The following is a 56,541-nucleotide window of genomic DNA, read 5'->3' on the forward strand; positions in this document are numbered from 1 at the left end:
GGTGGATTGAGCCAGGCTCAGAATGGGTGGATTGAGCCAGGCTCAGAATGGGTGGATTGAGCCAGGCTCAGAATGGGTGGATTGAGCCAGGCTCAGAATGGGTGGATTGAGCCAGGCTTAGAATGGGTGGATTGAGCCAGGCTCAGAATGGGTGGTTTGAGCCTGGCTCAGAATGGGTGGATTGAGCCAGGCTTAGAATGGGTGGATTGAGCCAGGCTCAGAATGGGTGGTTTGAGCCAGGCTCAGAAAGTGTGGATTGAGCCAGGCTCAAAATGGGTGGTTTGAGCCTGGCTCATAAAGTGTGGTTTGAGCCAGGCTCAAATCAGGCAGCCTAAAATCAAAATACAGGCAAGGGGGATTTTTTGAAAAAAATCTTAAACCTATGATTACTTTGACACTTTTCATCTTTATCACAAGCGGATGTTTGCAGCTATCTAATTCCATCAATACATCCCGGGAGGCAAGAATTGAATACTTAAGTGATGTAGAGTTTGAAAAGGTAGGGACACTGGGACTGGGCAGCCCTATTAAAGACGATTTCCGTAAATACACCTTTGATTTGAAAGTTACTCATTCAGATAAAATCGTTGAAAGGGATGTTTCATTTCCTGATAATGACAGCTGGAAGGAGGCTTTCAACTCAATTGATAGTAAAGTCCGGTATTGGTTTGATGAGGGATATGAACAAAATAATAAAGAAGAAAACACGGTCCGTTTTCATAAAGAAATAGTTTTTTATGCGAAGGGCATTACTGAAAAAGAGGTAAAGGAAGCATTGGCTAATCTTGAATTCAAAATAAATTTAGAGTCTGAAAATGGAGACATAACTGAATATGAATATTCTCCAGGAGATATTTCTCCAACAGACTAACAGAAATATAGTTAGATAAGAAAGACTTCAATAGAGAAAAGGATCAGAGAATAGTTCTCTGATCCTTTAACATTTAATGCTTCATGGTAAATAAATCTTCACTGACAACGGCCGGCTGCGAAGGCTTCTCAACTGCTTCTTTTTCTTTAACAGCAGCAGGAACATCGTCCTCAATCAACAATTTCCTCAAGCTGGAACTAATGGAATTAAAGCATAAAATCGTGATTGCGAACAGGATTAACGGTACGACTACAAGCGTTGGTGTAATGAAGATTTGGTTAATATTAATACTGATGGTAGCAGCCCATTCATTCGTGTGTGAAAAATAAACGGGATTAGCTGGATCCAACCAACTAAAGGCAAAGTCTGCTATTTTCAGACCGCCGAGTGCCATAACCAATATGCCGAGTTGAATGAACAAAGCCAGGGCCTGTGAAACCTGCTCGGAAAACAAGACGATTGAATGCCGGCGGAATTGGGGGAGCAGGTGCCGTCTGAAAATATGGAAACGGCTTGCGCCCATGGTCCGTGAGACATCGATGAATTCCTGTTTCATAAATAGCTTCATTTCTTCACCTAGATAAACCGCCAGAGAGGGAATCGTAACCAAGGCCATGCCAAACAATTGAATGATGAAGTATTTATACGAAGATAAGTAATCTCCCTGAAAAACGTTTTCTAATGGTACCAACAGAGCAAACACAATGATCGCAAGGGGAATATATTGAAAGGATTCCCCGAGGTACTTAATAAATCTGCCCAGACGATCCGGCAGGAAAGAGTAAATGACCGCAAATAAAAAACCGACAACGATCCGCACTAAAGCTACTGTTAAAGCCGCAAAAATCGTATATTTCGCACCTGTCAGCAACAATAACAGCAGATTCCTGCCAAGCCTGTCACTGCCTGCAGGAGGCATTTCGCTGATTGTAAATGGAGGGGATGCGATAATCTTTCCATTTTCATCTTTTAAGAAATCCACAATTTCATCATATCCAGGATTCAAGACCGGAACCAGAAAACTGGTGATAAGAAGGCCAGTTAATAATAGAATGGGCAAGGCTAATTTGATATAGATCGATTTAGACATGCTGTTCGCCTCCATTCAGCCATTTTCCAAGAAGGTATGAACCGGTGGAAAACACAATGAAAAAAGGTACAAATACAAGGAGCATACCAATAAAGAATGCAGCGGAAGATGTTGTGGCAGTCCTCAGCAATGCAGTCATAAAGCCGTTGATATTAAAAAGAACCTCGATGACCAATAGGTTGGACAGCATGAAAAGGAATATCGGCTTCAGGTGGAAGAAGAAGTGAACCCATACATTCCTGAACAAGTGAACCCATAAGGTATAAGGCCTTTTAAAACCTTTGGCAAAAGAGAATTCAACATAGGGCTTGGACTCTTCTTCCTTTAATTGAAAGAGAAACTGTTTCAGCAAGAATACGATAGGCAAAATAGATAGACACAGGATCGGAAGGAAATATGTCCTTTCATCACCAAACGCATAAATATTGAACATCAGGACCCCGGTTTTTTTGAACAGCCAGATGATGAATAACTGAAACGCGACAACAATGAAAACATCCGGAAAAGCATCTAAAGTATTGATGACTTTCAAGGTGAAGCGATATAGCCGCCTTGGCATCAGCATGATGGAGTAGCTTAGCAGGACAGAAGCTGAAACCGCAGCGATAAAAGCCGCAAAGATGATTGTAAAGGAATATCCATATGTACTGGAAAACACAGTCGTGATAGGATACTGCTTGTCTCCTTCTCCCCAGTAAATATAGATAGAAGACACATTCGCAAGGTCCATAATTGTCTGTTTCATCTGTTCTGCATAAATTCCGATAGTCAGTACAAGCTCTGTATCATAATTCAATAATGAATTGATTCCGCTTAAGAGGAATAATCCAAGTACGACAGTTAAGAAATGAAACGAGGTGTTGGCAATTCGTCTCATGGAACTCCTCCCTATTTTGCAAATCCTAACATTTTTTTCAAATAGAATGTTACAATAATGAAACAGTATTGTAAACAATATTCTGAATTATAAGGTGATTCTGTGAAAAAAATTAGTTTATTCTTTATGATAATTCTATTAATTCAGCCTGTTCTTACCGCCTGCAGGATTGATTTGGCCGGTCAAGAAGAATTTGCCCGCTCTGCTGCTGAAAAGATGAGAAGCCAGTCTGCAAAAGATGAAAGCAGTCTTGAGGACTCAAATGAAAAAGAAACCTCAGTGGTAGCAGATGCCGAACCTGAAAAGCAAGCTCCAATCGGGGAACCAACTTATAAATTAGAAGGACAAGCTACTATAAATGGAAATGAAATCAGCATCAAAGGGAATTCAAATCTGCCGGAAGAAGCCGTTGTATTCGCGAGGCTTAGAAGGTATAAAAATGATGCAGAGTTGGAAGACATTAAAAACTTTCGCGCTGAACCGTTCAGCAGGGCTGATGGAGATGTTTATATGAGTGTGGAATCAGATGGCACGTTTTCATCAAGAGGGAGATTCGAGCGAGGAAATCTTTCTTTAAGATACCGGCTTGAATTGATATTCCTTCCAGAGATCGCTCAAGAAGGAACAAGGGAGAGAATAATAGAAGAGTGGGGAAGCCTGGACAATCTATCAGGTATGGTTCCTATCGAAACATTAACCAGAAATTCCTTTAAGGAACCAGTGGTCCCAGGATATATAAAATATGCAAATGTACTGAAACAGGACGAAGCTGGTGGAGATGGAGTCACGGTTGAGTTTGTTTCGCCGGAGAATCTTCCAAACTGACTAGATTGAAGTGATGATTATGAAAATTGCATGGGTTATTGTGTCCATTATTATTTTTATTGTCCTATTCGTGTTTATCTACTTAACCAGAAATCAATATAAAAGAACCCCAACAGTCCATGAAGTACAATGGCAGCCGGGGTTCTTTTTAATAAGGTTAAACTTTGAACATATAGATTGTTTTATTTTTGAGAAACGTGCTGATTAAATCTCTATAATTATCGGAATGATCATCGGTTTCCGTTTTGTCTGTTTGAACAAATACTGGCCGACGGATTTCATGATGCTCTGTTTGATGACTTTCCATTGAAGGTTTCCTTGCGGCAGGTCGTCAAGGGTATCCCTGACAATGTTATTGACCTTCCTGAGCAGTGCCTCGGAATCTTTAACATAAACAAAGCCGCGGGAGATCGTATCGGGTCCCGAAAGCAGACGTTGTTCTGCCTTGCTTAAGGTCAATACGATTACAAGAATACCGTCTTCAGACAGCTGGCGGCGGTCACGCAGAACAATATTCCCGACATCCCCTACACTGACTCCATCGACATAGGTATCACCTGCTGGTACAGAGCGGGTCTGTCTTGCTTCTCCGGCTTCTATATCAACGACCTCGCCATTTTTTATAATGAACGTATTGCCAGGCTCCACTCCAACGGATTCTGCCAGCATCCTGTGATGATGCAGCATCCTGGTTTCTCCATGAATAGGGATGAAATATTTCGGTTTCATCAGAGTCAGCATCAACTTCAGATCTTCCTGATACCCGTGGCCGGAAACATGCATGCCGGTAGAGCTTCCTGTACCATAGATGACATGAGCTCCCAGGTTGAACAAGTTATCAATGATTTTAGAGACATCTTTTTCATTTCCAGGGATTGGTGAAGCGGCAAGAATCACTGTGTCTCCAGGGTCGACCGTCACGTCGCGGAACTGTCCGGATGAAAGGCGGCCAAGCGCAGCCATTTGTTCACCTTGGCTGCCCGTACAAAGGATGGCGACTTTTTCGGAATGAAAGGAATCGATATCTCTGTGGTCAATAATCATTCCTTCAGGGACATTCAAGTAGCCTCTTTCCAATGCAACTGACACCACATTGACCATGCTGCGGCCGAGAAGAGCGAGCTTTCGGTTTGTTTTGATTGCTGCATGAACAACCTGCTGCACCCGGTTTACATTGGAGGCGAAGGTGGAAACGAAAATTTTGCCTTCAGCCTTCATAAAAGCCTCATCCATATGACTGCTGACGATGCTTTCAGAAGGAGAAAGCCCTCCGCGTTCGGCATTGGTGCTTTCGGATAATAATGCCAGCACGCCATTTTTGCCGATTTCAGCCATTTTATGTATGTCCGACTTCTGGTTATTGAGAGGTGTCCAATCAAATTTGAAATCACCTGTATGGACTACTGTCCCTTGAGGTGTATCAAAAACGATGCCAAGGCAGTCAGGAATACTGTGGCTGACGTTGAAAAAGGAGGCTTTGATTTGTCCAAATTCAATCACTGAATTGGTATCAATCGGCACAAGGGTCGTTTCTCTTTTTAATTTATGTTCCTCCAGCTTCAGTTCAATGAGACCTAAAGTGAAATTGGTCGCATAGACGGGCACATTCAATTTCTTCAAGAGGTATGGTACACCGCCAATGTGGTCCTCATGTCCATGAGTTACCAGGAGTGCTTTAACTTTGTCTGCATTATCTTCAAGATAACTGATATCAGGAATGATCAAATCAATCCCCATGAGAGTTTCATCAGGAAACTTCCCGCCGCTGTCTATGATGACAAGATCATCTCCATACTGAAGGACATACATGTTCTTGCCGATTTCATTGCACCCGCCGAGGGCGAAAATCGATAATAAGCTTGTATTTTCACTCATAGCTTTTTTCCTCCTGTTGATGTTTTGCGCTTATCATTCCCTAGAAGGTTTGGTTCTATTTGCCTTTTTACAGAAGGAATCCAGGCTTGTACATATTTGGGATAATTTTTTAAAAACTGTCCCATAATACTCCATGTAATCATTATTTGGGAGGGTGAATATGAGATATAGAGAGGAACAGCCTTGTATAAGTTGCGGGATCCGTTATTCCACGAAAGCTTTTTACTATAAGGGAAATGTGTTGATGCACTGCGGCGTCTGCCGGGAGGAACTGCGGGAGATCAAGCAGCAGGAGATGAAGCGGCTGCTTGCATTGGAACAAACTTTATCGTAAATGGATACAAATACATATTAAAGAGGGCACTTAGTTGGCTGGGTGCCCTCAATCTATAAATCTTCTGATTGAAATTATGGCTGGATTCTGAGAAGAAACTTGAATTCAATAATTAAACGGTGCAGAAGTTTTAAAATTCTGCGGTGTTTTTGCCTAATATTTTGTATTAAGGAAACATTTATAGAACGGGTGAATATAATTTAGTAAAAGCAATTAAAGGGGTGGTGAAAGTGTATCGTTCAGGCAGAATACAAAAGAAAATCAACGGGTATGCTGTTGTATTTAAGGCAATGGGAATTCTAAGCGAAGAAGAACTGAAAAAAATAACAGAAAAAAATCAAAAGAGATACTTTTGAAGGACAAATTGATGGTATTAGGAAAATAAATTGTACAAATAAATATATATTGGTTGAAGGAAACATTTACTGTGTTGTAGAATATAGTTGAATGTGGCTGGTAAAAGGATGGTGAATTAGAGGTAATAATAAAGTTGAAAGGTGCTATATTTTTTTGTGTAAAAGTTGCACACGGGAAACTCTTATGTGGTTAGGTAACTAATTTGTCCAAAGATAAAACAAATGGAGAGAGGTATGTTGAGATGAGAATTATGAAAAATGCTTTATTGACGGGTGCTGCACTTCTATTGATCTTAAGCGGATGTTCGAACAATAATCAAACAGAGGCAGAAGGAGATGAAGGAAAAATCAAGATCACATCTACAATCGGCCAGATTAATGACATCGTCAAAAATGTAGGCGGCGACCATGTTGATTCTGTCGGTTTGATGAAATCAGGGGTGGATCCTCATCTTTACAAGGCATCTCAAGGAGATATGAAAAAACTGGATGAAGCTGACCTGATTTTCTATAACGGATTACATCTTGAAGGAAAAATGGTTGATATCTTCGAGAAAATGGAAGATGAGAAGCCGACGATCGCGGTGACAAAGGATATACCTGAGGAGGAACTGCTGCAATCCGAAGATGGATACGCGGATCATGATCCTCATGTATGGTTTGATATAGAGCTGTGGATCAAAGCCACTGAAACAGTGACTGAAGAGCTTTCCAATTATGACAAAGAGAATGCCGATGAATATAAAGAGAATGGCGAAGCATTCATTAAAGAACTACAAGAACTTGATCAGTATGCGGAAGAACAGATTAGGACCATCCCTGAACAATCAAGAGTACTGGTGACAGCTCATGATGCATTTGGATATTTCGGTGAAGCATACGGCATCAAGGTAATGGGATTGCAGGGAATCAGCACGGCTTCTGAATCTGGTTCCAAAGATGTAAGCGAGCTGCGTGATTACCTGGTTGATAATAAAGTGAAAGCAGTATTTGTGGAATCCAGCGTGCCGAAAAAAGCCATCGAAGCTGTCATTGAGGGAGCAAAGGAAAAAGGGCATGAAGTGAAAATCGGTGGTGAACTCTTCTCAGATGCAATGGGCGAAGAGGGGACCGAAGAAGGAACCTATCTCGGAATGGTGCGACACAACGTGGACACAATCGTCAATGCTTTAAAATAAAGGAGGGATAAAGATGAATTCACCATTAAAAGTTCAGAATCTTGCAGTAGCTTATCAAAAGAAACCGGTATTAAAGAATATTTCTTTCAGCGTTCCCGAAGGCAGCCTGATTGGAATTATCGGACCAAATGGGGCAGGAAAATCAACGCTGATAAAGTCGATACTTGAATTGATCCCTTCGTTAGCAGGAGATGTTGAGGTTTTCGGGAGTTCTTATAAAAACTCCCGAAAGCTTGTAGGCTATGTTCCCCAACGGGAATCAGTCGACTGGGATTTTCCGACAGATGCTCTGGATGTAGTAACCATGGGGCGGTACGGCCACCTGGGCTGGATCAGCCGGCCAAGGAAGAAAGATAAGATGTTTGCTATGGAATGCTTGGAAAAGGTCGGTATGGCCGAATATTCAAATCGCCAGATCAGCCAGCTTTCTGGAGGACAGCAGCAGCGTGTATTCCTCGCCCGGGCATTGGCACAGGATGCCGACCTGTATTTTATGGATGAACCATTTGTGGGGGTAGATGCGGCTACTGAGAAAGCGATAATTTCATTATTGAATGAATTGAAACAGCAAGGAAAAACGGTCCTTGTAGTCCATCACGATCTTAATACTGTGAAAGAATATTTTGATTGGATCATGCTGCTGAATGTGGAGTTGATTGGAATCGGGCCGACTGAAGAGCTGTTTACCAAGGAATACTTGTATAAAACATATGGTGGTAAATTAACTATGCTGGACTCCGGCTCTACAGCTCTTATAGAGAATTGAGGTGTTGGAATTGAACTTTCTTTCTTTCTTTCAAGACCCTAATACGCAGTGGATTTTGCTTGGCTCCATGCTCTTGGGAATCAGCAGCGGGGTCATCGGTTGTTTCGCCTATCTCCGTAAGCAGTCCCTGATGGGGGATGCCCTTTCTCATGCAGCTTTACCTGGAATATGCATAGCCTTTATTCTCACAGAGACAAAGTCTATTGGCTTTTTCCTGATTGGGGCAGTCATTGCAGGTCTATTGGCCACTCTTATGATAAGCCTGATAACCAAATACTCAAGGATCAAGCAGGACGCTGCACTGGGGATTATCCTGACTGTTTTCTTTGGAGTGGGGATTGTTTTGCTGACACAGATACAGCACAGCAGCAGCGGCAATCAAAGCGGGCTGGATAAGTTCTTATTCGGGCAGGCTGCCTCTATGGTTCAATCGGATGTTTACACAATGGCTGCCATCAGCCTGTTTCTCGTGGGCGTTTGCGCTTTATTTTTTAAAGAATTTAAGCTGCTGTCTTTTGATCCCGGTTTTGCAAAAGGGATTGGTCTTCCAATCTTCCTGCTTGATCAGTTCATCATGCTCCTCCTGGTCATTGGGGTCGTCATTGGTATTCAGACTGTGGGCGTCGTCCTTATGGCTGCCCTCCTGATAACACCTGCTGTATCAGCCCGCTATTGGACGGAAAAGCTGCATGTGATGGTCGTCCTCGCAGGAATATTCGGTGCACTGAGCGGCTTTGTGGGTACAATCGTCAGCACAATGGTTTCCAACTTGCCGACAGGCCCGCTGGTCGTACTGTCAGCAACTGCATTTTTTGTTATCAGTGTCATCTTCTCTCCTTCTAGAGGAGTTCTTGCAAAGGTAAGGGTAAGACTGTCCGCAAAGCGGGATTACGAAGAGGTATACATGAAAGCAGAAGTGAAGGAGAGGTCATCATGAATGATTTTTGGATTATATTGATTGGTGCGCTCGTCGCTTGCTCCTGCAGTATTGTAGGCTGCTTCCTGGTATTAAGGAAAATCTCAATGGTAGGGGATGCCATCAGTCATGCGGTCCTTCCTGGGATTGTGCTTGCATTCCTGCTTAGCGGATCGAAAGACTCACTTATCATGATAATCGGGGCTGCTGTATTTGGATTGGTCACAGTATTTCTGATACAAATGTTACAGAATAACGGGGTGCAGGCTGATGCTTCCATCGGCGTTGTATTCACCGCACTGTTTGCGATTGGTGTGGTTCTAGTAAGCTTATATACAAGGCAGATTCACTTGGATCTTGATCACGTCCTCTATGGCGAGATAGCCTATGCTCCCTGGAATACCTTTCAACTAGGAGGAGTGAGCCTGGGACCCGTTGCCGTATGGGGAATCGGATCCGTGTTTTTAATAAGCATTTTGATAATAGGATTGTTCTATAAACAATTCAAGATTTGCTCATTTGACCCAGCCATGGCAGCTGCGCTTGGTATTCCCGTTGTTTTTTTCATTACCTTTTGATGGGATTGGTTTCATTGACAACAGTTGCATCGTTTGAAAGTGTCGGTGCAATACTGGTTGTGGGAATGATCATTGTACCGGCAGCTACGGCATATTTGCTGACTGAAAAACTGAGCAGCATGATTTTTATCAGTATGGGTGTCGGCATACTCTGTTCAATTTTTGGATATTACCTTGCTTACATTCTGGATGCTTCAATTGCAGGTGCGATGATTTCTGTAGCCGGAGGGCTGTTCCTGCTTGTGTTTCTGTTTTCTCCATCCCACGGAATTGTTGTGAAGAAACTAATCAGAAGAAAGCTTGTATCAAAAGAAACAGTTTAGAAAGAGGTGACCAAAGAATGGCCTCACCTTCTGAAGAGAAATACTTGGAAGAGATCTATTATTCTGTATTGGAAAATGGTTATGCGAGGATTTCTTTAGTGGCAAAATCACTGGGGGTAGGGGTATCCTCAGTTTCAAAGATGGCCGGCAGATTGGCTCAGGATGGGTTTATCGATTACAAGCCCTATGGAATAATAGCTCTTACGCCTAAAGGAATGGAAAAAGGGCGTGAATTAGAGAACAACCATAAGGTTCTCGAAGAATTCTTTCAGTTGATTGAACTGGAAGAATCACTCATTCAACAGGAAGTTATGAATATACAATATCACTTAAGTAATGAAGCTTTAAAGAAGATAGAAAAGCATGTTAAAGATAAGGGTGCCGATTCTTTAGGTATCTAGAAATCAGAGAGATTACCGTTTTAGGTAATCTCTTTGTTATTTGCTGGTCTTGAAAACCCCCGGTTATGCCGGGGGCCACAGAAAAAGTCCAACAACTTAAAAAGGCGGAACCGTTCACTTCAAAGAAGGATTCTGCCTTTTTCGCTTCAGGTTTTATGAGAGGGCATTGGTTTCCGTTCAAGATACCCGGCTCCACTTGGAGGGTGCCTGCTAGAGTAGACCTGATAGCGTATACGGCCTGTCATTTCCTTAATGAAGTATCCAGCGGTAAAAATAAGGGGAGATTTTCCCGTTAATTGCAGTTTTTAGCTCATTTAGGAGTAAATAGAGGGAAATTTTCCCCTTATACCAAGAAATCGCAGCTGTTTTTTTGTGATGTAAGTCAAATAAGGGGATTTTCTCCCTCTATTTTAGCTGTTTCAAATGATTTTTAGCAAATAGAGGGAAATTTTCCCTCTATATTACTAACCAAAATACTGAAACTAGCTGATAGGTACCCTTGGTTACATTCTAAATCCTTGAATCAGCATCTTTCCATCAATTAGTCGAGAAAGGACTTTTCGATGGAATGCATTCAAAGAAAACAGACAACCTTTCTTCCTGTTTAAGGATAGGTAGTTGACTTTTTCTTTGGGATACTAAAATTTATTATATTTTCAGTGCCCTCGTATACAAGGGGACCAAAGGGTGTTTCCCGATCACATCATTCCAAAATAATAGGAGGTATGCTCTGCAGAGGATTTGAACAATTCATTAGTAACCAGTTTTTCTAAAATAAGCGGAAATTTTCCGGTTAAACTGGAAAATCTATTTCGATTGGGGCTATATAAGCGGAATTTTTCCGCCTATTTTAGCTGTTTTTGTTGTTATACATTAAATAAGCGTAATTTCTCCCCTTATTTTTTGAAACAAGTAAGAGTCCTTGATTTGATCGACCTGCTAATTTAAAAATAACAATATGGGAGACACAGTGAGCAGAAATTCTAAAGGCATTCATGAACTATTCGATTCATAAGCCAGCCGATCGGGCGAGACACCATGCGCTTTGATTAGAATAGGGTGGATACCGTTTAAACCTCATAAGAAGAACTGAATGCAAGTAATAGAGGAAAATATTCCTGAAAATTCAAAAACATCTATTTTTTGTGCTACTATATTAACTAGTAATCATAAAAAGGGGCTGGCTTCAATGCCAAATCGATGGCTGAGTAATCTCCTTGAACCTCTTCTGATCATAATGGGCATCATATTGGTCAGTGCAGGGTCAGGTGTTTTCCAAAATCAAACTCCATCTTTATTAACCTATTGGGATAGCTTGAGGAAAGTAGCAGCTGAATTATCACAGCCTTTCCAGCTTGTTTACATAAACCCGTTGTCAGATGTAGAGAGAGAGTTGTTCCCTATAATTTTCACAGCATTCCTCAGCAGCGCCAAGATTGTATTTTTAGCCTTGATTATTGCTATATCGGCATCGCTTCTAATGCTGGTAATCTACTATTCTGCTGGAAAGTGGTTAAAGGGTACTATAAAGTCGTTTTCATTTCTAGTAAGTTCGCTTCCTGATATATTCATCATTTCTGCCCTGCAGATCTTTGTCATCTGGTTTTTCAAGCAATCAGGAATTCTTCTGATCGATGTAGCATCGGCAGGGGAAAATCAGGTGATTCTTTTTCCGGCTGTAACACTGAGTATCCTGCCGGCATTTTTCTTCCTGGGATTGATGGTGTCATTCATCAAGGAAGAAGAGGGCCTGCCGTATGTCGAACTGGCCAGAGGAAAAGGGCTGACAAAGTACAAACTGCTATTTATACATATAATCCGCAATATTTTAATCAGTTTAACTTATCATAGTAAACAAATCGTCTGGATGATGCTTTCCTATCTATTGATCTTGGAGTATCTCTTTAATGTATTCGGGGTAACGGCTTTCCTGTTCACCTACAATACACCATCGATCTTTGCGATTACTGCGATTTTGCTCTTTCTGCCGATCTATATTCTGTTAAAAGGGATGCAGTTTCTGGTCAAACGGAGAATCGGAAAGGAGATGAGCTTGTGAGGAGTCGAACCCTTTATAAGTGGCTCGCGGCAATTTGCGCAGTCTTTGTGATTTTGATGGTTAGCGGTAGTCTTATCTTTAACCATTTATATAATGGAGAAATTCCGCAGACCACTTTGAAATATGATGAATCCGGGAAACTGCTGGGAGGAGCCCCCTTCAAGCCTTCTATGGAATCTCCTCTGGGAACTGACCGGAATGGATATGATATGTTTTTTAAAGTATTGGAGGGAGCTCAATATACACTGAGCGCAGCCATTCTAATTTCCATATTGAGCTTCATGGTATCATTCGTCATCGGAGTTGCCGGTGCATTTAGGAATTCCAGAACTAAGTATTTTTCTCAGACAATCTTGACTTCGTTCTATTTTATTCCGCAGTCCATCATTGCTTACAATGTCCTGTATCCTCTGTTGTGGGAACCGCCGGGAGGTTTTGAAACGACGTTTACCGAGCGCGTTCTCTGGCAGATTGTCACCTTGGCGGTAGTCACTGTTCCGACTACAGCGATTTTGATTTCCAACGAGACCCGCGAAATTCTTCAAAAGGAATTCATTATGAGCGCCAGGGTTCTTGGCGGCAGCAGGTATTTCCTGTTTAAAAAGCATATCCTGCCTCATCTGAAATTAAGATTATTTATCATCTTTCCGAAAATAATCATCCAGGCTTTATTGATCATTGCGCATTTGGGCTTCTTTACCCTGTATTTTGGGGGAACAGAAGTATGTTATGACCCATTTTGCGATCCGCCTAAGCCTTTTGTGGAGGAGTGGGCCGGTTTGATGGCCTCGAATTATAAAGAAATATTCAATGCATGGTGGATATTTATGGGGCCGATGGTTTTCTTTTCACTGACGATTCTCTCTTTGAATGGTCTTGCAAAGGGTCTTGAAGGGTTATCAAATTTGGACATTAAAGGAAATGGAAGTTCTGATAAGAAGGATGAAAAAGACCAGGAGCATTTCAAGTCTGAAAATAGCGAGGAGGACTTTCAACTTGTTTACATTCAATCAGGTTTAAAATAATTCAGGCGTTCATTGATTTTAAAGGAGCATCAAGCCTTACTATTAAAAAATGTTGCTTATTTGCCACTTCAGCTGATAGGCAGAATGACATATCATGATTAGTAGAAGGCTGGCTAGCTAACTTGCTTTTCTTTTCTTGTAAGATAAGCCTGCTTACAGTGTTTTTATTCCTGTCGCATGTTGGGTGTTCTTACAAACATTCATTAAGGGATTAACAGTCAGTGAAATCCCTTTGCAAAAGAACATAGAGCGAAGGTACCGTTCGTACTAATACACGTTTCTGAAGGAGAGATTTGAGATGAAATCGACTGGCATTGTCCGCAAAGTGGACGAACTCGGGCGCGTCGTAATTCCTGTTGAATTACGTAGAACATTAGGAATTGCTGAAAAAGATTCGTTAGAAATTTACGTTGATGAAGAAAAGATCATTCTGACAAAATATAAACCTAATATGACTTGCCATATCACTGGTGAAGTGTCGGATAAAAACATCGAAATTGCTGGTGGAAAGTTGATCTTAAGCCGTGAAGGAGCCGATCAGATCCTAAAAGAAATCCAGGAATCTTTTCAGGAAGAAAAATAATGGCGTGTAAGCACCCTGCAGATATAGTCTCAGGGTGCTTTTTTAATCAGGCTCTTTTTTATAGACAGTTTGCTGCATTCGGAAAAATACCAAAAGCCGAATTTTATTTGGTTTTCTCCAGAAGGGGATTACTTGCTTAGTAGTTTATTTCTGAAGGAAGGATTTTAAATACAATAGAACCAGAAAAAAGTCAGGTCCTTAATTGAGTAAAGTGCCTATAAAAATAAGGTAGAATTTTTCCGTTAATATCAAATTTGAGCTAATTGTGGTTGAGATAAGGGAAAAACTTTCTCTTATTCGATGCAAAACTATTTTATTTACAGGTTTGTGCTGTTAATGCTATTTATTAATTAAGGGAATTCTTTTCCTCTAAAAGGAGGCAGCTGTGCAGAATCCAGTTCCAGCCGCCAAAAATTTTAATGTTTACAAGAGAATACACAACTGCCGGGGCTGACCAAGGTACAGGCTGATCCAGCTCCAGGCGGCCAGAGATTTGTGAAGCATGAAACTAAGGTCCAATGTGTGTCGTCTAATCCACAGAGATTAGACGAAGGGAGAAAACTTTAATGGAAAGTGTATGGCTGAAAATATTGCTATTTTTATCGCTGTATGGACTTGTAATTTTTTATTTAATACAGTTATGAGGAAAAAGCTTAAGGTTAAGAAGAAAAAAATGTTTTCCTATAATCATATAAATACTAAGCATAAAAAATAGATTGGATGATTAGATTCAGTTTCATTCTATTATTAATCATAAGCTGCATCTTTAACATGTCTCAAGAGGGAGTTGAGCCACTTTGGTTCACTGAGACACATACCTTGCTGATTGGTTTCATCCTGGTTTCAGAGGCGGCAAGGGCATTGATGGAAAAACGATATGCTGAAAATAAAAATGACTATAAATTCACTCTTATTCAAACAGGTTTTATTGCCGTGACTTTAACATCATTCATTGCGACTGATTTTTTTGGTCTGGTTTTTAATGGCTCTTTTCGCCAAGATCCCCTCCAGGCAGACGACTCTGCGGCTGCGCCTTGGTCATCCACGACAGGGAGATATTTGTCCCGAGGAGCTGGGCGCTGCTAGATGCCCGTTAGTCCCGCAGGAGATTGTAAGCCTGCAGCTAAGATCTTCCTCCGTATAGGGGTGCAGGTAAATTTCAAGCAGTCCTTTGGAGTCAGGGCGAATCTCTAAGATCACTATTAAAAAAGGGCGCTCGCAGTATCGAACCGGGCGCCTTCTTAAAACATTCTTATTTTAAATCATTGTCCTGCATTTTTTTAATATTATCAGAATGAAAAGGAGATCCCTCTGCTTCGTCCACCACGCTGAAGGTATTGCCATCTAAATCATAAAAATCGAAACCTCTCATTCCGCCGAAATCCTCAATATCAGTGGTTATAACTCCTTTGTTTTGTAAGTGCTGATAAACATCATCTATGTTATCGACAACAAAGTTAAAGTAAACATTTTTCTTCTCTCGATTAATCGCGAATTCTGTCGGCTGGGGAGCTGCTACTTCAACCAAACCCAATTGAGTGGAACTGGTCGGAAAATAAAATCCAGCACCGTCTTCCCATTGTTCAATTTTTTTGACACCAAGGTTTTCTTCGTACCAAATGGATGACTTTTTTAGGTCAGTTACAGGGACAAAGACACTTCCAACTTTAAACATACAATCTCTCCTTTAAATGAAATTCTTATGTATAACGAATATAATGATGAAAAGGTTACAATAAATCTTAAAAAAATATTCAGGGTGATCAAGATGATTTTTGATGATTTGGAATCCACAATGAGAAGTCTCTATAAATACTGTCTGAGTTTAACCAAGTCTTCCTGGCAGGCGGAGGATCTGGTACAAGAGACTTTAATGAAGGTATACATGGTCAGAAACTCAGAGCCGGAACGAGTGCTTACGAATTCTTTTCTCTATACGACAGCCAAAAACCTCTTAATTGATGAGAAAAGAAGAAGTAGAGACACCCTTTTGTTTGAGGAAGATTTTTTTTGGGAAGATGGAAGAGTCCATGGAATACGACAGCTTAATAGAAATCTTATTCTCTGTTCTGCCTTTGCAGCAAGCGATGCTAATAACGCTGAAAGATGTGTTTGGTTATACTATGAAAGAGCTGTCAATCATGCTAAGAACAAGTGAGGAATCTATCAAGACTTCTCTGCACAGATCCAGAAAGCGTCTAAATACTACAGCTGTAGAATCTCTGTCCTGCGACATGACGAATAACAAGGTTCTCTATGAAATTTCACAAGCCATAAAAGAACCTCATCCAATGAAACTATTTCTTTACTACAGAGTCTTATCCTCAAGAAATTTTCATGTGAAGAAAAAAGATTCATCCAGTTTCCATGCGGTAGATCCGGATGGGAATGTTTTAGAAATCACATCCTGAATTTGTCTTTCTACAAGGCTCTTTTCGTAAACTTTGCTGCCAAGAAAGAAAAGAGCTTCTCCCTCCGTTAAGAGAGCAAAACCTTAGTATCAAGGGGGAAATCCGGCTCTTGGGATTTTTCAGAAAGCAACAATACGCGAAAAAACCTTCTACAAAGCACGATAATCCAGAACAAAGATCATGAAACCTTTTCCTCTATCATTCGTAAATTAATTGGGAGAGAAGAATACGTAACATAGAAAAGTTTAGACAGGAGAAAACAGATGGAATTGTTTATATTCAGTGTTTTTACAACACTCATTATCTTTATGACTGCATATTTTTTAGTAAAATTATTTAATATTGCTTATAAAAGACAGGTGATTACCATCAGGAAGTTCAGAGTGCTGTCTTTGACGGTTATTGGGTTTGCTGTATTGATTACTTCGATTCTTCCCTTCTTTTATCACAAATTAATTAACGTTCTCTTATAAAGTATTGAACTGAAAGGGTGACCTTCTAATGAGATATTTAAAATGGATGTATATAGTAATGGCTGTCATGGTGTTTGTGAATCTTGGAAGTGAATACGTACTGGACGGCGAGTACTCAGCGATTGCCAGCTGGCTTACAGCTGCACTATTTTTCTTTGGTACATTATTTTATATTAATGCCAAATACTATCTGACAAAAAAGTAACACATCACAAGGGAAACTTGTATCCAAGGATGATGGAGGTGCTGGTTATGATCAGGATGACTAAAAAAGTGAATGGCAAGCTTTTATTCTGGGAAGTCTGGCAGGAATTTAATAAAGATATAACCATTCAACATGGAACAGTAGGCGCAATCGGAGAAGTGGAAAGCAGGAGGGTGAAGTTATTCCAAAAAGCTGAAAAAGTGATGGAAGGATTAGCACAAGAAAAAGAACAGGCAGGCTTTCAATACCTTCCAGAAGATGAATTATTTCAGGTCGTTGTCCAATGTAAGTTCGATGGAAGTAAAAATAGGGAAGAAATACTGGAAATGAAAGATGAAATGGAGTACATATTGAATGAAGCATTAGGATCAACCGGCAATGGAGCTTGTTATGAAGGAAGCATTGAAAACGGAAGAATGTCCATCATGAATTACGTAGTAGATGTTGAGATAGCTGGCAGGACCATTAAAGAAGCATTTATGAAAAATGATCAGTTCACAGGTGAATGGACCACTTTCTACTTCAATACAGAAGAGGGGCAGGAAGTCCTTTTAGATAAAGGCAGGAAGGCTTAGTGAAAAGGGGCATCAGTTTAGAACTGCCCAATGAATATGGAACGTTTCTAAGCGAGATATTAAAGCCGATCGATATCACTGCCTATAACTGGAAGATTGGAGCCGGGGAATCATATAAAGTAATTCATGATAAATTAGGAGAAGATTTTTTTGATGCTAGAAGGGTGATGACAGGTGCCCAACTAGAAAAACACCTTAAGCTGTCCCGGCAATACCTCATCTTTGTTGATCTAAAGGCCTTCAACGGTATACGGATTGAAGACATTCACACATATGAAGGCTTTCTGGAAAGCAGCTGTGAAATCATCCTGCTGGTAGTGGACAGCTGTGATGTGACAATTTACTGCAAAAACCAGGTTAAACTTGAACTTCTTTATGAAAATTCCAGACAGTTAGGTTTTCATCAAGTAAGTTATATCACTGACGAGAGTGATACCAGAACTAGTCTATCAGCTTGGTGAGAGTGAGGAAGAATGCACATAAGCTTTATAAAAGCAGCATCAAATTAAAGTAAATACAGTTCTAAGCCCTTAATTTCCTCTCTGTAACTGAACAAAGATATCCGTAATGATTTTTGAAAGCGTAAATATGACAATATAGCCCAAGAAAAGATAAAGATAAGGAATATCGATATAGAATTTTAAAAAGAAGTGCATGTTCAGAATGGGCTTGAAGATGAATGAAAGGCCTGCACTTAACAAGAGCATGTAAAGGTAGTAGTTCTTCTTGTTATTCAAAATCCATTGGTACATTAGGATAAAGATTACCGGTATCAAAGAGGCATCCAAACTTACATTATTAGCCAGAAAGATCATCCATTGATAGGGGTACTGCCAAAGCGCGTTGTTAATCCCGAATTTATCTATATAACCAAGCCAGACATGAATGTTAAAACCATAAAATCCGAGCTGGAGAGCTTTGCTTTTATCAATTTTATAATATAGGAAAATAAGAGGTGCAAAAAAAAGGATGACCTGCAGCCAAAACTGCCATGTATCAAAGGAAGAGTACTGATGCCAATACTCAATCCAGTTTTCTGTAAGGTCTTTTTGTTTTTCGTTGATTATATTGATCCTGTCATTTTGTTTAGTCAATTTAGGTCACCTTTTTTTATTTTTTCTATTTTTTCCCGAGGTTCTCATTTCATGCATGTTTTCCCGATTCAGGCTTTTTGTTTTTTTGGTAATTATAAAAATTTCTAAATTATGGATGTTTTATTAGTTTTTTTGAGCAGTAACAGGCTGGCCGGAAACTTTCCTGTTTTTAAAATTGTTAAAAGGTATCAGCTGGTTCCCCAAAATATCTGCTCAGAAAAAAACTTTTGCTGTCCAGAAAGTAAAGCCCTTGTAAAAAGGCGGCTTTTTAAAAATTAACTCAAAGGAGTGTCATCATGATTAAGTTCGTTGAAAAGCTGCAGCCGTTTTTAGAAGGAAGTCCCGTGATCAAAATTTTCGAAGATGAAACATTCAATGAAATTGTCAATGTGGAATCAGGAGATGTCTTGGGATATGTTCATTTTGAAGATGGCAGGTTCACGGGTTTCGAAAGGCTTGAGGCCGACGATGGGGAGGAAAAGCAATTTGTAAACCCGCCCAATAAAAATAAAATGCTTGAAACGGCACAATTGTTTGCGGATACATTTATAGAGCGCGACGTCCACTTTAGCATGCTGAATGAATGGAGTGAGAATCATTTTATGGTCACCTATGAAGAACGTGACCCAACGCTGGGGCTGCAGCTTCCTCATACCGGTTTCACCCTCAATTATACAAGCGACGGGATTCTAACATCAGCCCACATAGGTCAAACGGAATTTAGGCTGGAATATCCGGATATCAAGATTTCCAGTGAGGAAGCAAAAAGGACCTTGAGAAAAGCGAATTATGTTGAACTGGGACTTCACATCCCTTTCTTGGATGAAGATGAATCACGTCCCGAGTTGATTTATCGTCCGAGCCACGACATCATGAGCATTGGTGTGGATGGGAGAATTGAAAGAGCAGCTGAATTTTTGGGAACTGAAGAACTCTCCACTGAAAACATTCCCTTGGTACAGCCAACCAGTTCAGTAGAAGAAATGCTTGGAGTAAATGATGACTTGGAAAAAAGAGCAGACGAAGAGGGTTCAGTCATCTGGATAGATCCGGCTGCCGATACAACTGAAAATGAGGAGGCAGAAGCGCTTATTTCTATAACCTCCAACGAAACCGGTCATTTCAGTTTTTCTAATGTGACTTTTGAAAAGCAGAAAGATGCATTTCCCCTATCAATGGAGATGCTGAAAAAGAGAGCATTGGAAATTCTGGAACTGGCAGAAGGAACAATACATGAAAAATTTGTATTGGAGAAACCAATCTTAGTGGAGTTCACTGAAGAGGTAGATGGCTTTTGTGAGGATGCTCCTAAAGGAATAGAAGAAGATGAGATTTATCCTGAACCTGAACCCACCCAATTGTTCTCATTTTACCGAGTACATCATGGATTTAGACTTGAAGGGATGGAAGCTTATGTCCACGTGGGACTTTACACGGGGCTGATTAGGGAGTGCTCGGTTACTCGTTTAAGTCCTGAGCAGGCTGCCAAGTTGGAAAAGTTGGATATGAAACCACTGATAACCTTACAAGAAGCGGAAGACAGGGTTTTTGATGAAATGGAAATGAAGCTCGCCCGCTGTGTAAAGAATTTTGATGACGCAGAGGTATTTACACTTTGCTACTTGGTTGATTTTCCGGGTGAAAAAGGGCACATCGAGAAGGTCAATGCGCACACAGGGGAAGTCAGTTATGTTGAAACAGGAATTATAAAAGAGAGTAATTGATATAGATGAAGCCGCGGGTTATCTCATGAGGGAGAGCTGTTACGGCAAAACTCGTCGTTACATGTCTTTGCAGAAGTAGAGTAACTCATGTATCTAGATTGGCTTAGTGGATACATGTCTTTGCTGAAAAAGAGTGACTTATGTATCCAGAGTCGCTGTCTGGATACATGTCTTGGCTGAAAAAGAGTCGCTCATGTATCCAACGTGGTCTAGTGGATACACGTCTTGGCTGAAAAAGAGTGACTTATGTATCCAGGATCGCTTAGTGGGTAAATGAGTCCTGTGAAAAAGAGCCACTCATGTATCCAGAGTCGCTGTCTGGATACATGTCTTGGCTGAAAAAGAGTGACTTATGTATCCAGGATCGCTTAGTGGGTAAATGAGTCCTGTGAAAAAGAGCCACTCATGTATCCAGAGTGGCTTAGTGTATACATGAGTCCTGTGAAAAAGAGCCACTCATGTATCCAGAGTCGCTGTCTGGATACATGTCTTGGCTGAAAAAGAGTGACTTATGTATCCAAGTTGGCTTAGTGGATACACGTCTTGACAGAAAAAGAGTCACTCATGTAATCAACGTGGTCTAGTGGATACACGTCTTGGCTGAAAAAGAGTCACTCATGTATCCAGGTGGCCATAGTGGGGACATGTCTTGGCTTAAAAAGAGTCGCTCATGTATCCAGAGTCGCCTAGTGGATACATGTCTTGGCAAGAAAAAGAGTCACTCATGTACCCAGGTGGCCATAGTGGGGACATGTCTTGGCTTAAAAAGAGTCGCTCATGTATCCAGAGTGGCTTAGTGGATACATGAGTCCGCTAAAAAAGAGCCACTCATGTACCCAGAGTCGCTGAATGGATACATGTCTTGGCAGAAATAGAGTCGCTCATGTATCCAGATTGGCTTAGTGGATACATGAGTCCGCTAAAAAAGAGCCACTCATGTACCCAGAGTCGCCTAGTGGATACATAACTCCGCTGAAAAGGAGTCACTCATGTACCCAGAGTCGCTGTCTGGATACATGTCTTTGCAGAAAAGAAGTCACTCATGTACCCAGAGTCGCTGTATGGATACATGTCTTGGCAAAAAAAGAGCTACTCATGTAACCAGGTTCGCTCTGTGGCTGCATGTCTGCGCAGAACTGCAGTCTTTATATATAAAAGAGAAATACTGCATCCGGACAATTTCTAAAGTGCAGGCTGCACCGAATAAACTATTCCTGATAACCACATTTAAAAGGGATAGGGGTGGCATGATGTTTTCGGTAACGGAGATGCGCACTTTTGAATTATTTTCAGTCCCTCATATCACTGTGCTTTTGCTTTTTGGGGCGGTATCAATATGGATGGTCGTCTTCAGGGATGTCTTAAGGCCTCATCAGTCATTCATCAAGTGGACACTAGTCAGCATATTAGTCCTTAGTGAGATTTCTGCACAAATCTGGGTGATTACCACCAATCAGTGGGAATTGGGAAACTTGCCTCTTCACTTATGTTCGATTAGTACATTTATTGCTATTTTCTTATTCTTTAACCCGAATAAGAAAGCGTTTTACTTGTTGTTTTTTATCGGATTTCTTCCGCCAATCTTAAGCATGGTAACTCCTGAAGTATTTTACCAATTCCCTCATTACCGTTTTATCAAATACTTTCTTCATCACTCCGCCATCGCCTGGTCAGTGCTATATTTCATCCTTTATGAAGGATATCGTGTTCCGAAGAAAGCTGTGCTGACCGGTTTTCTATTGCTGAATCTGCTCGCAGTGCCCATTTACTTCATCAATCTGCTTCTCGACACGAATTTCTTCTATTTAGCCGATCCTACAGAATCTAAAACCATCTTGTCCTTCTTTGGTTCAGGTATTTGGTATTACATTAACCTTGAAATAGCTGCCCTATTACTGTTTTTCCTAACCTATTTGCCGATGGGCCTTTTGGAAAAGAGGGAGAGGGAAAGAAAACGGGGCTTGCCTGCACCTTACGATAACTAGGAATACATTAAAAATAATCAGGCCTGCTCTCCTTTTAATAGACTATTACGACCCATTGCCGCTGGTGAGCGGGCTTTTCCTTTTGGATGATATTTTTTATTCTCATTTATTATAAATGTGGTAAAATTAGGATATCTATTAATCTTGAAAACTAACTTGGTATAGAGGTGTATTATGCTTTTTCAAAAAGGCTCGTTACTAGTTCGTCCCTTGGAAAGCAAGGATAGTGGCGTTTTACAAAAATGGCTTTCGGATCCGCGGGTCCTGGAATTCTATGAAGGAAGGGACAACCCGTTTGATTTGAAGAAGGTTGAGCAGGTGTTTTTTGATTCAGACGATGAAGAAGTCAAATGCTTAGTTCAGTTCAATGAGACTGCGATTGGGTACATCCAATACTACCCCCTGGACCACGAGGCGGCAGCTGAGCATGGGTACAGCGGTAAAAAGGTATATGGAACTGACCAGTTCATTGGAGAGCCAGAGTTTTGGAATAAAGGGGTGGGTACCCTGCTGGTATCCTCAATGCTTGAATTTCTGAAGAACCAAAAAGGTGTGGAAATCATCGTGATGGATCCACAGGTGCGAAATACCAGGGCAATTAGCTGCTATGAAAAATGCGGCTTCAAAAAAGTTAAGGTGCTTCCTGAAAATGAATTGCATGAAGGAGTGTACCAGGATTGCTGGCTGATGGAATTACGATTTTGATTTCAATTTCATGTTAGTGTAATTTGCATTGAAGGTTTAATAGAAGTATCTTTTCAACCAACTTCCTATTCAGAAAGGATCAAGATGAAGATACTATTGGAATTATTTCGAATCCTATTCCTGTTCTTGATTTTGGGCGCTTTATTAGGTGGAGCGATGAATTTAGTCTACGCTGCTCTGGGGATGAAAGTGGAAGGAACCAATGGCGGGTGGTTAGTTAGTTCCGCTATTTTGATTTTTCTATTTATTTTATACAAAAACAAATTTCAATTTACCGGTTTCTATCGAGGAGAAGGAAACGTTAAATTATCGAGAGGTTTGACGGTGCTTTTAGTTTCAGGTTCAGTTATCCTGGTGGTATTGGCTCCTTTTTTTCAGTGATTATTCCAAAAAACTTTTTCTGATAGGGATAGATATTCATGAACGGCCGAAGTCTCATTGGGACTTTGGCTCTTTTTGTGGGAATTTTCCCGGTTACTGAGGTATTTCTTTCTAAACTGGGATATATGATCATTCTTTAAGTGCTTATAAAGTTTGCTGATTCATGTGGTGTGCCTCTTAAAACGATAATGCTTCATTTCAGAAACCGAATAATGCATTCTGATTTCAGGGCATAAGTACAATCACTATATAACCTTGCTACATACTGTATAAGTATAGAGATATTGCTCTAAGAAAGGAGGAATAATAATGAGTTGTTACGGCGGATATGGATACGGCGGCGGTTATGGCGGCGCAGGGTCAACATTTGTGCTGATTGTTGTTCTGTTCATTTTGTTGATCATTGTAGGAGCAGCCTATACTGGCGGCAATAATTGCTAAAAGCCCAAAAACCAAAAAAGGAGTGCCTTCGGGGGCTTCTTTTTGTTTACAATAATAAAATCCCCAGTGAAAGGGGATTTTTACATCATTGAAAAAGGAGATATGGGATCGGATAGTACATAGTATGGAATGATGCATAAAGAGAGCAGGCTGATAACCTGAAGGACAAGCCTCTTTTCAAAAAACATCTTTTAAAACTCGATAAGAACCCTCTTCTTATGTACTCATAGAAGAGGGTTCCTAAGGTGGTCAGTTACTGCTTCATAAAAAACAGGCCTAAACAGACCTGCCGTTCATTTTCTTAAATGATTAATAACCGTAACCGCCGCCATAGCCGCCACCAGCCCATGAAGCACCAATGATTATCAAAAGAATGAACAACACTACAAGTAAAGCGAAGCCAGCGTTATATCCATAACCTTCTTGACCCATTCAACACACCTCCTTCTTCCATCATGGAATAGTGTATGTTGGGGCAAACTTCGAGGTTCGTAAGGAATGTTTTAGCTTGAATTTAATTGAATAATGACATTTTCATTCATTCAGTAATTTCATAGCCATACTACTAAACTAATATTCAGCCGGAATACTAATAAGCAACTTCGGGTTAAAACAGCAAGAATATTACACTATCCACCTAGAAGGGAGTGATTATTGATGAGTAATTATCAATAAATATTTATTGATTTTCGATAAAAAATAAGGTAAAATCATTTTGAGAATATTAATGTGAGGTGCTTAATGTGAAACGTGAAACCCTTTTTTTAAAGGCAGCCCTGTTTTTTATAGGAATTCCGGTGCTCGCTCTATGTATATTTGCTCTGCCGGTCATGGTAAAGTGGGGATTGGAAAGCAATTCAGAGTGGAGCTGGGTGCTTTATGGAATTGTTATTTTGATGTATGGGTCTGCGGTTCCATTCTACTTTGCCTTATTTCAGGCCTTTAAGCTCTTACAGTATATTGATGGAAATAAAGCTTTTTCTGAACTATCAGTAATGGCCTTGAAAAAATAAAATTATGTGCCGCCTCCATTAGTATTTTATATATAGCCGGCCTGCCGCTTTTCTATATCTTTGCAGAAATAGACGATGCCCCGGGTGTAATCTTGATAGGGTTGATCATTGTCTTTGCATCAACCGTGATTGGTGTGTTTGCTGCAGTGCTTCAAAAACTGTTAAAGAACGCCATTGATATAAAATCGGAAAATGATTTAACGGTCTGAGGTGAATGTTATGGCAATAATAATCAATATTGATGTGATGCTGGCTAAAAGGAAGATGAGTGTAACTGAACTATCAGAAAAAGTAGGAATAACCATGGCCAATCTTTCCATTCTAAAAAACGGGAAGGCAAAAGCGGTCAGGTTTTCAACCTTGGAAGCTATTTGCAAGGCATTGGATTGTCAGCCAGGGGATATCCTGGAATATAAAGATGAAGACCACCAGAATGGATAAGAAAAATCCCCCTGCATAAGGATTTATACCCCGTTCGGTTCAGAGGGAGAAACCAATAAATTGCAAGGTAATTTGCGGTACAATTTGCATAGCATTTTGTATCGCCATTTTTATTGATACAGCAATGTTTTGGGTGATTATGTGTGTGAATTTTCATGCTAATTTGCAGCCCTATTTGTAGTACATCATAAATTTATGCTGTCTCGCAATTTAGGCTGCGTTTTATGTAACAATTTTACCGTCAGAGTCAATACACCACCCGGCTTATGATAAGCTAAGGTTAACAGAATTTTCTAAATGGCGGGCTACCACTGATATTTCATTAAAGGGCAGGCTGGTTGAATAAGAAGGTCGGCAATAAAGTTTTAATTTGTTCCTGCAAGGAGGTGTATTCTATGAACTATCTTTTATTCATTTTAGCGATTTTCGTTTTGTTGTTCGCCTTGAGAAAAGTCTCTATGATTAAATATTCCAAAAAGCATTCTGCTTTAATAGATGTTCAGCAAAATGCAAAATCATTATTATGGGGAGTTTTAGTGATTTCTGCAATTATATTTATTCCTTATCAAGTTTGGGTTTTAACTGGAAAATCTCATTACTTTGATGCAGTATACATTATCGGCGGAACGGCTCTTTTAACCATAGCTCTAAGTTTTATTTATTATTATAAAAGTGCAGTGAAATATAACTAACGGTTTCGTTTGCCGAACAAGCAGTCGCCCCTGCATTTTTCAATTATTGGGCAGTATTATTGAATAACTGAAACTTTGCAATATGTATACGTAAAATTATAAAAAGTCTTTTTAGGAGGTGTTATCTTTGATAAAAATTATTGCTGCTTTGGCAGTTCCCATCCTCACAATAGTATCGTGGTTAGCGATTGGGTATTGGTCAAAATCAGCCGAGGATTTGGAGAATGAAACAAGAAACAATGACAATGAGGATTGAATTAGACACTTGGCGTTTGCAACATACTGCGAACGCTTTTCTGTTCTTCAATTAAAGGGCAGGTTAATTAAACAGACTATAAGGTTGGAGTTTCGGCTTTTAGGATTTTAAGGTACTTAGAAAGGATATTGGTTATGAGTTTGAGGAATAAAATCATTAGTTCACTTCTCGTGATGATAGGTTTTATCTTTACTTATATGGCGTTTCAAAGTAATTACAATAAAATAGGTTACTATTTCGTGGCTTTTTATAATTTTCTTCTTGCTTTTTTAGTTACAAAAAAACAAGAGTAAATGGATAGAGGTACTTTAATTGAAAATGCGACTGTTCTGTTAAACGGCTTTAATTGAATAACACATCAGAAAGAGGCACTGCAATCAATATCCGCATCGCCCCTTTTTTTAAAACAATTTCGCATTCGTTTTACACTTCAAAACCGCTTGCAAAACCCTGTGCATTTTCTCCTGCAAAAGCAATTGCAAATATGCTTTTTCTCTCTCTCAACCGAACGGGTTATAAGGATTTAGCAGGGGGCTTTTTTGCCAGGTACTGTTCTAAATGGCCAATACGGTTCGTTAACCTGAAGGGGTGGCTCATTGGTTGGGCATCGACTATTATGTATTAATCCACATGGCGAATTAGCATAAAAACTCTAGAAATATTCTCCGTAATAGATATATGTAATATATGAAACCACCAGAGTATAGATAAGGGAAACTCAAAATGGAGGCGATTGAAAAACTTTTGTCTCTTTGTCTTCCACTAAAGCTCTATATCCAGGACCATGACAAGCAAATTTGCCTGTAGTTATTAATACTCCAATTACCAGGGTCCATTCCATAAATGGACGTCCTGTTTTTAAAAAAGCCCAGTAAGGCAATCCCATCAGTAAGATCAAAGTAAACAATATTGAAGCCATCCTCAACGAAAGATTAATCACCATCTGCCTAACCCCTTATTTTTTGGAATTTTCTATCATTAGAAACCATTTTGCTATAATAACATTAAGGTTAGAGGTACTATTCAAAAACTCTCAAGCATAATTGTTTTATAATGTTACATAAATCAAGTATCATTAATATTAAGTAACATAACGGAGGTCTTCAATGGAATTTGTAGAGCCGATCAAAAATACTTGTCATATACATAAAATAAAAAAATACCTTCATTGTCATTCTCAGAGGGACTTCCTGTTTTTCGTGTTAGGAGTGAATACCGGAATCCGGATCAGTGATCTTCTTCAGGTAAGAGTGAAGGATGTCTGGGACGGAGAAAAGGCGAGAGAGTTTTATACTCCTGCTGCAGGGATTGAAAATTCATTTTATTTAAATAAGGTCGTAAGGACTGCCCTGGTTGATTACTTGGCAGAATCCTCTTTGAACGCAGAAGATTACCTCTTTAAATCAAGGAAAAATGAATTTCCCATCACCCGCCAGCAGGCATACCGGATCATCAATAAAGCCGCGCAGGAAGCAGGGGTTGAAGGGAAAATCGGCACTCATACTCTTCGAAAGACATTTGGCTATCATGCTTATAAGAAAGGCATCGCAGTATCCATCCTCCAAAAGATCTTCAATCACGCTACAGCATCGGAAACCTTGAAATACATCGGAATTGACATCTATACCGAAGAACCAATCAGGGTAGACGTTAATCTTTAAGGCAGCGAGGTGCGTAAGGAATTCATGGAAAATCCTATTCTCAGTTCTGATTATTTCATCTTAATGGCAGCTCTGTTATTGGTCACAGGTGTACTTACAACTAAATTCTCTACACGGCTCGGTGTTCCGGCGCTTGTCCTATTTATCCTTGTAGGAATGCTTGCGGGAAGTGACGGGCTGGGCTTGATTTACTTTGATAATGCTGAATTGACACAGCTCATAGGTGTTCTTGCTTTAGTGATGATTTTGTTTGAAGGGGGCCTGCAGACGAAAATTTCGACAGTGAAATCTGTAGCCAAGCCCGCCTTATCGCTTGCTACACTCGGTGTCCTTGTCACCACTTCAGTCGTCGCAGTGGCAGCGAAGCTCATATTAGGAGTTTCCTGGCTGGAAGGATTCCTCTTTGGTGCCATTGTCGGTTCGACGGATGCCGCGGCTGTATTCGCCGTGCTTAAAGGACAGAATGTTAAAGGGGAACTGGGTTCAACCTTGGAGGTCGAATCGGGAACAAATGACCCTATGGCAGTCTTTTTAACGATATCATTTATTGAATTATTGACCGTGGAAGACCCGTCTTATCCCTTAATTATCGGTTCTTTTTTCTGGCAAATGGGGCTGGGATTGATATTAGGGATCCTATTTGGAAAATTGGCAGCACGATCGATTAATAATATTAATCTTGATTCCAGTGGACTGTATCCGGTTTTTGCCATGGCGTTTGCTCTTTTAGCTTACAGTATAACCGATTTGTTCAACGCCAGCGGACTCTTAGCAGTATATGTAGCGGCCATGCTGATCGGAAACTCGGAACTGACTTATAAGCACTCCATATTCAAATTTAACGAAGGCTTTGCATGGATGATGCAGATACTTATGTTCATCATCTTGGGATTATTGGTGTTTCCATCTCAGCTCTTTACCTGGGATGTTGTATTAAAAGGGGTCCTGCTGTCAGCGATCCTCATCTTGATAGCAAGGCCGGCAGCTGTATTTCTTTCATTAGTCAAAATGGACTTCGATGTTAAGGAAAAGATTTTTCTATCCTGGGCAGGGTTGAGAGGTGCTGTCCCGATTGTTTTGGCAACATTCCCGTTAATCGCAGGAATCGAAAACTCACCAATGATCTTTAATGTTGTATTCTTCGTTGTCTTAACTTCAGCGCTGATTCAAGGGTCGACAATAGCCACTTTTGCTGAAAAACTCGGGTTAACCGGTCCGAAAAAAGTAGAGCCCGTCCATTCACTGGAATTGGTTTCAATCGGGAAAGCCAATGCTGAAATCATCGAAGTCGAAGCAAACGAAGAAACGCCTATCGTCGGCAAAAGCTTGATACAGATTGATTTTCCAAAAGACGTATTGATCAATGCCATCATAAGGGGCAGTGAGTTGGTTACACCTTTTGGGGAAACAGTCATTGAAAAGGGAGATGTCCTTTATATTCTAGTATCCAGAAGCAGCAAGAGAGAATTAAAGAAAATGCTAAATATTGAAGATTAATAACGGGGGGAGAAATGAATGAACGATGAAGCGATAAAGCAGCAGTTAAAATCAGAACTGCAGCACCAGAAAATGAGTACAAAGAAAATCATCAAACGAGCCTTTTTCGTCTTATTGGGAGCCATCATGATGGCATTGGGAATCGAAGTTTTCCTTGTTCCCAATATGATCATGGACGGCGGGATTGTCGGTATTTCCATCATATTATACAACCTGACAGGCATAAAACTGGGTGTATTTATTTTCCTATTGAACATCCCGTTTTTCTTTCTGGGGTATAAGCAAATCGGAAAGACATTCGCGGTTTCCACGGTCTTTGGGATTACGATTCTTTCTCTGGCAACCAATTACCTTCATACTGTAGCAGCTTTCACATCCGATATGCTGCTTGCCACAGTGTTCGGTGGAATTGTCCTGGGAGCGGGAGTCGGACTGGTCATCCGATACGGAGGCGCACTTGATGGCAGTGAAATACTGGCCATTCTTTTGAATAAAAGGTTTCCTTTTCCGTCGGCGAATTCATCATGCTGTTCAACGTGTTCATTTTCACCTGGGGAGGATTTGTCCTCGGCTGGGACAGGGCGATGTATTCGGTACTCGCTTATGTCATCGCATTTAAAACCATCGACATTGTCATTGATGGATTCGATGAATCGAAATCCGCCTGGATTATCAGTGATAAAGACCAGGAAATCGGAGATGCAATTTTGGCAAGGCTCGGCCGTGGAGTTACCTATCTCAAAGGAGAAGGCGGTTATTCCGGAGACGATAAAAAGTAATCTTTTGTATCGTCACACGTCTCGAAGAAGCCAAACTTAAATCCATTGTCGAAGAGATGGATCCCACAGCGTTCCTGGCAGTCGCCGATATCAATGAAGTCCGCGGCGGCAGGTTTAAAAAGAGGGATATCCACTAATGGGACCTTTAAAACTCGTCTAAATTGGCGAGTTTTTTATTTAGAAATGTCTTTGGAGCTTCTAGAGACCCGTGCGGTTGAAAAGTGTGTATGATGGGTCTCAAGTAGACTTCTAGAGACCCAAGGCTTTTGGAAAATGTTGAGAGAGGGTCTCAAGGAAGGTTCTAGAGACCCAAGGATGTTGGAGAATGAGGAGATTGGGTCTCAAGGGAGCTTCTAGAGACCCGAGAATGTTGAAAAATGTGTATGATGGGTCTCAAGGTAGCTTCTAAAGACCCGAGGATGTTGAAAAAATATGATAGAGGGTCTCAAGGAGGCTTCTAGAGACCCAAGAATTTTGAAAAATGAAAAGAGAAGGTCGCAAGAGAGCTTCTAGAGACCCGAGGATGTTAAAAAGTGAGAAAAGAAGGTCTCAAGGAAGCTTCTAGAGACCCGAGGATGTTAAAAATGAGAAAGAGGGTCTCAAGGAGGCTTCTAGAGACCCAGGAATTTTGAAAAATGAAAAGAGAAGGTCTCAAGGGAGCTTCTAGAGACCCGAGAATGTTGAAAAATGTGTATGATGGGTCTCAAGGAAGCTTCTAGAGACCCGAGGATGTTGAAAAAATATGATAGAGGGTCTCAAGGGAGCTTCTAGAGACCCAAGGATGTTGAAAAATAAGAATGATGGGTCTCAAGGAAACTTTTAGAGACCCGAGGATGTTAAAAAATGAGAATAAGAGGTCTCTAGGGAGCTTCTAGAGACCCGAGGCGTTCGAAAAATGAGAGTAATGGGCCTAAAGAAAGCTCTTAGAGACCCAAGCCGCACGAAGTTTGAAAAGAAAGGCCTCAAGAAGTTTTGTATAGAACAATCTTCTTGCTTATGGCGTTCTCATTCGAAATCTGCTTAAATAGCAGCCTATTAAGTACATCAATTAAAATACTGTAAGAATAGGAGTGGACATTTTGAATATCAGTACAGGTATGTTTCTAATGATGACTGCATCTCATTTAATACAGGTGTCACTGCTGATGGCTATTTTTTCTTCTATCTATCTCAAAAGCAAAAGAAATGGATATTTCAGTTTAGTTTTTATTTTTGTATTGTATTGGTTTCAATTATTCCGAGGTTTTTCAATTTCATATGTTTTAGGTATCAGTTTTTTGATCATCATTATCGCCATGGGAATCGTGTCATTTTTTGTTATTCGCCGAAAAAAAGATTCCCGAAACTAGGAAAATAGATTCAACCAGGCTCGTCAATAGACGAGTCTATTTTTATAGGACCCTCTTTAAGAAATCTTTAGAAAAAGGCTGGGAGCCAAGAGCATGAAGAGCTTTCCCAATGGCTGCGAGTCCATGCTAACACTATAAACGCGGTTCCATATTTCTATATGGAGTTTAAAAACTTAATGAAAACAAAAGTAGTGGAAAAGCCTTGTCCGTTTAAACCTGTTACACACTAAAGCTAGAAGATATTGAAAGAAACATCACTGCCCATCAACCCTGCTAAATATACTAAGCGACCTCTAACTCTGCTGAAAAACCCTTATGCCTCAACCTTCTCTTTCAAAACCCACTGACTAATCATGCCCGCTGCAAATCCTGCAGCAATCGGCACCAGTGATATTTCAGTATAGGAGAATGAAAGTTTGAATGTTAGAACTTCAATCCTTGCAAAGTATCCTATGAGGTAAAGTACAGTCATTGTGGCAAATGAGACGATCAGTGGAATCCAGTCACGTTTCAATGTTCTTCCCTCCATTTCTTTTCCAATAGTTTTGATAACTTCCAAGGAATTCCTTTTCCTTTTAAGGTAATTCTATTTTATATCTTTTATGAGAAATATGGGTAAAAAATCCTAGAAAGAGAACGATATATAGATAGAATACCAGATTTTTTTCTTCTAAGTACTACTATACTAGCTGCTGCAAAAGGGGTTTATGTTAGTGTCCAAAAATAATAATGACATTAAAAAGGGGAAGAGGACTGGAGCTGCCAGGAATCTGCATAATATATATAAGGCTTTCTTTCACAATCACCAGGATGTGGTTTTTGTTTTGGATAGCAAAGGGAACATTGTGGAATCCAATAATGCCTTTTTGAAATATACAGGTCTTTCCGAAGATGAATTGGCCGGACCTTTTTTTCGTTTTCTGGCATCTGATTATCAGGAAACGGCCAGAGAAAAATTCGAATTAGCTCTATCAGGAGAAACAGTCAGTTACGATGTGGAGTTTAGCTGCGATTCGGGTGACAGGGTGGATCTGCGAATGACCCATTCGCCTATCAATGATGGAAGCGGAATAACTGGTGTGTTTGGGATCGCTAGGGATGCCACAGAATTTAAATTGTTTGAAGAAAAACTTTCTCGGACCCAGGAGGATCTCGATTTTGTCCAAGTTGTTGGAAACGTCGGTAACTGGGAGTATGATGTAGAAACACAGGATGCGTATTGGTCCGAGCAGTTGTATCGGATTTACGGTTTGGAGAATAACGGAAATGTTACTCCTTCTTTAGAAAATTATTATTCGATGGTGCACCCTGAGGATAAAGAAGTGTTTAAAGAGGCCTGCATGAATGCTTTTTATACAGGAGCATGTTTCAGTATGGAATATAGAATAGTTAGAAGAGACGGAGTTGAACGAATTGTCCATGAACAGGGGAATACTATTGTAGATGAGGATGGCACAGTGACACGGATGATAGGTACTGTTCATGATATTACTGAATATAAGCGGACAGAGGCAAAGCTTCAACAAAGTGAGGCACAGGCTGAAATGATTTTTAACAGCTTGAATGAAATCATTTGGTCCATAGATATACGGAACAGGAAAGTTTTGTTCTGTTCAGATGAATTTGAAGATGTGTGCGGCTATAAATTGGAAGACCTTATTAGAACACCCTCACTCTGGGATGAAATTATCTATCATGAAGATGCCAAGAAAATCCGCGCCATCATCGCCGATATCCGAATGGGCAAAGAGATTTTTGAACAGTACCGTCTGCGCCATTTCTGTGGTGACTTAAAATGGATTGATGTCAAAGCCATTCCTACCTGTGATAAGGAGGGAAACCTGATCCGTCTGGATGGAATCATGTGGGATATCACAGACAAGAAAAAGTCGGAAGAAAAGCTTCATAACGCGGCATTTCATGATTACTTGACCCAGCTTCCGAACAGAAGACGATTTGAAGAATACATTGAAGAACAAATCGAATATCACCGGAAGAGCGAGCAGCCATTCGCGCTCCTATATATGGATCTCGATCGTTTTAAATTCATCAATGACCGCCTCGGACATTTTGTCGGTGACGAACTCTTGAAGCAGGTGACAGAAAGGCTGAGGAATCGATCAGGAAACCAATTTGTCGCAAGGCTTAGCGGAGATGAGTTTGCCGTCTGCCTGCCGGAATTGAGAACTCCTGATGAACCAGTGAACGTGGCACAGCAGCTTATTGACATTTTAGAAAAACCTTTTCAATATGGTGACTATGATTTGTTTATTTCAACCAGTATCGGCATTAGTATTTTTCCAAAGGATGGGGAGGACGCTGACTCTCTTGTGAAAAACGCTGATACCGCCTTATCGTATGCCAAGGGAAATGGCAAGAATACATACCAGATTTATACCAGGGAGATGAACCAGGAATCCTACCGGAAGTATTGTCTGGAGAGGGACATGAGGATAGCGGTCCAACAAGATCAGTTCAGGGTGCATTTTCAGCCGAAGGTGAATGTGAAAACGGAGGAAATCATAGGAGCTGAAGCGCTGCTCAGGTGGGAGCATGAAGAATGGGGAAAAATTTCTCCTGCTGAATTCATTCCCATTGCGGAAGACAGTGGATTCATTACCGAAATCGGGATTTGGGTTTTGCAGGATGTCTGCCGGCAATTAAAGGAATGGTCGAAAAATGGACTGCCGATCGTTCCGATATCCATTAATATATCTCCGCAGCATTTCTTAAAGAAGGATGTGGTCGAGCTGGTCCAATCCAATGTAGCCCGGTTCGATATTGACCCAGCGTGGATCGAGCTGGAGATAACTGAAACTTCTTTGATTCATTACTCTGAAATTGTCCAGAAAACGATGTCATCTCTTAAAGCCATGGGAGTAAAAATATCTTTGGATGATTTCGGTACAGGATATTCCGCTTTGTCGCAATTGCAAAATTTTAAATTCGATACTCTGAAAATCGACCAATCCTTCATTAAAAATGTTCCAGTAAAAAGGGAAGATTCCGTCATCACGAAATCCCTGATTGAACTGGCACATGGCCTTGGACTCAATGTGGTAGCAGAAGGAGTGGAATCGGAAGAGCAGCTTGATTTCCTGCACCACAATAATTGTGACCATATCCAGGGATACATCTACAGCAAGCCGATAGCGGGCAGCGAATTTGAAAAAATGATGGTGAAAAGGTATATACAAAGGTCTCAGAAATAAAGTATATTAGGAATATGCTGGAAATAATATTTGTGAGGTGCAAGATGAATAAGTCGCTGGAACAGTTGCAGTTTGAGGTGATCAAAGAATCGAAAAAAGGATATCCGATCCTGCTGGCAGGGTCGATCGTATTTTTTGTATTCACGTTTCTGCCTTTCTTCCTGCCCATCGAAGCAGTCCAATTAATCTGGATTTTCGGTTTGGGCGCAATTTTTCCTTTGGGGTTATTACTCTCCAAGCTGTTGGGTGCCAATCTATTCACGTCCAAGAACGAGTTAGCCACATTGGGAGGAATCGTTGCTTTTCCTCAAGCTTTCTTTATTCCGGTCTTTATCCTTGTTCATTCCCATATTCCGCAGTATCTGCCATTTACCATTGGATTACTGGCAGGCTCGCATTTCCTTCCTTATATGTGGATTTACAAAAGTAAGGCTTACTTGGTAGTTACTTTAGGGGTCTGCCTGCTGTCACTCGCTTTAGGCGGATTATTAACAGATCAGGCGTTCACCATCGTTCCCATTGCGATTTCCCTTACTTATCTTTTGGGTGTCTTCCTGATATTGAAGGAATTGAAAGAAGGAAAGGCGGATTTAACTCCTCCAATAGAAGGAACAGTGTAATTCAGCTATAGAATTGAAGGGTTAAAATCATACGTGATTTTAACCCTTTTTCTCCTTCTTTTGAAGCTTCCTTTATGTATTGGAATTATAGAGGCTCATGAAATTCGGTCTAAGAAAAGAAGCAGATAACTTCCTGCACATAGAAAAATGGCAGTTCTGGCAATGATAAGAATTGAACCTTCAAAAGCAGTCAATTCTCCTTTCCTCTTCATTTTTTTAACTTTTCGGTAAAAGTAGAATGAACATAGAAGCAGGATTACTGCAGATAGTTCAAAGAGATTGTTCAGGAATGCTAGCAAAAAATCAGTTCCTTTCCGAAATAAATTTTAGATAGTAACCCAAAGTAATACATTGGCAGGGGATGGTTGGAATTGGGAGATGCTTTCATTATAAAGCAAGAATTATTTAATCTTACAGTCTGCCAATCTGTTTCAGTAAAACCAAATACTTATTATGTAGTTTCAGCAATCATATTCTTAGGAGAACAATGACATGAAAGAAGCGCTAACTTTTACTATTAAACTCGAAGAACCACTTTTAAAACAAGACTATCACAAGATCAATAAGAGAGAGGCTGTACGTGCAGTCATCTTAAAAGATAATAAAATTCTTTTAGTCCAATCACGAAAAGGAGATTATAAATTTCCAGGCGGCGGGATGGAAGGTGACGAGACCCATTCACAAGCGTTGAAGCGCGAGGTTGCAGAGGAAACGGGATATACAAACATTGAGGTGATAAAAAACCTGGGAAGGGTCCTTGAAGAAAAATCCGATGAGTTTGTAAGCAATTGTTTATTTAGTATGTCTTCAACCTATTATCTTTGTAGATTAGCAAGTGAAGAAACGGATACAATGAATTTGGATGAATACGAAGCAGATCTGGACTTTGTACCAGTGTGGATAACAGTAGAGGAAGCAATAGTTTTAAATGAGGCACTGATACATAATACAAAAAACAACTCATGGCTGAAACGTGAAACCCTGGTTCTAAAAAGGTTGAAAGAAGCAAAGGCATGAATTTCTGTGAAGGATGAATGGAGGGAGTCTTCTACGCGTTAAAGCACGAAAAGGGACAGTCCCTCTTCGTGCTCTAACGTGCAAAAGTGCAGGTTGAAATCTACCATTTTTTACTTCAGATATTGCGAGACTAACACGTAGGCTCTTTCTCTAGTGAGAGTAGCCTGTGTCGCTATATATTCCAGAGTCTCCGTGGAGCCTCCTTCATACTTCAGGGATGCTTCTTTAGCTTTAACATCTCTTTGGTCGACCCATTCCCGTTGTTCTTCTCTCAGGCTGTCCATCTCTTCCTGCCTAAGCTGCTCCTGCAGAATTCCATAGATTTCATTCATCTCATTGTCCCACTTCTTAAACCGTTCCTGCTCTTGTTCTTCCATCTCAACCATCGTATCTTTAGCTTCTGCATAACGGTCTTCTTCTTCCATCTTGCTAAGTTTTTCAAGGTATTCTGTCTTCGTTTTTTCAGCCGTCACATTTTCGTCAGTGGCTTGTTCTGTCCCTTCACTACTTGATTCGTCAGATGTATTACTTTGCTCAGTTTGTTCTTTTTCTTCATCAGAATCCGGTGTCGATTCTGAAGCTCCTTCATTTTTATCAGTATCAGCTGCGTCATCAGCAGCATTTTGAGAAGAGCTGATATCGGAATTTTGGTTGCCAGGCGAAGCATTCGACTCTTCGGTTGAATTACCGCAGGCAGCTAACAAGAGCGGCAGTGACAGTGTCAGGATAATAAGCTTTCGTGAGTTCATTTAAAGACCCCCTATGTATTTGCGGAAATTCCTTCTACTTTGGCAGTCAAATGGAATTTCTCTAACAAATGTAATACTAACATAAAAGTGTATATTGAAATTTATAAAAGTTTGTGAAGTTATATGTTCATTAAAGGTAACTTGGTTTTCGGAAGGGAGAGGGAAGAACATAACTCTCGTACCCACTAGCTCGAAGTGAGGAGCTGCCGGATCCAGGCCTTTGGAGGAATAATGAGCCAGGAGCAGCAATATTTTTTTGAAAACTCATAATTTATTGAAAGGACATGTAAAAAAATACAAAATAATGCAACCTTTTTGAAGTTGAATCGTCTCACTACTAGCGGCTTAGTGATGGGGAGTTTTAAATATGGCAAGGAAACCTTTAAAGGTTATAGAGGATGTATATAACGAGCATTATGTTTACCTGAGGAACTTTTTAATGGGACTGACAAGGGATAGTGAACTGGCCGATGAAATCATTCAGGAATTATTTGCGAAGATTCTTTTGACTCCATCTCAGGTATTTAAGGTTCGCTATATGAAAAGCTGGCTTGCAAGAGGAGCTAAAAATACGTTGCTGGACCATTATAAAAAAAGAGACCTGCCTTGTTGAACGATGACTCCATTATCGAAGCCCTGTTAATCGAAAATAACACTCCTGAAAGCAAAGTTGTCGCCAAGCATGAGTTGGAAGCCATCATGAGTTCTTTGTCTTCAACTGATAAAGCTATTATTCTGGCAAAAGAATATTACGGCTACAATTATCAGGAAATCAGTGACCTGATGGATATTCCGATTTCCACTCTAAAGTCAAAGGTCTTCCGAATAAAAAAGCAGATTGCGAGAGAAGGTGATTAGGTGAATGATCAAGAGAAAATCCATCATTTATGCAAGGAACTGATCCCGCTCATGGACGACGTAGATCACTTTACAAAAGATATACTTATGGATCATATTCAGGAATGCAGGACATGTCAACAATCTTACGCCAAAATCAATGAATTTAGTGAGAACTTTTCATCCCCAAAAGTCCAGGAAGAAGTAGAGATACCGCCGCTGAAAAAATTGGCTCAATTCAATACTGGCCTCAAAATCTTATTGATTGGAATAAGGGTGGTAATCCTATTTTACTTAATTTTTTCAAGTCTCAAATTTTCTGATGGAATGTCCCTGTCTGAAACAACAATTCAACATTTGGAAGCAGGAATCTTTCTGTTCTATTTTCCGACAGCGATTTTCTTAACGGTTTTTTCTTTTATTTTTTTCAATAAGAAATGGAGCTTTTTCTCATTATGTTTGGATATTCTGGTGATTACCATGACAACTGTATTTCTAAGATGGTTATTTATATAAGGCTCTTTTCGAAAACTTTGTAGCTGTTTAATACTAATTCACGAGAAAAACAAGCTTAATTCTCAGGAATAAGCTAGTTAACATGATAAGGAAAGAGCTGATCCCTCTGATTTACCCGGGGAAATATCCGGCTCTTGGGATGTTTCCGATAGCAACAATGTATGTCAAAATAGCCTTTTATAAAAGGGAGGAAGTAACATGATTGCATTACTTTTCATTGGTCTATTCTGGGGAACCCTGTTATTTGTTTTTTCGTACATCCTCTCAAAAAAATACGGGAAGTATTTCGTGCCGCCGCTGGTCAATTTTTTTGCTGCATTCCTGATTACTGCCTATGGTTTTTACTTTGTACGGGGTTTTGAAGGAATGGCTTACGGATTTCTCGGATTGGGATTTTTGATTACTGCAATTATTGGTACGATCTTATTGAAGTTCATAGTCGGCAAAGCGGAACAAAAGCATTCTATGAAAAGAGACCGGATCTTGCTGATCTCTCTGCCTCTTGTCTTTACGATTTCACTGGGAGTTTTGGTCTTCACCAATAAGAATTATCGTATCATTGATGAAGGAAGTACGAAGTTTGCAGAAGGGGATAGTCGAAAATATGAAGATTACTATAGGGTTACGACAGTCTCTGAAGGAAGGAAGCAGGTAACATTGACGCTCGGTAAAGATTATATGGGCAAAGAAATAAAAGTGGATAGGGTCAGCCAAAGGAATAACACTGAAATCATCATCGATCTAAAGGAAGGGGAGCATAAAAGCCATACACCTTATATTATGATTCAACTTGATGAAATCAAGGAACCGCTTATCGTACAAACGAGCGAAGGAGAAACGATTGAGTCAATAGAGGAAAAGGTAAGGGCAGATAACGAAAATTGACCCTTTTATAACAGAGAGCACCACAAATAAAATACAGATTGGCCATCATAATATTCCTTACTTTTGACCCTAATCTTTATCAGATCCCGTTTATAGCTGTTTGAATATGTCTGTTTTCGTATAGATTATTGCTTTCGATAAAATTCCAAGAGCCCGATATTTCCCCTGAATACTAATGTTTCTCTCTCTTAACGGGGCGCGTGGCTCTTTTTTTCTTGCTTACCAGGATATAACGGTGAATTCTGGTGATGTTTTTCGAAATTCATATTAAATAGGAACAAAGTTTACGAAAAGAGCCTTGAATAAAAATGCTTCGAAAAGAATAGATGGGATCGATTATTTTAAGGTAGTTATTTACTAATGCTCATTATATAATGAATTTAAAATCCCTTTTACTAGTATTGGAGAAAATTAATGGCAGAGGAATTGTTGTTGTATGTCCTGCTGATTGCGCTGGCAGGTTTTTTAAGTTTGGGTTTAAGTTGGTTTTCTTATTATAAATTGCAGGAGGCTCCAGGCGGGCGGCAGTATATGATTGCTACTTTATTATCGGCAGTTTTCGCATTTGCATATGCCTTTGAATTGACAAGCAGCACGCTGATGGAAGTGAAATTCTGGCTGGGTGCGGAATATCTTGTCATGCCGTTCATACCGGGTTTCCTTTTATGGATGTGTGTGAGGTATGCCGGAATTGAGCTCAGGCAGCGCCACCTCTATCTTTTGTTTCTGCCACCTATTATTACGGTTTTCACACAGCATACGAATGAACTTCATCATTTATATTACACATCGATTCAACTGAGGGAAGACCTGCCTTTTCCAATCGTTGAATTGACATACGGACCTTTATTCTATGTCCATGCTCTATATCTTTTCTTATGTCTGACAACGAGTATAGTTCTCCTTTTGCTTCAGTTAAAAAAAGCTCCGTTCCGTTTTCGGATGCAAATCATCTTGATGATCTTAGGATTATTCGTGCCCATTGTCGCTAATTATTTTTACGTGAACAAGTACAGTGATAATGGGATTGACCTAGGGCCGGTGTCGATGAGCCTTTCATTCATCCTTCATGGAATCGCATTGTTTTCCTATCAAATGTTCAATGTCCTTCCGATCGCAAGGGAGAAGGTATTTGACAGCATGAGGGAAGGGGTGGTGGTCCTTGATCAAAAGGGGGCTGTCCTGGATTACAATAATGCCATGCTGAAAGTTATTCCAGAGTTGAACCAGCTGTCAGTCGGAAAGGCGATTCATAAGGTGCTTCAGGATTCAGAACTGAGCCGGCTTATCTGCCAAGGAAAGGAATGCGACTATGAATGTACCAAGAATGGTACAGTGGAGCATTATCAAGTCCGGTTCTCTCCTGTTTTTCACAAAAACAAGGAAGTAATCGGAAGCATCATCACCTTTATGAACATTTCTGAAAGAGTGCTCCTGCAGGATAAGTTAAAAAGGCTGGCAAGCTATGACGGCCTGACTAATGTATACAACCGCACCTGCTTCCTGGAAAACGCCGAATCAGTAGTGGATTCCTCCGTGAACGGTGCTTCCTTGATCCTCTTTGATATCGATCATTTCAAGCAGGTCAACGATACCTTTGGCCATGAGGCAGGAGACACCGTGCTTTCCCAAGTTGCCCGCACAGCCCAGTCACACCTGAGACCTCACGACCTTTTGGGCAGATATGGCGGAGAAGAGTTCATCATTCTTTTGCCGGAAACACCTTTAGAAGAGGCTTTTTTGATAGCAAATCAATTGAGGATAACTATAGCCTCCAACCTGGTAAAGGTTGATCGCAAACCGGTCCAGGTCACTTCCAGCTTTGGCATAACTTTTATATCCGGCAGAGAAGACTTCTCACAGGAAAGCATAAAAGAAGCTATTGGTAAGGCAGACGAGGCTCTTTATGCTGCCAAAAGAAACGGCCGGAATAATGTTCAAGTGTTTGTAGAAGAGCAGGGATTAGCATTTAATAGTTCCGGAGACAAGTAAAGGATAAGAGAAGGAGGAAATAATGAGCGAAACGGCACAATTGATTATTTTGATACTTACCACTATGGCTGTTCTGGTGCTTTTTAAAAAATCCAAGGATGACGAACCGCTTTTACTCTTGAAATTATTTGGGTTTACCTTTATCGGTGCCTTCATGCTGGATTTAGACAGTGTAAAGCTGCCATTGGGTTTCGCTGTGTTTCTATTATTCTTTCGGAATCCTAAGTTGAATGCAGAAACAAAGCATATAGCAGCGTCAGTAGGATTGGGTATTTTCATGCTTAATCTCTTCATTCCCCAGGCAGAAGCCATGGTCTATGAACGTACACAGCATGTTGATTTGCAAAATACGAATTTTTACGAAGGAAGCCTTGCGGAAGAACTGGTCCACCTGAAAGATCATTTTAAAATGGATAAAAACAGCACCGAATTAAGAGGGCTTGATATGGTGATTCACGAGGATGGAACTTATAAATTCCTTAGCTTTGGACTTGTGGAACAAACTCATGAAGGGACGGTTAACTATATTATCGACCTTTCCGATGACAGAAAAAGCTTTGATGTTTCAAGGTATAAGGTAAAGAAGGAACAAGAAGAGTACCTCAATCACCTGCAATTTACCGACGCAGAGCTCTTGCTGTCGAACATCGATATTATTACCCCTTCAATGTTTGATATAGAAGGAAAGGAATACTATCAGCTTAAAACAGATGGTCTGCGGGAAAGCTATGATGGTCAGTCGAACAACACGTTTAAAATTGACACAGCTGGTAAGCATGAAATTGAGAAAGATCAACTTCCTGCTCAAACCATCGTGGCTGAAGTCTGTGGAAGTAAAGAGTTGACCGAAACTCATTATCCTTTTAAGTGTGAACAAGATGAATATTTTTGGCTGGATATGCTGCCTAAATCGCAGGATTAATTTGGCCGGGGATCAAGACTGGCTTAGCTCAAAATGAAAGTGAAATCAGAGGGGGCACTGAAAATATACCCAATTTTAAAACCTAATTCTCTCTTTAACAAAGAAAAAGTCAACTATACTTCCTTAAATCGGAAGAAAGTTGGCTTTTTGAATGTGTCTCTTTTTTTATCCCATTAGCTTTAGAGTCCTTTTAATGATTTTTAGAACAAACGCCTGCCGGGCCAGGGAATGTACTTTCTCAACAAGACGAGGGAAAGATGCCGATTCAAGGGTCTGGAATAGTGACCAGTGGTACCGATCAGCCTCAGCAATTTGTCTAGTATATAGAGGGAAAAATTCCCCTTATTTACAAAAAAGCATGTTAAAACAGCCAAATAGCGGGAGAAATTCCCCTTATTTGACCAAAAACACTAGAAAACAGGTGCTGCTTCTTCTAATAAGGGGAAAAACTCCCTCTATTTACTCCAATATGAGCTTAGAAATTGCATTTAGCGGGAAAAACTCCCCTTATTTTCACCACTGAATAAAAGGATAATCCTATTCGCTATAAAGCCCACTCCGCCGTGCGCCCGCCAAGTGGTGTGACTGGGTTTATTGGCTTTGTGCTGTTTGTATCAGCAGGTATCATCTTGATACTTTCTTATGCCGTTTATCTTTTTAAGTAGAGGGATATCTTTCTTTATCTCCTGCGCTTTGTAATAATATGAAACTTTTGCTGAGATGAATCGTAGCTGTTTATAAGGTGAGATATATTAGGAAGAACTTCTAAGGACGTTTTTTCTCTCGATTATAAGATTGTGAGGTTTAAGGATAATGGTTAAAAAGAGCATCGGATATTCCGCAACCTATTTTACAGTAATTGTGGTTTATCAATTATTCATTCACAATGAAGTCAGGTGGGCTGAGAATGCAGGGATAAGCTTTATGGTTTTTCTTGTCTCTCTTTTTTTCATTGGACGGATGTTCCCTATGATTGGAAAAAGAATAGCAGCGAACAAAAGATTAATAATGATTGAGAGTGATCTTTTTAATATTTTGGAAAGCTGGTGAATGATGTATGCGGGAAGACTTATATTCGAGGCTTAATAGCTGGAGAGAAAAGTATTCGAGCTTTGTCATAGCATTGGTTTGCTTGTACAGCGCCTATGTAAGCTGGGGTGGAAATGGGGTGTTAACTGGTGTATTGGTGTCAGGGGTTATAGTTTGCGGGACAATTGGATTCCAGGATGTAAAGCGCTCGAGGCAGCAAAGCTCTTAAAGACTGCAGTTCCATCTCATCAAGGTAAAAGGGAGAAATAAGAATGAATTTCGAATCACACCAGCACTTACATATTGGATATTACGAGAATGGATTTGATTTAGAAGCTGTTGCTTACAAAATCCAAGGAGTGGATAAGTGGGTTGTCTTCCTGGATGCTGAGCAAGACCTTTCAATATTTAAGGGTGTCTTAGAGGAGCATAATAAAAATGTTTCATTTGGTTATGAAATTTTCACAGTGAATACGGATGATTTGTCGTACGAATCGGGACAGGTGCGATTAATGGACTGGTTAAGGCAGTTATATATTATTTAATGTGAAATCAGCATGGCAGTACTAGTTAAAATTGTTTAATTATAAAATCTGAATCTTATTGGTAAGCAGTCCTCATTTTTCATGAGATCAATATTTTCCCTCATTATTACTTGAATTTCAGGGAAAGAACTAACTTCTTCTCACAAAGTGGAAGGAGTATTCGATTGATTGCAGAATACCTACTAAGTAGAGTTTAAATATGAACAAACCAGGAGGGTATTATGGGGAGAATAGTTCATTTTGAAATTCATGTGAATGAGATGGAGCGGGCTGTAAAGTTTTATGGGGAGGTATTTGGCTGGACGTTTGAAGATTGGACCGATTTCGCGGGAATGCCTTATATGGGAGCCGTAACTGGCGGAGAAGATCAGCCGGGAATCAATGGAGCTTTGATGCAGCGCCAGGGGCCTCCTCCAGAACCGAATCAGCCTATGAATGGTTATGCCTGTACGATGGGTGTAGGAGATTACGATGCAACTGAAGCCAAGATCCTTGAAAATGGAGGACAGGTCGCAATGCCGAAGTATGCACTCCCAGGAATGGCTTGGCAGGGCTATTATAAGGATACAGAAGGAAATATTTTTGGCATTCATCAACCGGATGAGAATGCAAAATAAATCATTTACATAAAAGGACCAGTTCCCTTGCATAATTTAGCACGGGGGTGGTCCTTTTATTATGTTGAGGGGTGTTGTATGCTAACTTGAAAAATGGACAATCTACAGTTGATAAGCTTAACGGTCCGCAAGCCGCCATTGCGAGCCGTAAGCCGACGATGCGGGCCAATATCAAGAGGAAAAGGCAGACTCAATGGCCCGCAAGCCGTCGATGCGGGCCATTATCAAGAGGTAAAGGCAGACTCAATGGCCCGTAAGCCGTCATAGCAGTCCATTATTAAGAGGAAAAGGCAGACTCAATGGCCCGTAAGCCGTCGATGCGGCCCAATATCCAGCGGAAAAGGCAATCTCAATGGCCCGTAAGCCGTCGATGCGGGCCATTATCAAGCGGAAAAGGCAGACTCAATGGCCCGTAAGTCGCGATTGCGGCCCAATGTCAAGCCGAAAATACAGCCTCAATGGCCCGCAAGCCGTCGTAGCGGGCCATTATCAAGCGGAAAAGGCAGACTCAATGGCCCCGTAAGCCGTCGATGCGGCCCAATATCCAGCGGAAAAGGCAATCTCAATGGCCCGTAAGCCGTCGATGCGGGCCATTATCCAAGGGAAAAGCCAGCCTCAATGGCCTGTAAGTCACGATTGCTGGCCAATATCCAGCGGAAAAGCCAGCCTCAACCGCCCGTAAGCCGCCGTAGCGGCCCAATACCCAGCGGAAATGGCATCCTCAACCGCCCGTAAACGTTCTTTGCAGCTAAAACTCTGCCAAAAAATTCTCGATGCCCTCAAGCCTAAGAGAATCAACAATCAAAAAGCCTCATCTTAAAAGGGTTTCCACTTAACCTTCTTCGCTTCGTTATACCTCTTTTCAACCTCATCCCAATTCACCACATTCCACCAGTTGTCCACGTATTTGCCGCGGTTGTTTTCATACTGTAAATAGTAGGCATGCTCCCATACGTCCAGCACCAAGAGGGGGATGACGTCCCACTGGCTCAAGTTCTGGTGTTTCTCTGCTTGAAGGATTTCCAAACGGTGGGCACGGGGAGACCAGACTAGAATAGCCCATCCCGAGGCTTCCACATTCTTGGCAGCTTCTGAAAAATGGCGCTTGAACTGATCGAAGCTGCCAAAGGATGAATTAATTTCAGCCTTTAGAGCTCCTTTCGGCATACCGCCGCCTTGAGGGCTCATGATACTCCAGAAAATCGTGTGCAAATAGTGGCCAGCACCATGGAAGGCTGCTTCTCGTTCCCAATGTTTGATCAGTGAAAAATCGCCCGTTCGCCTTGCTTTTTCCATTTCTTTTTCAGCTTTATTGAGACCATCCACATAGCTTTGATGGTGTTTGTCATGGTGAAGTTCCATGATTCTTCTATTTATATAAGGTTCGAGGGCTTTATAAGGATAGGGAAGCGGAGGCAGCTTATGTCCGCCAATTGGCACGGCGGAGGTATTTCTTTGGCTGTCTGTTTGCGTTACTATTGATTCCCATTGTTGTGATAATAGGACAGATTGCTGCTGTAATTGATTGGCTATTTGTTGATCCAAAAGACTGCTGTTGTTCCTATGCTGCTCCAATTGTTTTAAGAACTCATCCAATTGTTCACTGAATTCAGAGGTCTCATCACTTATCGGCAATTGATCAAGATTGCATGCCTTGTTCCATTCTTCTATCATCTCGGCCGCAAATCGATTCAGTTCAATCATTAGATTTTCACTCATGTATAACCCACCTTTCTTCATCGTTACACTATATGATGCAAGGGGGAAAAGGTGGTATTAAATTCTGTATAACGTAGTTAAGCGTACATAGGTAACGATTTAATTTAAACTGCAAAGAAGCATTCTCTAAATAGATTTGCACCAAATCATATAGAAACCCTCCCATCTTGTGATGACCTCATCACCAAGCGGGGAGGGTTTTAATGCTTTAACGCACAAAAAGGGACAGTCCCTCTTCGTGCGTTAAAGCATTAAAGTCTTCGCTTCATTAATTCGTAATTCCCGCAGAGTTTTACATAATAAAAAATAGAACATTCCATCCCAAAAACCGTTCTATGATTCTGTTTGAATTTTTTGAACAAGGGGTATTCTTACCTATGTCATTATTTGTATGAAATTTTTCACTTATTAACTTATTGTGGTAAAAAGAACTTAGTTTCCCAGAGTTAACACTACTAAAGAACGAGGAATAATTTCCTGTTTTTGCTAAATGGGTATTTTGAAATAGAACTAACAGGTAAATGGTGGTACGATACTTTTAGCAATTGGATAATATAGGTACTTTATTGTAAGGGAGATGCCGATATGGGACTCTACAATGAATTGAATTACATTCAGACTGTGATTCACTCCCGTTCGAGAGATATCCAAGAGAAGATATCACGTTTGAGGGAAGCAAAATACGCCATACTGAATGAGCAAAGCCAACTTTTGAATGAAATAAAGCAAATCCAGCAGCCAGAATTACATAACAATTGGCTTGGTCCGAGATCGGATGATTATGATGCGAATCGTGAATCAGCCCTGCAAGCTATGAGACAGATCGGACATGAAAACTATGATGAATACGTAAGTTCAATAGAATCAAAGATTCATATATTGGAGGCACAGCAGAGTGCCTTTTCCTTCTATGGGAATTTGGCAAATGATGCTGAATCCTTGCTTTCCAAAGGTGAAGATTTTTATGATCAGGTCTCCCATAAAATCAGTGACTTGAAAGGGAGGTTATTTTAAATGAATGTGAATTCGGGTTCAGGCGGCGGGTCTGGGCAGCAAATAAAACTGAACCATGCTGCCGTCATGGCGAAACTGAATGATGTTATGAGTTCCCTCCAGCGGCTGCAGATAAATCCGCCTGCAGAGGGACAGATTGGACGGAATAAACTGGATTATACTGATGCCTGGATGCAGCGTGAACAGAGTATTCACCAGTTATTGAAGGAGTATATCACCGTAGTTGAAAAAAATGTTGAAGATACCAAAGCGAATGTAAACACCTTAAAAGAGCAAGACGAAGCCATAACAAGATCTTAATAGATGGCTGTTTTCACATGAATTGTTGCTTTCGGAAAAATCCCAGGAGCCGGATTTTTCCCCGGATACTAAGGGATTTCTCTCTAATCGGCGAAAGCAGCTCTTTTCTTTTCATGATTACCAGGTTATTAAGGTGAATTCTGATTAGTTTTTTGGAATTGGTACCTAAATAGCAACAAAGTTTCCGAAAAGATCTTAATAGAAAGGGCAGAGGCGACCATTGAAAGTATATGAAGCCCCCACTTTACTTGACGCAATGTCCGAACGCCTAGGCGAATATGAGACATTAAGAGACCAACTCCAGACACTAAAAAACTCTTTTCAAGCGATAGTCGAACTCGATGATGAATTCCAAGGAAAAGGCGCCGATGCCATTAAAAGTTTCTACAGTGCCCAAATCCATGTGGTAGACATATGGATTCAGCTCACAGAAAGAAACATCGCTTTTTTCGGTGGCATTCATGATGACGCTGAAGGCCGAAATCTCAGCAGGGAAACGGTGGAGCTTCCATTCCTGGAAGAAAATCTTCACCAGAGTGAAAGGCGTTCCGATCAGATGATTGATGCTCAACAGCGAGAGCTGGAAGGTATACTGGATAGGATTAGAGATATTCATCCACTGAATGTTTTTTCTAGAGAACGATTTGATACCCACCTTGAGCAGGCAAGGAAGAAGCGAGAGGATACGCTTGACTCCATAAACCGATTTGATGAAGAATTAAAGAGGGAATATCAGCACTTGGAGAGCAGTGAACAAATGATTACCGGGCTGATGAGGCAGTTAATGGACTCCTCCAGGCAAGGGAATCACATATCACCGCTGCATTTCAACGCAGCAGCGTACTATTCCAGCAATGCATACCAGCTAACAGATGAGATCACCGCCCAGACAGAATCCTACTTGAGTTTCAAAGAAGCACAAGAACAAGCAAGAGAGCCCAACCCCGTTCCTGAAGAAGAAGTCAACGAAAACCCGTTCATGGAATCGCTCAACAGTTTTAAAGATATCGCACAGGATTTTTGGGGCGGAATGGAGAATAGAAGCGAGAAGAAGTTTGACTCCTTTTATGATTTCGGCAATTATATAACCAGCGGAGCGCTTGGTGCTGGAAAAGACATGTGGAAGGGTATGGAAGACCGTGCAGAAGTGGCCATGGATGACCCTTCGAACTTTATCAACTACCTGACAATGGGCGGCATGGATCTCTACAACGGAGCGGTAAATCCCGATGATGCCTTTTCAAAGGAACATTGGCTGAACAGCTTCGGTCTTGCAGCACTCCTAGCCGGCGGTGCCAAACCCGGCCTTGGTGTGAAAGGACAAACAACTGTCTCAGCAACAGCACGCCAGGCAGTCCCTAAAGTTTCATTAAATCAAAGATGGAATGAGATCCGGTTGGGGCTGGATGATCTTTATAACCGGCCTATGATGGCTGCCGAAAATGGGATGCTGAAAGGTGGGTTTGGAGAGCCGGGGTGGAGTAGGTTTTCTGTTGAGAGGGATGTTAAGGGTCGGGGAGTTGAACATAGGAATAAAATTGATGTTAGACATAGAGAAAAAGTCCTCGAGGATATACTCTATAAAGGCGTTGATGAAGATACTAAAAGATTAAGAAAACAAGCGTATACTGAATTTGAATTGGATACAAAAGAGTTGTATAAATCAACTGAAGACCGCGCTAAAGCTTTTATGAAAATTTTGGAAGATCAAGATCCTTGGCCATTAGGATTTAATAAAGATGTAGCTAAAACTACTCTAAAACCTGGTGCCCGATTTGAAATGGCTCTTGGTCCTGGACAACCTTGGGACCGTCCCGGAGGATTTGGGACATTTGATAGAATAACTGATACTAACTACGTTAGAAATCAATTAGCAGTAAAGAGTGAGTGGAAACCTGATATTGATAGAGTGGTTGTTTATGAAGTTATTGAGGAATTACCAGTAATTTCAGGAAAGGTCGGCCCACAAATTGAAGAGGGTGCAGGAAAATATTTATCGGGTGGTGGTCATCAAGTACAATTGCTTGTAAAGCCTGCAGATAGAATGAAATATTTGAAAAAAATTGAAGAAATATATTTAGAATAGAGGAGAATATTAATGGAATTTACTAATGAAAATAAAACAGGATGGAAAATCCATGATAAAGACATTAAACTCAATTTGGATAATGTCATTAGTGGAAAATACTATGATAATTCCAAGGTAGTTGCTTTTTTAATAGGAGAAGATTCAACTAATCCTGAAAAGTTATTGGTATATAATCTAAATGGAGAAAAATTATTTGATAACAGTAAACCCGACGGATACCAATTTATGTATCTTTCGAGCCATCCGAAAGCAGAGATTGTTGTAGTTTGTGGAATTATTGATATAGAAAGTTCAGAGGAATCGTGGTCAGATTTTTATTTCAAAGTTAATTTAAATGAGGATAATTTGGAAAGAATAGGAATCGCTAGGTAAGGGGATTTTTAAAAATGTAATGTTTATATTACGAGTATGAAAGCATGAGTACACTGTATCTTGGGACGAATGGGCAGATGAACTGTCCCCAGTACTATCCAATAAAAAGTAACTTTTTTAAAGCAGTTGGAACCAAAATATCCAGCTGCTTTTTAAAATTCATTCGTATTTTTCCTTATTATTAAAATACGTGATAAGAACACTTGCACAATTGCTGAATAAAGGTATAAAATAAAAGTGTAATTAACAATTAACAATTTGCATGTTGTTATAATATATAAAAACCTGCAAACAGACTAAATGAGGTGATAAGTATGAAGTATCAAAACGAAGAAGAGATGCTTCAGCATTATAATTCCAAGGAGTATGTGACTCCGGACGGTTATACAGCAGACATCGGAGTCTTCACTATAGAACTTGCGTATAAGGAAGAATACAAACCACCCATAGCTCAACTAAAATTACTTTTGATTCAGAGGGCGAAAACAGACAAAGACGGAGAACCACACATCGAAGGCGGCAAGTGGGCGCTGCCGGGAGGCTTTGTGAAACCGGATGAAACTGCGTCGAAAGCAGCTGTCAGAGAGCTCAGTGAAGAAGCGAGTGTAAACAATATTACACTGAAACATTTCGGTGTATACGACACGCCAGGTAGAGATAAGCGAGGGTGGATCATCTCCAATGCGTTCTACGCGATCGTCACGAACGATTATCTGGAAAAAAGGAAAGCGGCGGATGATGCAGAAAACGTTGGATTGTTCACACTAAAGGAAATTGATCAGCTTGAATTAGCCTTTGACCATAAAACCATCATACATGATGCCTTCCAGATCATTCGAAAAGATTTGCTCCAAACTACAGTTGCAAAAGAGTTTCTCCCAAAGGAATTTACACTTTCAGAATTAAGAAGTGTTTTACTACTTGTCAGCGATGACCCGGGGATAGTAAATAATTCAGCTTTTGTCAGAGATGCACCGAAATATCCGTTTTTAGAAGTGGCGAGAAATCAAAAGGGCGAAGTCAAAAAACGAATAGAACAGCCAAGCAGATGACAAGAATGTTTCGTTTTAAAGATTATCAACCGATCCCAAGCATCTATTAATTTTTTTGGAAACAACAATTAACACTTTGCAAATTATAAACCGAGAATGAGGAGGAGTTAATATGAGAAAAGCATTGATTGTCATTGATTACACCAACGATTTTGTTCACGAAAAGGGAGCACTTACCTGCGGAGAGCCGGGACAGAAAATTGAAGGTCCTATACTCGAACTCATGAAAAATTTCAGGCGGGAAAAAGAGTTCATTGTTCAGGCTGTGGATGTACACACGCCAAACGATCCCTTTCATCCGGAAACAAAGTTATTCCCTACTCATAACGTGAGAGGTGCCTGGGGGAGACAATTGTATGGAAAAGTGAAAGAACTTCATGAACAGATGGCCGAAGAAAATGAGGATGGTCAAGTTTATTACATGGATAAAACCCGTTACAGTGCATTTGCTTACACAGATCTTGAAGCAAAGCTAAGAGAAAGGAACATAACGGAGATCCATTTAACAGGTGTTTGCACAGATATCTGCGTCCTTCACACAGCCATAGATGCTTACAACAAAGGATTCAGCATCGTCATTCATGAAAAGGCAGTGGCCAGCTTCAATGAACCTGCTCATCAGATGGCATTGCAGCATTTCGATAATGTTTTAAACGCAGCCATTATAAATGGAGAGTGATAACTGATGTTGAAAGATTGGACATTATTTGAAAAAATCTGGCTCGGATTATTTACTGCTGTGAATGTTTATCTGTTTTTTGCCTGGGATGATACCTTCCTGGGGTTCGTTACCTCTATTTCAGGAATGCTTTGTGTCTTTCTAGTTGCGAAAGGGAAAATAAGCAATTACTATTTTGGAATCGTTCAAACAGCGACGTACGCATATATTTCATACGGTTACGGATTGTACGGGGAGACGATGCTTAACGCACTGTTTTACTTCCCTGCACAGTTTGCAGGGATTTACCTTTGGAGTAAACACAAAGTGAAAGACGATATAAAAGGGGAGGATGTCCAAATAAAAAGCCTTTCTAACAAAGGTTGGGCGTATACAATCGTTAGCTCCATCATTCTGGTGATTCTTTACGGCATTTTATTAAAAGCGTTAGGCGGAAAAAGCATCTGGATTGACTCTTCAACTACGATACTATCAATTATCGCGCAAATATTGATGTTGAAGCGCATAACAGAACAGTGGTTGTTCTGGATTGCTGTAAACATTTTATCAATCGCGCTTTGGGTGACAGCATTGGTGACACAGGGCGGGAACGATCTATCCATGCTGGTGATGTGGACGGCGTTCCTGGTGAACAGCGTGTACGGGTATGTCAACTGGAGAAAACTTTGGTTCAAACAAAAGGGGGAGACACAATGAAAACAGTCGGATTTTTTGGCGGTAAATTCCTTCCGCTCCACCAAGGGCATGTCCTTGCAATTATAGAGGCTTCATCGACAGTTGATGAGTTGTACATTATCTTTTCTCACAGTGAAGAAAGAGATAGGAAGACATGTGAAAAAACAGACTTTTCCTACATTCCCGCAAGAGTCAGGTTACGTTGGCTCCATCAACTTACAAAAGATATGGAAAATGTCCATGTATTATCCATCGAGGATAATGGGGGCGAGGACGAATATGATTGGGAACTGGGTGCAAAGAAAATCAAGCAGGCGATTGGAAAACCGATTACTCACGTTTTCAGTTCTGAAAAAGATTATGACGACATTTTTCAGCTGCTTTACAAAGACTCCAATCATATTTTAATAGATCCGGATAGGATAATGATGCCTGTTTCTGCTACTAAAATACGAACAGAAGGTGTGTATGCTAATTGGAATTTCATACCGAAAGTCGTGCAGCCATTTTTTGTTAAAAAAGTTGCGATTTTGGGTACGGAAAGCTGTGGGAAATCCACATTAACTCGTAATCTGGCCGCTCTCTATAATACAACCTTCGTGGAAGAATACGGACGGACCTTGTGCGAAGAAATAGGAGGATGCGAGGGTATTATTTTGGAAGAAGATTTTCCGTTGATTGCCTACGGTCATAAAATGAAAGAGCACCAATCACAGTTAGCAGCAAACAAAATAATGTTCATCGATACAGAAGCTACAGTCACTCAATTCTATTCTGAGCTGTATCTTCATCAACACCAAAAAGTGATTGATGAAATAGCAAAAACCCAGCAATACGACCTCTGCCTTTACTTGGAGCCTGACGTCAAGTGGGTGAATGACGGATTAAGAAAACACGGAGAGCCGTCAATAAGATCTGAAAACGACAAGAGGCTGAAAGAATTGCTGAAACAGAATAATACTCCCTATCTAGTCATAACCGGCACATATCAAGAAAAGTTAAAAAAGGCGATGAATGCCATAAATGAATTATTGGGAGTGGGCACACATGAAACAGTACGATGACAATTAATATTGATTGAGAACTGACTAGCCATATTTATGGCAGCGTCTTAACGGAAGTCACTTTTAAATTCAAGTAAGCAAAACTAAATGCGAATGATGTATTGAAGATTAACAGGAGGATAAAACATGAATTTAAATGATGCAATAAGAATTATTCATGTGGAGAAGTTACAAGATTATAACATGAATGAAGTAAGGGAAAATAGAGAAAATGAAGTTGTCTTAAGGCAAGAGAATGATAAATGGATAGTTTATGTAACAGATGAAAGGGCTAGCAAGGTTACAAATTCACAAGGTACCTATGAGGATGAGGAAGAAGCATTGAAAGATTTTATTAAAAGATTAAGAGCGGGCAAAATATTAAGGGAGCTATAAAATTTTCCGATTCTACTCCTTAAATTAGGTTGGTGGGACGAATGACAAAACAGGAGTTCTTAAAGAAAGTAGAATCAGAAAAATTAAATAAAGGTGAATATTCTATAATAATCGGCAAGCTATCTGATGCTCCACCTGTATTAGGATGTGTAATTGAACAAGGGGCATGGAAAGTATATGAAACAAGAGAACGTGGTGGCCACTTCATTATTAAAGAACTTGACGATGAATCTGAGGCATTTGATTACTTTTATAAAGTTGTCCTTAGTCAGCATAATAGAAATAACAACTTTTAATCTTAAAAGCCACTTGGATAAATCACAAATAAGTATTGAGTACAACAAACTTATAAAAGCAGGAGGCTATAGGGTTGCAGCATAATGCCGAAACGATTGAAAATTTTATAATTGATGAACTTAAGAATCGATTCAATGAGAGGGTAGAAGATTTTGTGATATCCAATAGCACTGATATTCCCTATACGATGACTAGTATAGTTTTTAAAATGTACAATTATTTTTATGTGAGGTTCAACTACGACAGAGGAAACTTTGGATGCTCAGTTGTTAATGGAGTGTATGGGATTAGTATAGAATCTAGTGAAAAATGGTTTGATCAAGCCGACTTTGATAAGTTCTTCAATGACCTGCAGAGACAAATTGAACTTAGAATACCAGATAAATTTTTGGAGCATCACGGTTGGAGATAAATACTCGGGCCGGGAATGGTTTCCTGACCAGATGGGCGATGTTACCAATTTATAAATAGGAAAGGTGAGAAAAAACCAATGGAAAAGATACATCGTGGAGATGGTTTTGCGATTATAGAGAAAGATGGGGAATATCAAATTTCCTGGGCTCAAGGGCCTTATAATCAACCGGTATTTTATCCTATTTCTAAACAGAATATGAAAAAGGCGTTTCAATCAGATCAAGATGCTTATGAAGTCATGATTTATGCACAAACGGGTCAATGGCCAACTGGTGTTAAGGAAGAAAACGAAATTAATATAGATTTTCTGCAAAAGTATCCTGAACTACTTTTAAAGGTTCCTGAAAACCAGGAACTATTGACGAAGCCAGGATTGCAGAGTAAAGGTTATGAATCAATAAAAAATGAAATTAAAAACGCTTTAAAAAAGCATTTCGATGATAGAATCGGCAGTTTCTCAGTTTTCAGTCAGACTGATATCCCTTACACAATGTTTAGTTTGCAGTTTACTGCTTATAATTATTTTAACGTAATTTTAAATTACGATAGAGGTTCTTTTGGTTGTTCGATCGTTACTGGTGATGCAGGGATTGGTCTTAAAAATAGTCAGAAATGGTATGATGAAGCCGACTTAGATGTTTTTTGCAAAGAACTTAGAGAGCAGCTTGAATTGAGGATTCCTGACAAATTTTTAGAATACCACGGATGGAAGTAGAGGGTACTATCTATTAAAAGTAGAAGAATTAATTGGTTTATACAATAGCCTTTCATGAACTGACAAAAAATTATCCGGACAGTGTTCTGAAAAAAAGGGCTGCCTTTTATTCCATACATTTTTTGCAAAGATATATTGATATGGAGAGTGAAAAAATGATATTTATTAACGAAAATAAAACTTCATGGAAAATAGAAAACAGAGAGGTTCATCTGGAACTGGAAAACGTTTTATGTGCTAAATACTACGGTATTTCTGGTGTAATGGCTTTTATAATTGGAGATGAGACAAAAAACCCCGAGAAGGTTGCAGGGTATGATAGTAACGGTAAAGCCTTATTTACTATCAATCAACCTGAAGGATACCAACTTATGTATCTTACGAATCATCCCCAAGCAGAAGTGGCTGTGGTGTGCGGAATAGTTGATAGTGAAAGCGAAAGTTGGTCAGATTTTTACTTTAAAGTAAATTTACACAGAGAAGAACTAGAAAGGATTGGAATAGCTAGGTAGGTTTAAAAGTTTAGTTTTTCACCAGAATAGTATGCCAATGAGTCAATGAACAAATTTAATTATGAGTATGATGGTATGAAGGAGAGGCACTATGGCAATTAAAAATTTCAAGTGGGATAGCCAGAGCCAGTCAGTATGCTGGGTTTATAACGGAACTACGATAAAATCCACCTATGAACATGCTTACTTTGCAACGTTAGATGAAAATGAGAATTATGTCTTTGTTGAAGCAGGAGAAAATAATAATCAAGAGCAGATGTACTATATCTCTTTTGATGGAAAACCCATCTTTTCTTTTGATAGATTAACAGGTACTGTCAGCTGGTTAAATGGGAACAAGCAGGTGCAAATTAATGCCTTAAATGCTATTGGTGCTCATCGATATAGTGAGCATAATTTAATTATTGTTGTTAAACAAAGTGGTCCTTCTGCTACAAAACTATGTGGTTATTCAACGGATGGCATATTATTATTTGAAAGTGATTCTCCTGAAGGTTTTGTCTTCGTCTATTTAACTACTTTTAAATCTTCCCCGTATATTGTTTATGATGGAGGAAAAGCTTACGCTGATCCTTATGGAAGAA

Annotated in this window: 65 protein-coding genes and 4 pseudogenes (1 of these 69 only partly in view); 59 read left to right on the forward strand and 10 right to left on the reverse strand. The window is 40.2% G+C overall.

Annotated elements, in window-relative coordinates; genetic code table 11:
• The first annotated feature begins 382 nt into the window (after positions 1–382).
• Complete coding sequence (locus B9Z54_RS16440; RefSeq protein WP_113929427.1) at positions 383–871, forward strand: fructose-bisphosphate aldolase; 489 nt, start codon at positions 383–385, stop codon at positions 869–871.
• Between the two features lie 73 nt (positions 872–944).
• Here B9Z54_RS16440 and B9Z54_RS16445 read toward each other — a convergent pair whose 3' ends face one another.
• On the reverse strand, positions 945–1,961 hold the full coding sequence (locus B9Z54_RS16445) for an ABC transporter permease subunit (protein WP_162785263.1): 1,017 nt from the start codon (positions 1,959–1,961) through the stop codon (positions 945–947).
• Positions 1,954–2,838, reverse strand: coding sequence for an ABC transporter permease subunit (locus B9Z54_RS16450; protein WP_113929429.1), 885 nt, complete (start codon positions 2,836–2,838; stop codon positions 1,954–1,956). Before B9Z54_RS16450 ends, B9Z54_RS16445 begins: the two co-directional genes overlap by 8 nt.
• 126 nt (positions 2,839–2,964) lie before the next feature.
• Between B9Z54_RS16450 and B9Z54_RS16455 the strand changes: the two genes are divergently transcribed.
• Positions 2,965–3,663 carry a hypothetical protein gene (locus B9Z54_RS16455; RefSeq protein ID WP_113929430.1) on the forward strand — a complete coding sequence of 233 codons (699 nt, stop codon included), beginning with the start codon at positions 2,965–2,967 and terminating at the stop codon, positions 3,661–3,663.
• A gap of 204 nt (positions 3,664–3,867) precedes the next feature.
• Here B9Z54_RS16455 and B9Z54_RS16465 read toward each other — a convergent pair whose 3' ends face one another.
• Entirely contained in the window at positions 3,868–5,538 is a 1,671-nt protein-coding gene (locus B9Z54_RS16465; protein WP_113929432.1) for a ribonuclease J, read from the reverse strand.
• A 160-nt stretch (positions 5,539–5,698) separates the two neighbouring features.
• On the opposite strand from B9Z54_RS16465, the gene B9Z54_RS24955 reads away from it, so the two are divergent.
• From B9Z54_RS24955 to B9Z54_RS16515, 11 genes and pseudogenes are all read left to right on the forward strand, one after another.
• The gene (locus B9Z54_RS24955) at positions 5,699–5,872 is read left to right on the forward strand and encodes a hypothetical protein (protein ID WP_162785264.1); all 174 of its coding nucleotides are present in this window, start codon (positions 5,699–5,701) and stop codon (positions 5,870–5,872) included.
• 224 nt (positions 5,873–6,096) lie between these two features.
• Positions 6,097–6,228, forward strand: coding sequence for a hypothetical protein (locus B9Z54_RS26235; RefSeq protein WP_275887819.1), 132 nt, complete (start codon positions 6,097–6,099; stop codon positions 6,226–6,228).
• Positions 6,229–6,479: 251 nt separating this feature from the next.
• Positions 6,480–7,406, forward strand: a complete 927-nt coding sequence (locus B9Z54_RS16470; protein ID WP_162785271.1) for a metal ABC transporter solute-binding protein, Zn/Mn family — start codon at positions 6,480–6,482, stop codon at positions 7,404–7,406.
• Positions 7,407–7,419: 13 nt separating this feature from the next.
• Positions 7,420–8,172 carry a metal ABC transporter ATP-binding protein gene (locus tag B9Z54_RS16475; RefSeq protein WP_113929434.1) on the forward strand — a complete coding sequence of 251 codons (753 nt, stop codon included), beginning with the start codon at positions 7,420–7,422 and terminating at the stop codon, positions 8,170–8,172.
• A gap of 67 nt (positions 8,173–8,239) precedes the next feature.
• On the forward strand, positions 8,240–9,109 hold the full coding sequence (locus B9Z54_RS16480) for a metal ABC transporter permease (protein ID WP_240189985.1): 870 nt from the start codon (positions 8,240–8,242) through the stop codon (positions 9,107–9,109).
• Positions 9,106–9,989: pseudogene (locus B9Z54_RS16485) on the forward strand (metal ABC transporter permease). Before B9Z54_RS16480 ends, B9Z54_RS16485 begins: the two are co-directional and overlap by 4 nt.
• 17 nt (positions 9,990–10,006) lie before the next feature.
• The gene (locus tag B9Z54_RS16490; RefSeq protein ID WP_113929435.1) at positions 10,007–10,390 is read left to right on the forward strand and encodes a metal-dependent transcriptional regulator; all 384 of its coding nucleotides are present in this window, start codon (positions 10,007–10,009) and stop codon (positions 10,388–10,390) included.
• Positions 10,391–11,579: 1,189 nt separating this feature from the next.
• Positions 11,580–12,449 carry an ABC transporter permease subunit gene (locus tag B9Z54_RS16495; RefSeq protein ID WP_162785265.1) on the forward strand — a complete coding sequence of 290 codons (870 nt, stop codon included), beginning with the start codon at positions 11,580–11,582 and terminating at the stop codon, positions 12,447–12,449.
• Positions 12,446–13,474, forward strand: coding sequence for an ABC transporter permease (locus tag B9Z54_RS16500; protein ID WP_113929437.1), 1,029 nt, complete (start codon positions 12,446–12,448; stop codon positions 13,472–13,474). Before B9Z54_RS16495 ends, B9Z54_RS16500 begins: the two co-directional genes overlap by 4 nt.
• Positions 13,475–13,772: 298 nt before the next feature.
• Entirely contained in the window at positions 13,773–14,057 is a 285-nt protein-coding gene (locus B9Z54_RS16505) for an AbrB/MazE/SpoVT family DNA-binding domain-containing protein (RefSeq protein ID WP_113929438.1), read from the forward strand.
• 720 nt (positions 14,058–14,777) lie between these two features.
• Positions 14,778–15,143, forward strand: coding sequence for a DUF4181 domain-containing protein (locus B9Z54_RS16515; RefSeq protein WP_113929440.1), 366 nt, complete (start codon positions 14,778–14,780; stop codon positions 15,141–15,143).
• A 166-nt stretch (positions 15,144–15,309) separates the two neighbouring features.
• On the opposite strand, the gene B9Z54_RS16520 is transcribed toward B9Z54_RS16515, so the two are convergent.
• Positions 15,310–15,732 (reverse strand): VOC family protein, encoded by a 423-nt coding sequence (locus tag B9Z54_RS16520; protein ID WP_113929441.1) that lies wholly within the window; start codon positions 15,730–15,732, stop codon positions 15,310–15,312.
• A gap of 120 nt (positions 15,733–15,852) precedes the next feature.
• Between B9Z54_RS16520 and B9Z54_RS25820 the strand changes: the two are divergent.
• From B9Z54_RS25820 to B9Z54_RS16540, 6 genes and pseudogenes are all read left to right on the forward strand, one after another.
• Positions 15,853–15,978, forward strand: a pseudogene (locus B9Z54_RS25820) (sigma factor); the annotation flags it as partial.
• Positions 15,979–16,051: 73 nt separating this feature from the next.
• On the forward strand, positions 16,052–16,468 hold the full coding sequence (locus tag B9Z54_RS25825) for a sigma factor-like helix-turn-helix DNA-binding protein (RefSeq protein ID WP_240189976.1): 417 nt from the start codon (positions 16,052–16,054) through the stop codon (positions 16,466–16,468).
• A 263-nt stretch (positions 16,469–16,731) separates the two neighbouring features.
• The gene (locus B9Z54_RS16530) at positions 16,732–16,941 is read left to right on the forward strand and encodes a hypothetical protein (RefSeq protein ID WP_113929442.1); all 210 of its coding nucleotides are present in this window, start codon (positions 16,732–16,734) and stop codon (positions 16,939–16,941) included.
• Between the two features lie 28 nt (positions 16,942–16,969).
• Positions 16,970–17,146 (forward strand): hypothetical protein, encoded by a 177-nt coding sequence (locus B9Z54_RS25305; RefSeq protein ID WP_205207729.1) that lies wholly within the window; start codon positions 16,970–16,972, stop codon positions 17,144–17,146.
• A 47-nt stretch (positions 17,147–17,193) separates the two neighbouring features.
• Positions 17,194–17,721, forward strand: a complete 528-nt coding sequence (locus B9Z54_RS16535) for a hypothetical protein (RefSeq protein WP_113929443.1) — start codon at positions 17,194–17,196, stop codon at positions 17,719–17,721.
• The gene (locus tag B9Z54_RS16540) at positions 17,721–18,182 is read left to right on the forward strand and encodes a DUF2691 family protein (RefSeq protein WP_113929444.1); all 462 of its coding nucleotides are present in this window, start codon (positions 17,721–17,723) and stop codon (positions 18,180–18,182) included. The genes B9Z54_RS16535 and B9Z54_RS16540 overlap by 1 nt, the downstream gene beginning before the upstream one ends.
• A gap of 69 nt (positions 18,183–18,251) precedes the next feature.
• On the opposite strand, the gene B9Z54_RS16545 is transcribed toward B9Z54_RS16540, so the two are convergent.
• Positions 18,252–18,815, reverse strand: coding sequence for a hypothetical protein (locus B9Z54_RS16545; protein ID WP_113929445.1), 564 nt, complete (start codon positions 18,813–18,815; stop codon positions 18,252–18,254).
• 296 nt (positions 18,816–19,111) lie between these two features.
• Between B9Z54_RS16545 and B9Z54_RS16550 the strand changes: the two genes are divergently transcribed.
• From B9Z54_RS16550 to B9Z54_RS16570, 5 genes are all read left to right on the forward strand, one after another.
• Entirely contained in the window at positions 19,112–20,539 is a 1,428-nt protein-coding gene (locus tag B9Z54_RS16550) for a hypothetical protein (protein ID WP_113929446.1), read from the forward strand.
• A 1,061-nt stretch (positions 20,540–21,600) separates the two neighbouring features.
• A complete protein-coding gene (locus B9Z54_RS16555) occupies positions 21,601–22,524 on the forward strand; it encodes a YwaF family protein (RefSeq protein WP_240189977.1) in 924 nt (307 codons plus the stop codon).
• A gap of 174 nt (positions 22,525–22,698) precedes the next feature.
• The gene (locus B9Z54_RS16560; RefSeq protein WP_113929447.1) at positions 22,699–23,229 is read left to right on the forward strand and encodes a GNAT family N-acetyltransferase; all 531 of its coding nucleotides are present in this window, start codon (positions 22,699–22,701) and stop codon (positions 23,227–23,229) included.
• 84 nt (positions 23,230–23,313) lie between these two features.
• Positions 23,314–23,610 (forward strand): hypothetical protein, encoded by a 297-nt coding sequence (locus B9Z54_RS16565; RefSeq protein WP_240189978.1) that lies wholly within the window; start codon positions 23,314–23,316, stop codon positions 23,608–23,610.
• Between the two features lie 309 nt (positions 23,611–23,919).
• A complete protein-coding gene (locus B9Z54_RS16570; protein ID WP_113929449.1) occupies positions 23,920–24,051 on the forward strand; it encodes a YjcZ family sporulation protein in 132 nt (43 codons plus the stop codon).
• A 309-nt stretch (positions 24,052–24,360) separates the two neighbouring features.
• On the opposite strand, the gene B9Z54_RS16575 is transcribed toward B9Z54_RS16570, so the two are convergent.
• Positions 24,361–24,483 (reverse strand): YjcZ family sporulation protein, encoded by a 123-nt coding sequence (locus B9Z54_RS16575; RefSeq protein WP_113929450.1) that lies wholly within the window; start codon positions 24,481–24,483, stop codon positions 24,361–24,363.
• Positions 24,484–24,794: 311 nt separating this feature from the next.
• Here B9Z54_RS16575 and B9Z54_RS16580 point away from each other — a divergent pair.
• The 4 genes and pseudogenes from B9Z54_RS16580 to B9Z54_RS26240 all read left to right on the forward strand — a co-directional run bounded on the left by B9Z54_RS16580 (position 24,795) and on the right by B9Z54_RS26240 (position 26,453).
• A pseudogene (locus tag B9Z54_RS16580) lies at positions 24,795–25,273 on the forward strand (DUF2975 domain-containing protein).
• Between the two features lie 10 nt (positions 25,274–25,283).
• Entirely contained in the window at positions 25,284–25,505 is a 222-nt protein-coding gene (locus B9Z54_RS16585; RefSeq protein ID WP_113929451.1) for a helix-turn-helix domain-containing protein, read from the forward strand.
• 395 nt (positions 25,506–25,900) lie between these two features.
• The gene (locus B9Z54_RS16590; RefSeq protein ID WP_113929452.1) at positions 25,901–26,197 is read left to right on the forward strand and encodes a hypothetical protein; all 297 of its coding nucleotides are present in this window, start codon (positions 25,901–25,903) and stop codon (positions 26,195–26,197) included.
• 127 nt (positions 26,198–26,324) lie between these two features.
• Positions 26,325–26,453: a hypothetical protein gene (locus tag B9Z54_RS26240; RefSeq protein WP_275887820.1), complete on the forward strand. Its 129-nt coding sequence runs from the start codon at positions 26,325–26,327 to the stop codon at positions 26,451–26,453.
• A 718-nt stretch (positions 26,454–27,171) separates the two neighbouring features.
• Here B9Z54_RS26240 and B9Z54_RS16595 read toward each other — a convergent pair.
• On the reverse strand, positions 27,172–27,396 hold the full coding sequence (locus B9Z54_RS16595) for a hypothetical protein (RefSeq protein ID WP_113929453.1): 225 nt from the start codon (positions 27,394–27,396) through the stop codon (positions 27,172–27,174).
• 163 nt (positions 27,397–27,559) lie between these two features.
• On the opposite strand from B9Z54_RS16595, the gene B9Z54_RS16600 reads away from it, so the two are divergent.
• From B9Z54_RS16600 to B9Z54_RS16615, 4 genes and pseudogenes are all read left to right on the forward strand, one after another.
• Positions 27,560–28,114, forward strand: a complete 555-nt coding sequence (locus B9Z54_RS16600) for a tyrosine-type recombinase/integrase (protein WP_113929454.1) — start codon at positions 27,560–27,562, stop codon at positions 28,112–28,114.
• Positions 28,115–28,138: 24 nt separating this feature from the next.
• Complete coding sequence (locus B9Z54_RS16605; protein ID WP_113929455.1) at positions 28,139–29,611, forward strand: potassium/proton antiporter; 1,473 nt, start codon at positions 28,139–28,141, stop codon at positions 29,609–29,611.
• Between the two features lie 72 nt (positions 29,612–29,683).
• A pseudogene (locus tag B9Z54_RS16610) lies at positions 29,684–30,527 on the forward strand (YitT family protein).
• Between the two features lie 942 nt (positions 30,528–31,469).
• Positions 31,470–31,739, forward strand: a complete 270-nt coding sequence (locus B9Z54_RS16615) for a hypothetical protein (RefSeq protein ID WP_113929456.1) — start codon at positions 31,470–31,472, stop codon at positions 31,737–31,739.
• Positions 31,740–32,052: 313 nt separating this feature from the next.
• Here B9Z54_RS16615 and B9Z54_RS16620 read toward each other — a convergent pair whose 3' ends face one another.
• On the reverse strand, positions 32,053–32,298 hold the full coding sequence (locus B9Z54_RS16620; protein WP_240189979.1) for an ATPase: 246 nt from the start codon (positions 32,296–32,298) through the stop codon (positions 32,053–32,055).
• Positions 32,299–32,452: 154 nt separating this feature from the next.
• Between B9Z54_RS16620 and B9Z54_RS16625 the strand changes: the two genes are divergently transcribed.
• The 3 genes from B9Z54_RS16625 (at position 32,453) to B9Z54_RS16640 (ending at position 36,588) form a co-directional block, all read left to right on the forward strand.
• Entirely contained in the window at positions 32,453–34,951 is a 2,499-nt protein-coding gene (locus B9Z54_RS16625) for a sensor domain-containing protein (protein WP_162785267.1), read from the forward strand.
• Positions 34,952–34,995: 44 nt separating this feature from the next.
• The gene (locus B9Z54_RS16630; protein ID WP_113929458.1) at positions 34,996–35,571 is read left to right on the forward strand and encodes a DUF7010 family protein; all 576 of its coding nucleotides are present in this window, start codon (positions 34,996–34,998) and stop codon (positions 35,569–35,571) included.
• A gap of 492 nt (positions 35,572–36,063) precedes the next feature.
• Complete coding sequence (locus B9Z54_RS16640; RefSeq protein ID WP_113929460.1) at positions 36,064–36,588, forward strand: NUDIX domain-containing protein; 525 nt, start codon at positions 36,064–36,066, stop codon at positions 36,586–36,588.
• Positions 36,589–36,698: 110 nt separating this feature from the next.
• Here B9Z54_RS16640 and B9Z54_RS16645 read toward each other — a convergent pair whose 3' ends face one another.
• Positions 36,699–37,337, reverse strand: a complete 639-nt coding sequence (locus tag B9Z54_RS16645) for a lysozyme inhibitor LprI family protein (RefSeq protein WP_113929461.1) — start codon at positions 37,335–37,337, stop codon at positions 36,699–36,701.
• Between the two features lie 367 nt (positions 37,338–37,704).
• Between B9Z54_RS16645 and B9Z54_RS25830 the strand changes: the two genes are divergently transcribed.
• The 10 genes from B9Z54_RS25830 (at position 37,705) to B9Z54_RS24965 (ending at position 44,937) form a co-directional block, all read left to right on the forward strand.
• On the forward strand, positions 37,705–37,950 hold the full coding sequence (locus B9Z54_RS25830) for an RNA polymerase sigma factor (protein ID WP_240189980.1): 246 nt from the start codon (positions 37,705–37,707) through the stop codon (positions 37,948–37,950).
• Positions 37,944–38,195 carry an RNA polymerase sigma factor gene (locus B9Z54_RS25835; protein ID WP_240189981.1) on the forward strand — a complete coding sequence of 84 codons (252 nt, stop codon included), beginning with the start codon at positions 37,944–37,946 and terminating at the stop codon, positions 38,193–38,195. The genes B9Z54_RS25830 and B9Z54_RS25835 overlap by 7 nt, the downstream gene beginning before the upstream one ends.
• On the forward strand, positions 38,196–38,690 hold the full coding sequence (locus tag B9Z54_RS16655; protein ID WP_113929462.1) for a hypothetical protein: 495 nt from the start codon (positions 38,196–38,198) through the stop codon (positions 38,688–38,690).
• Positions 38,691–38,888: 198 nt separating this feature from the next.
• Positions 38,889–39,575: a YesK family protein gene (locus B9Z54_RS16660; protein ID WP_113929463.1), complete on the forward strand. Its 687-nt coding sequence runs from the start codon at positions 38,889–38,891 to the stop codon at positions 39,573–39,575.
• Between the two features lie 414 nt (positions 39,576–39,989).
• Positions 39,990–41,567, forward strand: coding sequence for a histidine kinase N-terminal 7TM domain-containing diguanylate cyclase (locus tag B9Z54_RS16665; protein WP_113929464.1), 1,578 nt, complete (start codon positions 39,990–39,992; stop codon positions 41,565–41,567).
• A gap of 22 nt (positions 41,568–41,589) precedes the next feature.
• On the forward strand, positions 41,590–42,489 hold the full coding sequence (locus B9Z54_RS16670) for a hypothetical protein (RefSeq protein WP_113929465.1): 900 nt from the start codon (positions 41,590–41,592) through the stop codon (positions 42,487–42,489).
• Between the two features lie 813 nt (positions 42,490–43,302).
• Positions 43,303–43,539, forward strand: coding sequence for a hypothetical protein (locus B9Z54_RS16675; RefSeq protein WP_113929466.1), 237 nt, complete (start codon positions 43,303–43,305; stop codon positions 43,537–43,539).
• 251 nt (positions 43,540–43,790) lie between these two features.
• Positions 43,791–44,063 (forward strand): DUF3986 family protein, encoded by a 273-nt coding sequence (locus B9Z54_RS16685; RefSeq protein ID WP_113929468.1) that lies wholly within the window; start codon positions 43,791–43,793, stop codon positions 44,061–44,063.
• 221 nt (positions 44,064–44,284) lie between these two features.
• Positions 44,285–44,680 (forward strand): VOC family protein, encoded by a 396-nt coding sequence (locus B9Z54_RS16690; protein WP_113929469.1) that lies wholly within the window; start codon positions 44,285–44,287, stop codon positions 44,678–44,680.
• An 86-nt stretch (positions 44,681–44,766) separates the two neighbouring features.
• On the forward strand, positions 44,767–44,937 hold the full coding sequence (locus B9Z54_RS24965; RefSeq protein WP_162785268.1) for a hypothetical protein: 171 nt from the start codon (positions 44,767–44,769) through the stop codon (positions 44,935–44,937).
• A gap of 559 nt (positions 44,938–45,496) precedes the next feature.
• On the opposite strand, the gene B9Z54_RS16695 is transcribed toward B9Z54_RS24965, so the two are convergent.
• On the reverse strand, positions 45,497–46,399 hold the full coding sequence (locus B9Z54_RS16695; RefSeq protein WP_113929470.1) for a superoxide dismutase: 903 nt from the start codon (positions 46,397–46,399) through the stop codon (positions 45,497–45,499).
• Between the two features lie 585 nt (positions 46,400–46,984).
• On the opposite strand from B9Z54_RS16695, the gene B9Z54_RS16700 reads away from it, so the two are divergent.
• The 14 genes from B9Z54_RS16700 to B9Z54_RS16770 all read left to right on the forward strand — a co-directional run.
• Entirely contained in the window at positions 46,985–47,413 is a 429-nt protein-coding gene (locus tag B9Z54_RS16700) for a YwqH-like family protein (RefSeq protein WP_113929471.1), read from the forward strand.
• Positions 47,414–47,713, forward strand: coding sequence for a YwqI/YxiC family protein (locus B9Z54_RS16705; RefSeq protein WP_113929472.1), 300 nt, complete (start codon positions 47,414–47,416; stop codon positions 47,711–47,713). It begins immediately after the preceding gene.
• Positions 47,714–47,933: 220 nt separating this feature from the next.
• Positions 47,934–49,799, forward strand: a complete 1,866-nt coding sequence (locus B9Z54_RS16710) for an LXG domain-containing protein (protein WP_113929473.1) — start codon at positions 47,934–47,936, stop codon at positions 49,797–49,799.
• A gap of 12 nt (positions 49,800–49,811) precedes the next feature.
• The gene (locus B9Z54_RS16715; RefSeq protein WP_113929474.1) at positions 49,812–50,174 is read left to right on the forward strand and encodes a hypothetical protein; all 363 of its coding nucleotides are present in this window, start codon (positions 49,812–49,814) and stop codon (positions 50,172–50,174) included.
• Positions 50,175–50,488: 314 nt separating this feature from the next.
• On the forward strand, positions 50,489–51,226 hold the full coding sequence (locus tag B9Z54_RS16720; protein WP_345840747.1) for an NUDIX domain-containing protein: 738 nt from the start codon (positions 50,489–50,491) through the stop codon (positions 51,224–51,226).
• A gap of 112 nt (positions 51,227–51,338) precedes the next feature.
• Positions 51,339–51,905, forward strand: a complete 567-nt coding sequence (locus tag B9Z54_RS16725; protein WP_113929475.1) for a cysteine hydrolase family protein — start codon at positions 51,339–51,341, stop codon at positions 51,903–51,905.
• A 6-nt stretch (positions 51,906–51,911) separates the two neighbouring features.
• Entirely contained in the window at positions 51,912–52,601 is a 690-nt protein-coding gene (gene pnuC, locus B9Z54_RS16730; RefSeq protein WP_113929476.1) for a nicotinamide riboside transporter PnuC, read from the forward strand.
• Entirely contained in the window at positions 52,598–53,644 is a 1,047-nt protein-coding gene (nadR, locus tag B9Z54_RS16735; protein ID WP_113929477.1) for a multifunctional transcriptional regulator/nicotinamide-nucleotide adenylyltransferase/ribosylnicotinamide kinase NadR, read from the forward strand. Before pnuC ends, nadR begins: the two co-directional genes overlap by 4 nt.
• Positions 53,645–53,770: 126 nt before the next feature.
• Complete coding sequence (locus tag B9Z54_RS16740; RefSeq protein ID WP_113929478.1) at positions 53,771–54,019, forward strand: Imm59 family immunity protein; 249 nt, start codon at positions 53,771–53,773, stop codon at positions 54,017–54,019.
• Positions 54,020–54,060: 41 nt separating this feature from the next.
• A complete protein-coding gene (locus B9Z54_RS16745) occupies positions 54,061–54,315 on the forward strand; it encodes a hypothetical protein (RefSeq protein ID WP_113929480.1) in 255 nt (84 codons plus the stop codon).
• A 74-nt stretch (positions 54,316–54,389) separates the two neighbouring features.
• Positions 54,390–54,728: a hypothetical protein gene (locus tag B9Z54_RS16750; RefSeq protein ID WP_240189982.1), complete on the forward strand. Its 339-nt coding sequence runs from the start codon at positions 54,390–54,392 to the stop codon at positions 54,726–54,728.
• Between the two features lie 78 nt (positions 54,729–54,806).
• Complete coding sequence (locus B9Z54_RS25840) at positions 54,807–55,445, forward strand: hypothetical protein (protein ID WP_240189983.1); 639 nt, start codon at positions 54,807–54,809, stop codon at positions 55,443–55,445.
• Positions 55,446–55,477: 32 nt separating this feature from the next.
• Positions 55,478–55,957, forward strand: coding sequence for a hypothetical protein (locus tag B9Z54_RS16765; RefSeq protein WP_113929481.1), 480 nt, complete (start codon positions 55,478–55,480; stop codon positions 55,955–55,957).
• A 91-nt stretch (positions 55,958–56,048) separates the two neighbouring features.
• Positions 56,049–56,541, forward strand: the 5' portion of a protein-coding gene (locus B9Z54_RS16770) for a hypothetical protein (RefSeq protein ID WP_113929483.1). It continues 65 nt past the right edge of the window; the window shows 493 of its 558 coding nt (coding positions 1–493); it begins with the start codon at positions 56,049–56,051; its stop codon lies beyond the right edge, outside the window.

The sequence above is a fragment of the Bacillus sp. P14.5 genome (assembly GCF_003316765.1).
Lineage (GTDB): Bacteria > Bacillota > Bacilli > Bacillales > Bacillaceae_B > Rossellomorea.

What these genes read in the sequence shown, in the direction of transcription:
- B9Z54_RS16685 (WP_113929468.1), top strand. Translation starts at nt 43,791, where the DNA reads ATGAATTTCGAATCACACCAGCACTTACATATTGGATATTACGAGAAT.
- B9Z54_RS16530 (WP_113929442.1), top strand. Translation starts at nt 16,732, where the DNA reads ATGGAATTGTTTATATTCAGTGTTTTTACAACACTCATTATCTTTATG.
- B9Z54_RS16475 (WP_113929434.1), top strand. Translation starts at nt 7,420, where the DNA reads ATGAATTCACCATTAAAAGTTCAGAATCTTGCAGTAGCTTATCAAAAG.
- B9Z54_RS16570 (WP_113929449.1), top strand. Translation starts at nt 23,920, where the DNA reads ATGAGTTGTTACGGCGGATATGGATACGGCGGCGGTTATGGCGGCGCA.
- B9Z54_RS16695 (WP_113929470.1), bottom strand. Translation starts at nt 46,399, where the DNA reads ATGAGTGAAAATCTAATGATTGAACTGAATCGATTTGCGGCCGAGATG.
- nadR (WP_113929477.1), top strand. Translation starts at nt 52,598, where the DNA reads ATGAAAACAGTCGGATTTTTTGGCGGTAAATTCCTTCCGCTCCACCAA.
- pnuC (WP_113929476.1), top strand. Translation starts at nt 51,912, where the DNA reads ATGTTGAAAGATTGGACATTATTTGAAAAAATCTGGCTCGGATTATTT.
- B9Z54_RS16700 (WP_113929471.1), top strand. Translation starts at nt 46,985, where the DNA reads ATGGGACTCTACAATGAATTGAATTACATTCAGACTGTGATTCACTCC.
- B9Z54_RS16645 (WP_113929461.1), bottom strand. Translation starts at nt 37,337, where the DNA reads ATGAACTCACGAAAGCTTATTATCCTGACACTGTCACTGCCGCTCTTG.
- B9Z54_RS16590 (WP_113929452.1), top strand. Translation starts at nt 25,901, where the DNA reads ATGAACTATCTTTTATTCATTTTAGCGATTTTCGTTTTGTTGTTCGCC.
- B9Z54_RS16725 (WP_113929475.1), top strand. Translation starts at nt 51,339, where the DNA reads ATGAGAAAAGCATTGATTGTCATTGATTACACCAACGATTTTGTTCAC.
- B9Z54_RS16745 (WP_113929480.1), top strand. Translation starts at nt 54,061, where the DNA reads ATGACAAAACAGGAGTTCTTAAAGAAAGTAGAATCAGAAAAATTAAAT.
- B9Z54_RS16640 (WP_113929460.1), top strand. Translation starts at nt 36,064, where the DNA reads ATGAAAGAAGCGCTAACTTTTACTATTAAACTCGAAGAACCACTTTTA.
- B9Z54_RS16490 (WP_113929435.1), top strand. Translation starts at nt 10,007, where the DNA reads ATGGCCTCACCTTCTGAAGAGAAATACTTGGAAGAGATCTATTATTCT.
- B9Z54_RS16505 (WP_113929438.1), top strand. Translation starts at nt 13,773, where the DNA reads ATGAAATCGACTGGCATTGTCCGCAAAGTGGACGAACTCGGGCGCGTC.
- B9Z54_RS16440 (WP_113929427.1), top strand. Translation starts at nt 383, where the DNA reads ATGATTACTTTGACACTTTTCATCTTTATCACAAGCGGATGTTTGCAG.
- B9Z54_RS16675 (WP_113929466.1), top strand. Translation starts at nt 43,303, where the DNA reads ATGGTTAAAAAGAGCATCGGATATTCCGCAACCTATTTTACAGTAATT.
- B9Z54_RS16720 (WP_345840747.1), top strand. Translation starts at nt 50,489, where the DNA reads ATGAAGTATCAAAACGAAGAAGAGATGCTTCAGCATTATAATTCCAAG.
- B9Z54_RS16515 (WP_113929440.1), top strand. Translation starts at nt 14,778, where the DNA reads ATGATTAGATTCAGTTTCATTCTATTATTAATCATAAGCTGCATCTTT.
- B9Z54_RS16560 (WP_113929447.1), top strand. Translation starts at nt 22,699, where the DNA reads ATGCTTTTTCAAAAAGGCTCGTTACTAGTTCGTCCCTTGGAAAGCAAG.
- B9Z54_RS16520 (WP_113929441.1), bottom strand. Translation starts at nt 15,732, where the DNA reads ATGTTTAAAGTTGGAAGTGTCTTTGTCCCTGTAACTGACCTAAAAAAG.
- B9Z54_RS16705 (WP_113929472.1), top strand. Translation starts at nt 47,414, where the DNA reads ATGAATGTGAATTCGGGTTCAGGCGGCGGGTCTGGGCAGCAAATAAAA.
- B9Z54_RS16715 (WP_113929474.1), top strand. Translation starts at nt 49,812, where the DNA reads ATGGAATTTACTAATGAAAATAAAACAGGATGGAAAATCCATGATAAA.
- B9Z54_RS16445 (WP_162785263.1), bottom strand. Translation starts at nt 1,961, where the DNA reads ATGTCTAAATCGATCTATATCAAATTAGCCTTGCCCATTCTATTATTA.
- B9Z54_RS16605 (WP_113929455.1), top strand. Translation starts at nt 28,139, where the DNA reads ATGGAAAATCCTATTCTCAGTTCTGATTATTTCATCTTAATGGCAGCT.
- B9Z54_RS16480 (WP_240189985.1), top strand. Translation starts at nt 8,240, where the DNA reads ATGCTCTTGGGAATCAGCAGCGGGGTCATCGGTTGTTTCGCCTATCTC.
- B9Z54_RS16465 (WP_113929432.1), bottom strand. Translation starts at nt 5,538, where the DNA reads ATGAGTGAAAATACAAGCTTATTATCGATTTTCGCCCTCGGCGGGTGC.
- B9Z54_RS16575 (WP_113929450.1), bottom strand. Translation starts at nt 24,483, where the DNA reads ATGGGTCAAGAAGGTTATGGATATAACGCTGGCTTCGCTTTACTTGTA.
- B9Z54_RS16450 (WP_113929429.1), bottom strand. Translation starts at nt 2,838, where the DNA reads ATGAGACGAATTGCCAACACCTCGTTTCATTTCTTAACTGTCGTACTT.
- B9Z54_RS16660 (WP_113929463.1), top strand. Translation starts at nt 38,889, where the DNA reads ATGATTGCATTACTTTTCATTGGTCTATTCTGGGGAACCCTGTTATTT.
- B9Z54_RS16740 (WP_113929478.1), top strand. Translation starts at nt 53,771, where the DNA reads ATGAATTTAAATGATGCAATAAGAATTATTCATGTGGAGAAGTTACAA.
- B9Z54_RS16455 (WP_113929430.1), top strand. Translation starts at nt 2,965, where the DNA reads ATGATAATTCTATTAATTCAGCCTGTTCTTACCGCCTGCAGGATTGAT.
- B9Z54_RS16555 (WP_240189977.1), top strand. Translation starts at nt 21,601, where the DNA reads ATGGATACATGTCTTGGCAAAAAAAGAGCTACTCATGTAACCAGGTTC.
- B9Z54_RS16470 (WP_162785271.1), top strand. Translation starts at nt 6,480, where the DNA reads ATGAAAAATGCTTTATTGACGGGTGCTGCACTTCTATTGATCTTAAGC.
- B9Z54_RS25830 (WP_240189980.1), top strand. Translation starts at nt 37,705, where the DNA reads ATGGCAAGGAAACCTTTAAAGGTTATAGAGGATGTATATAACGAGCAT.
- B9Z54_RS16565 (WP_240189978.1), top strand. Translation starts at nt 23,314, where the DNA reads ATGAAGATACTATTGGAATTATTTCGAATCCTATTCCTGTTCTTGATT.
- B9Z54_RS16495 (WP_162785265.1), top strand. Translation starts at nt 11,580, where the DNA reads ATGCCAAATCGATGGCTGAGTAATCTCCTTGAACCTCTTCTGATCATA.
- B9Z54_RS16595 (WP_113929453.1), bottom strand. Translation starts at nt 27,396, where the DNA reads ATGGTGATTAATCTTTCGTTGAGGATGGCTTCAATATTGTTTACTTTG.
- B9Z54_RS16535 (WP_113929443.1), top strand. Translation starts at nt 17,194, where the DNA reads ATGATCAGGATGACTAAAAAAGTGAATGGCAAGCTTTTATTCTGGGAA.
- B9Z54_RS16600 (WP_113929454.1), top strand. Translation starts at nt 27,560, where the DNA reads ATGGAATTTGTAGAGCCGATCAAAAATACTTGTCATATACATAAAATA.
- B9Z54_RS24955 (WP_162785264.1), top strand. Translation starts at nt 5,699, where the DNA reads ATGAGATATAGAGAGGAACAGCCTTGTATAAGTTGCGGGATCCGTTAT.
- B9Z54_RS16665 (WP_113929464.1), top strand. Translation starts at nt 39,990, where the DNA reads ATGGCAGAGGAATTGTTGTTGTATGTCCTGCTGATTGCGCTGGCAGGT.
- B9Z54_RS25840 (WP_240189983.1), top strand. Translation starts at nt 54,807, where the DNA reads ATGGAAAAGATACATCGTGGAGATGGTTTTGCGATTATAGAGAAAGAT.
- B9Z54_RS16550 (WP_113929446.1), top strand. Translation starts at nt 19,112, where the DNA reads ATGATTAAGTTCGTTGAAAAGCTGCAGCCGTTTTTAGAAGGAAGTCCC.
- B9Z54_RS16670 (WP_113929465.1), top strand. Translation starts at nt 41,590, where the DNA reads ATGAGCGAAACGGCACAATTGATTATTTTGATACTTACCACTATGGCT.
- B9Z54_RS16630 (WP_113929458.1), top strand. Translation starts at nt 34,996, where the DNA reads ATGAATAAGTCGCTGGAACAGTTGCAGTTTGAGGTGATCAAAGAATCG.
- B9Z54_RS16690 (WP_113929469.1), top strand. Translation starts at nt 44,285, where the DNA reads ATGGGGAGAATAGTTCATTTTGAAATTCATGTGAATGAGATGGAGCGG.
- B9Z54_RS25305 (WP_205207729.1), top strand. Translation starts at nt 16,970, where the DNA reads ATGAGATATTTAAAATGGATGTATATAGTAATGGCTGTCATGGTGTTT.
- B9Z54_RS16585 (WP_113929451.1), top strand. Translation starts at nt 25,284, where the DNA reads ATGGCAATAATAATCAATATTGATGTGATGCTGGCTAAAAGGAAGATG.